Genomic DNA, 48,491 nt, shown 5'->3' with positions numbered 1-48,491 from the left:
GCGACTACCTGAACGGCGGGGACGGCCACGACACGCTGGTGGGAGGCGAAGGCGCGGACTTGCTTGAGGGCGGCGCGGGCCGTGACGTGTTCCGGTTCGACGCCTCGCCGTGGTCTGGCGTGGACCGGATCGTGGACTTCAAGGTCGGGGAAGACAAGATTGAGCTTGAGACGCATGTGTTCCGTGCGTTCCCGGACGTGGTGATCTACGAGACGGATGCGGGGCTGACCTATGTGAACAGCGCGCTGAACACGAACGCGTTCACGATCGGAGCGGCGGCGACGACGTCGGCGCAGCGGATCGTGTACAACAGCGCGACGGGCGCGTTGTACTACGACGCGGACGGCTCGGGAGCGGTCGCGCAGGTGCAGTTCGCCCAGCTCAGCGCCGGCCTGACCCTGACCGCCGCCAGCTTCAGCCTCTACACCATCTGAGGGTGGAGATACGGGCGCAAAAGCATCAGCAAACGCAAACGGAGTCAGCCTCACAGGTTGGCTCCGTTTGCTATTGAGGGGCTTTTTAAGGCCGCTGAGAAAAGCAAGCACTAGGCTTCAAGCTTGCTTGCCTCCTCAGAGCCGGGACATTGGCGGGAGGCGGTGGCCAAACCAGCCCAATAAAAAACGGCGCGGAGGGCCCCGCGCCGTGCTTTAAATATCCAGTGCGGCCTCGTCCGCGAAGGCCGCCCGTTCGGAGATGAAGGTGAAGCGGGCTTCGGGTTTGTTGCCCATTAGCCGCTCGACCGCATCGCCCGTTTCGGGGCGCTCGTCGGGGGCGATGACGACTTTGAGAAGCGTGCGCTTCTTCGGGTCCATCGTCGTTTCCTTCAACTGGCTCGGCAACATTTCTCCTAGACCCTTGAAGCGGCCGATTTCGACCTTGCTGCTGCCCTTGAACGTGCTCTTGAGGTGCCGGTCGCGATCCTCGTCCGTCCGGGCATAGACCGTCTTGCCGCTGTGGCTGAGGCGATAGAGCGGGGGCACGGCGAGATAAAGATGGCCGGCATCGATGAGGCGCGGCATCTGGCGGTAGAAGAACGTGATGAGGAGGGAGGCGATGTGCGCCCCGTCCACGTCCGCGTCGGTCATGATGATGACCTTCTCGTAGCGCAGGTCCGCGTCACGGTATTGGGAGCCCATGCCGCAGCCGAGCGCCTGTACGAGATCGGCCAGAAGCTGGTTCTGGTGCAGCTTGTCCCGCCCCGCCGAGGCGACGTTCAGGATCTTGCCGCGCAGGGGCAGGATGGCCTGCGTCTTGCGATCGCGCGCCTGCTTGGCGGAGCCGCCCGCCGAGTCGCCCTCGACGATGAAGAGTTCCGAGCCCTCCGCGCCAGCGTTGGAGCAATCGGCAAGCTTGCCGGGCAGGCGCAGCTTGCGGGTCGCGGTCTTGCGCGCGACTTCCTTTTCCTGGCGGCGGCGCAGGCGCTCCTCGGCCCGGTCGATCACCCAGTCGAGCAGCTTGTTCGCCTGCTGCGGGGAGGCCGCGAGCCAGTGGTCGAAGGCATCGCGAACGGCAGCCTCGACGATGCGGCCCGCCTCCAGCGTCGCCAGCTTGTCCTTGGTCTGGCCCTGGAATTCCGGCTCACGGATGAAGACCGAGAGCATGGAGGCGCAGGTCGCCATCACGTCGTCGGTGGTCGCCGCCGCCATGCGCTTTTGCTGGTTCACGCGCTCGGCGTGATCGCGCAGGCCGCGCAGGAGAGCGATGCGCAGGCCGTTCTCGTGCGTGCCGCCTTCCGGTGTCGGGATGGTGTTACAGTAGGAGGATGAGAATCCGTCCTCGTTCGCCATCCACGCCACGGCCCATTCGAGGGACCCGTGGCCGCCCTGTTTGGTGATCTTGCCCGAGAAGACCTGATCGGAGACGAGCTCCTTGCCCTCGATGTCGCGGGCCAGATAGTCCTTCAGACCGTTCGGGAAGCGGAAGACCGCCTCGGCGGGCACGCTGTCCGTGCCGTCGAGAAGGGACGGAGCGCATTTCCAGCGGATCTCGACGCCGCCGAACAGATAGGCTTTCGAGCGCGCCATCTTGAACAGGCGGCGTGGCAGGAAATGAGCGTCTTTCCCGAAAATCTGCGGATCGGGCAGGAAGCGGACCTTCGTGCCGCGCCGGTTGGGCACACGGCCCACGGTTTCCAGCTTCGTCTGCGGAGTGCCGCGCGAGAAGATCTGGCGATAAAGCGTCTGCCCGCGCGCGACCTCGACTTCCAGCGTCTCGGACAGGGCGTTCACCACCGAGACGCCGACGCCGTGCAGACCGCCCGAGGTTTCATAGACCTTCGAGTCGAACTTGCCGCCCGCGTGGAGCGTGGTCATGATGACCTCGAGCGCCGACTTCTTCGGGAATTTCGGATGCGGATCGACCGGGATACCGCGCCCGTTGTCGGTCACGGTCAGCCAGCCGCCTTCCTCCAGCTCCACCTCGATGAAGGTCGCGTGGCCCGCGACCGCCTCGTCCATCGAGTTGTCGATCACTTCCGCGAAGAGGTGGTGCAGCGCCTTCTCGTCGGTGCCGCCGATATACATGCCCGGACGCCGCCGGACAGGCTCGAGCCCTTCCAGCACCTCGATGGCGGAAGCGTCGTAATCGGTCTCGACCGCCGGAGCTGCCTTCGGTGCGGTGCGGGCGGCTTTGGCCGCTGCGGCCTTGGCAGGCGCGGCGCGCTTGGCGCCGCTGCCGTCGCCGAAAAGATCGTTGTCGTCAGTCATTGAACCTTGGGACCGGGGTGATTCGCGTTCCTATCACGATATCGCATAAAGCATGAATACAGGAACAAAACAGAAACGAAAAGATTGCCGCCGTCATAAAAGCGATGCAGCCTCATGGCATATTCGCGAGGCTGAGAAAACAGCGGAAAGGCAGCTCCGCACAATCGGAACTGTTTAGGTCGCATTCACGTTGGTCGTTTAAGCTCAAGGTCAAAGAGGGGAGATTCGAACGTGACGCCAAGAACAACCGTCGGATCAGCGCAGAACCTGCACTTGACCCGCACCGCCCGCGTGGCCGGCGAGGCTTTCGCCTTCAACGAGCCGGAGGCTGTGCCGGTTGCGCAGCGCGCGTCCTACAATCTCCTTTGGATCGCCCTCGGGCTCATCGCGGCAGCCGCGCTGTACATCGCGTTCTGACTCTGCCGAGGGCTGCTCAGATCAGGATAAACGCCGCCGCAGAAGGGCGGCGTTTTGCTTTTAGGCCTTCGCCGACTTCTTCGCTGCAGCCTTCTTGGTTGCGGCTTTTTTTGCGGGTGCTTTTGTCGCCGTCTTAGTTGCGGCAGGCTTCTTTGCCGCAGCCTTTTTCGCAGCAGGTTTCTTGGCTGCCGTCTTCTTGGCGGTGGTCTTCGTCGCGGTCTTGCGTCCTCCGCGCGCCTTCTTGCTCGGCCCCGCTGCGCGGCGGGCCGCGATGAGGGCGATGGCTTCGTCCAAGGTCACGGCGTCCGCAGAAACAGCGCGGGGAAGCGTCGCGTTGGTTTCGCCGTCGGTGACATAAGGCCCGAAGCGCCCCGCCTTCACCACGATGGGCTTGCCGGAGGTCGGATCGTCGCCGAGCGGGCGTCCGGGATCGGCTGCGCCGCGCCGGTTTCCTGCACCGCTTTCCTTCGCGATGATGAGGTCGATGGCGCGGTTTGCGCCGATCTCCAGCACGTCATCGTCCTTGCCGATATTGGCGTAGGTCTTGCCGTGTTGAACGTAAGGTCCGTAGCGCCCGATATTGGCGAGGATCGGCTCGCCTGTTTCCGGGTGCATCGCCACCGTGCGCGGCAGCGCGAGGAGCTTCAGCGCCTTTTCGAGATCGACCGAAGAAGGTGAGGTGCCCTTCGGCACCGAAGAACGCTTCGGCTTCTCGCCTTCACCAAGCTGCACGAAGGGGCCGAAGCGTCCGTCGCGGAGCGTGACCTGCTGGCCGGTGTCGGGATCCTCGCCCAACACTTTCACGCCGGGCTGGCCGCCCTCGGACGTGGCGTCGCCTTCGCCGTTCACGCCGGTCGCGGCGAGCTGGCGGGTGTATTTGCACTCAGGGTAGTTCGAGCAGCCGATGAAGGCGCCGAACTTGCCGAGCTTGAGCGAGAGCTGGCCGTTGCCGCAAGAGGGGCAGCCGCGCGGGTTCGAGCCGTCGCCCTTGTCGGGGAAGATGTGCGGGCCGAGAAGCTCGTTGAGGGATTCGAGCACTTCCGTCGTGCGTAATTCCTTCGTTTCGGCAATCGCTGCCGAGAAGTCGCGCCAGAAATCGCGCATCACCTGCTTCCAATCGATCTCGTGATTGGAAACGCGGTCGAGCTGTTCTTCCAGATCCGCCGTGAAATCGTATTCCACATAGCGGCGGAAGAAGCTCTCCAGGAACGCCGTGACGATGCGACCCTTGTCCTCGGGAACGAGGCGCTTCTTGTCGATGCGCACATATTCGCGGTCGCGCAGGGTTTGCAGTACGGCGGCGTAGGTCGAAGGGCGGCCGATGCCGAGTTCTTCCATGCGCTTGACGAGGGAGGCCTCCGAATAGCGCGGCGGCGGTTCGGTGAAGTGCTGGGTCGCGGCGATGCGGCGGCGCTCCAGCGGGTCGCCCCCCTTCATGGGCGGCAGGCGGCCTTCATCCTCGTCCGCCTCGTCGTCCTTGCTCTCGTTGTAGAGCGTGAGGAAGCCATCGAACTTCACCACCTGGCCGGTGGCGCGCAGGTCGAGCTTGCGCGGGCCGACCTGCGCCGAAATATCGACGGTGGTGCGTTCCAGCTCCGCCGATTCCATCTGGCTCGCGATGGTGCGGGTCCAGATCAGGTCGTAGAGGCGGGCCTGTTCCGGCTCCAGATACTTCGCCACGTATTTCGGCAGGCGGCTCATGTCGGTGGGGCGCACGGCCTCGTGCGCTTCCTGCGCGTTCTTGGCTTTCGTCGTGTACTTGCGCGGCACACCGGGAACGTAGCGCTCGCCGAATTCCTTGCCGATCACGCGGCGCGCGGCGTGCACGGCCTCGGGGGCCATGTCCACGCCGTCGGTACGCATATAGGTGATGAGGCCGACCGTCTCGCCGCCGATATCGACACCTTCATAAAGACGCTGCGCGATGCGCATGGTCTGCGCCGGGGCGAGCCCCAGCTTGCGGGAGGCCTCCTGCTGCAGGGTGGACGTCGTGAAAGGCGGGTAGGGGTGGCGCTTGGCGGGCTTGGCTTCCACCGTCACGACGGTGAAGGTCGCGAGTTCCAGATCGCGCTTGAAGGCTTCCGCTTCCTCGCCCTTGCCGATGTCGAGGCGCGTGATCTTCTTGCCGTCCGCGCCCACGAGGCGCGCGTCGAACACGCCGCCTTCCTTGGTGGCGAGGGTTGCGACGAGGGACCAGTATTCCCGCGCCTTGAAGGTCTCGATCTCGAGTTCCCGGTCGCAAACGAGGCGCAGGGCCACCGACTGCACGCGGCCTGCCGAGCGCGCGCCGGGCAGCTTGCGCCACAGGACGGGGGAGAGATTGAACCCGACGAGATAATCGAGGGCGCGGCGGGCCATATAGGCATCGACCAACGCCTGATCAATCTCGCGCGGCTGGCGCAGGGCCGTCTGCACGGCGTCCTTGGTGATGGCGTTGAAAGTCACGCGCTCGATGGGAATATCCTTCAGCGCCTTCTTCTCACGCAGGGCCTCCACGACGTGCCAGGAAATCGCCTCGCCCTCGCGATCCGGGTCGGTGGCGAGAATGAGCTTCTCGGCGCCCTTGATCGCCTTGGCGATGTCGGAAACGCGCTTGGAGCCCCGGTCCTCGAGGGTCCAGATCATGTGGAAATCGGCGTCCGGGTCCACCGAGCCGTCCTTGGCCGGCAGATCGCGGATATGCCCGAACGAGGCCAGGACTTCGTAGTCCTTGCCCAGATATTTGTTGATCGTCTTAGCCTTTGCAGGAGACTCGACGACGAGGACCTTCATGAACCTATTCCCGGCAGGAGTCGCGGTCAGCGTCATGCTGCCACGGCAACGAAAAAAGCAGTCAGCCCCGACTGCCACAGGGTGCGGATAAGTGGTGGATGATCGCCGACAAGTCAAATCGACCCCGGCCGGAGCAACCCCTATGTGGGCGATAGCGCCCGGTTAAGCAAGGGTTTCAGCGCTGGCCCCAGCCTGTTGGCACCTGTCATGCGGGCGGGGTGGGCGAGGCGTGTCGCGGCATAGATTTCGGCGATTTCGGTGGGCGCGGAGCGGGCGAGGGCGGCGGTGGCGGCCAGGGTGAAGAGGCGATCGGCGATGAATCGTGCCTGCGCTTCGGCGTCCGGGGCGCGCATGGCGGTCTGGATCAGGTTCGCCGTTTCCGCAACACCGGGCAGGCCCCAGGCGTCGCCCGCCAGTTGCTCCAGAACGGACATGGCGGCGTCGGTCTCCCGCTCCCCGGCGCGCAGGATGTCGAGGGCGATCACGTTGCCAGAGCCTTCCCAGATCGCGTTCACCGGAGCCTCCCGGTAAAGGCGCGGCATCGGGCTCTCTTCCACGTAGCCGTTGCCGCCAAGGCACTCCATGCACTCATAGATCAGGCGAGGGGCCGCCTTGCAGATGCCGAACTTGGCGGCGGGCGTAACGATCCGGGCGTGCGCGGCTTCCAGCGCGTCCGAGGCCGCGCCGTCGAAACTCTTCGCCAGCCGCATGGTGAGCGCTGTCATCGCCTCGCTGTCGAGGGCAAGATCGGCCAGCACCATCTGCATGGCGGACTGGTCGATGAGCTTTTTCTGAAAAACGCTGCGGTGGTGCGCATGATGCACAGCGAGAGCGAGCCCCATCCGCACGAGCCCGGCGGACGCTACCGCGCAATCGAGCCGCGTGTGCTGCACCATGTTGATGATGGTGCGCACGCCCTTGCCCTCCTCGCCGATCCGCCAGGCGAAAGCCTCCGCGAACTCCACCTCCGCCGAAGCGTTGGAGCGGTTGCCGAGCTTGTCCTTCAGACGCTGCAGGCGAAGGCCGTTGACGGAGCTGTCGGGCTCGTGCCGGGGCAGCAGAAAGCAGGTGAGGCCGCCGGAGGCCTGGGCGAGCACGAGAAACGCATCCGACATCGGTGCGGAGAGGAACCACTTGTGCCCGGTGAGGCGGTATTCGTCCCCGCCTGCGGGTTCCGCCCGGGTCGTGTTGGCGCGGACATCCGTGCCGCCCTGTTTCTCCGTCATTCCCATGCCGAGGGTGACGGAGGTCTTTTCCCAGAAGGGGATGAAGCGCGGGTCGTAGGCGCGCGAGCGGATTCTCGGCAACCATTCCTTCAACCGCTCGGGCGCGACGGCGAGCGCCGCCATGGCGGCATGGGTCATCGTCATCGGGCAGACATGGCCGCTCTCGACGCCGGCGATAGTATAAAGAAGCGCGGCGCGGACGAGGTGGCCTTGAGGGAGCGGAGGTTCGGGGGCGCCTTCCTCCCAGGTCGAGGAATGCAGACCGTCCGCCATGCTCGCGGCCATCAGCGCGTGATAGGCCGGGTGAAACTCCACGGCGTCGATGCGATAGCCCCGCGCATCATGCGTTTTCAGCTTCGGCGGGTTTTCGTTGGCGAGACGCCCGAGGTCTAACCGTTCGGCGCTCCCCCATCGCGCGCCGGAAGCGATCAGGGCGTCGGCCTGGTCGATGCCATTGGCCTTGAGAGCGTCAAGAAGAGGCTGGTTCGCCGCTATCGGATTGAAATCCACCAAGGGCGGCGTTTGGTTGAAGATCTCATGGCTTTCGGTTCCATGCTGAAAATTCATTACGCCGCTCCGTCCTTGTCGACGGAAGAATCTAGGGCGCGGCGCGGACTTTGGGGCTAGAGCCCGAGCGCCTTACGTAATTGCGGCGTCACCTCTTCAAGACGCTTTGCGAAAGCGTGATCTCTCAACAAGGCGTCCGCGACGAGCCGTCCTCCGGTGCGCCCCGCTTCGATGTCGGAAGGGTAGTGAAAACCACAGACCACGCGGCTCCAGCCGTAATCGAGGCCGCGCTTTTCAAGGTCGGCTTTGCGCTCGGGCGCGACATGCGCGAGCAGGGCCGCGAAGAGCGTGCCGGTCGCCGCATGGGTCGAGGGGAACGAACTGCTCGACGGCAGCCTGGCCGGGCAGACTTTGACATTCGCGCTCGTCTTGAAGGGGCGAGGGCGGTCGAAGCGACTTTTGACGGGAGCGAGCGCCTCCTCCAGCGTCTCCGCTGCCGCTTTGAACAGGCGGCGCGCCTTCTTCAACTCGCCCTTGTCAATTGGGGCATCCATTCCTTCAAGAAACCCGGTCAGGCTCTGGCGCGCATCCTTCAACGCCTGATCTTCCTGCTTCGGTGTGCGCTCGGTCTGTACGGACAGCACGGTCTCCAGATCGCGTGAGGCGTCAGCCGCGTCAGGCGGCGCGCCGATGGCCGTTGCGTCGATCGTCACGCTGTAATGGGGCTTGTCCCTGGCTTCCGCGTGAAGGCTCGCGAAGGCTAGGAGGCTGACGGCGAGAAGGGGCGTGCGAGTTATGGCGAACATTTTCAGCTGATTGCCTGAGCCAGGCCGTTGGTAGCGTCGTGGCGCATAATGTACTAGCAAACGTGGTCCCTTGTCGTGGGGCGGCTAAGATTGTGGATGCTGAGAATGACGCACGTCGCGGCGGACGGTAGGGTCCGGTCTGTTGATCTCCTCAGGGGCATCGCGGCGCTCGTCGTGCTTGTTTGGCACTTTCAAAGCTACTTCAACGCGAATCCTTACGGCGTATTGTTCGCCCCGTTTTATCAGAACGGTCAGGTGGCTGTTGATATATTCTTCGTGATATCCGGGTTCATACTTATGTATGTATATCACGGAAAGTTGCAAAATCTGGCCGATCTCAAGCTTTTCGTAATAAAACGATTGGGTCGATTGTATCCTCTACACCTCGTTACGCTTGTTGTGGTCGCCTTGATTTTTGGTATTTTTGCCATTCGCGGTGACGGATATGGGTTTGTTTATTCTGCGAATGATTTTTTCCATTTTTTGCTCAACTTGTTCTTGTTGCAATTCGTGGGCCTCCAGAAGGGTTTTTCGTTCAACGCCCCATCGTGGACGATATCGGGGGAATTCTGGATCAACATTCTGTTCGCGCTCGTCCTACTCACCACCCGCCGGGTGCTATGGATCGCCGGTGCGATTGTCGTGTGCTCATCAGCTGTTCTGATCGCGCATGGCGAGTGGCTGAGCTTTAGGAGAATTGGTCCCGTGGAGCCGCTGCTCATCCGGACAGCGGCGGGGTTTTTTGCGGGCGTTGTGACCTATTTCGTGTGCCGAGCCACTCGAAACATCAGTGCGGGTGTCGGCGCAGCTGCGCTTGTGACCGGCGGCATATTAGCGACTGGATTGATGCTTTATCCCAGGTCGGGACCTCATCTTGTGCTTGTCGAAGCAGCGATCACCTTGGTCTGCGCACCGTTACTTGTTTTTGGGTGCGTCAATTCGAAGTTGATGGAGCGATTGGGGAGAAGTTCCGTCGGCGCTTTGATCGGAGATCTCTCCTACTCCATCTACATGTGGCACTTTCCGGTTGCAGCGATCCTGGTTTTGTGCGGCGCGACCGCGTTGGATGCCCGCATATTGTTTTATCTGTATCTGGCTATTGTCGTCGTGGTCGCCTGGGTGTCGTTTCGGTTCATAGAAGGGCCTGCAAGGATATGGATCGTGAGCCGCTCATCCCAACGGGTGTTGCGCGCGGTATGATCCTGGCTGGGGGCTTTGTCTCAAACGTCACGCGGGGATCAGACTTCGCTTGCCGCTGCCATCGACTCCCCCTATAGCCAATGCTTTAAGATGAACACAGCGCACCCGCCGATTTTTCCGCATCGCCATCTGCTCGGAATCGAGGGGCTTTCGCCTTTGGATATCAAGGCGTTGCTCGATCTGGCTGACGAACAGGTCGAAGTCAGTCGCCAGGTCGAAAAGAAAAAGACGACCTTACGCGGACGTACCCAGATCAATCTTTTCTTCGAGCCCTCGACCCGCACGCAATCCTCCTTCGAGATTGCGGGCAAGAGGCTCGGTGCGGACGTCATGAACATGTCCGTCGCGTCGTCCTCCGTGAAGAAGGGCGAGACGCTGATCGATACTGCCGCGACGCTCAACGCCATGCGGCCCGACCTCATCATCGTGCGCCATCATGCGGCGGGGGCGGTCAATCTCCTCGCGCAGAAGGTCGATTGCTCGGTGGTGAATGCGGGCGATGGCGCGCACGAGCATCCGACGCAGGCGCTGCTCGACGCGCTCACCATCCGCCGCAACAAGGGGCGGATCGAAGGGCTCACCGTGGCGATCTGCGGTGACATCCTGCATTCGCGCGTGGCGCGCTCCAACATGATCCTGCTTGCGGCGATGGGCGCGCATGTGCGCCTCGTCGCCCCCTCGACCCTGTTGCCGCCGGGCATCGAGCGCCTCGGCTTCGAGATGCACACCGACATGAAGCGCGGCCTGCGCGATGCGGACATCGTGATGATGCTGCGCCTGCAGCGCGAGCGCATGAACGGCTCCTTCGTGCCATCCGTGAAAGAGTATTTCCGCTTCTACGGTCTCGATCAGGAAAAACTCGATTACGCCAAGCCCGACGCGCTCGTCATGCATCCCGGTCCGATGAACCGCGGCGTCGAGATCGCGTCGGACGTCGCCGACGGTGCGCAGTCGTTGATCCGCGAGCAGGTCGAGATGGGTGTGGCCGTCCGCATGGCGGTGCTGGAGGCTCTCGCGAGCCATCTGCCTAATCGGTGAGGGAAAGACGCATGACCTCCACTCGCCCGCTTCTCCTCAAAAACGCCCGTCTCGTCGATCCCGCAAGCGGGCGCGAGGAGCATGGCGGCGTTCTCGTTAGCGATGGCCTGATCGCGGATGTCGGCCATCATGTCATCGCTGCGACCGATGCGGAGGTGATCGACTGCGCCGGGCAGGTGCTCGCGCCCGGCCTCATCGACATGCGCGCCTTCATCGGCGAGCCGGGGGCCGCGCACCGGGAGACGTTGAAGAGCGCGGGCGAGGCCGCTGCGGCTGGGGGCGTTACGACCATCGTGTCGATGCCCGACACCAACCCCGTTCTCGACGATCCCGCGATCATCGATTTCGTGATGCGCCGCGCGCGCGACACCTCCATCGTCAATGTGCGCCCCGCCGCCGCGCTGACGAAGGGCCTCAAGGGCGAGGAGATGGCCGAGATCGGCCTCCTGCGCGAGGCGGGTGCGGTCGCCTTTACCGATGGCGCGCGCTCCGTGACCAATGCGCAGGTGATGCGCCGTGCGCTCACCTATGCTCGCGATTTCGATGCGCTCATCGTCCATCATGTGGAAGATCCCGATCTCGTCGCACAGGGTGTGATGAACGAGGGCGAGTTCGCTGCGCGCCTCGGCCTTCCAGGCATTCCGCGCGAGGCGGAAACCGTGATGCTGGAGCGCGACATCCGTCTCGTGCGTCTCACGGGCGGACGCTACCATGCGGCAATGATTTCCTGTGCGGATTCGGTTGAGATCGTGAAGGCCGCGAAGGAGAGGGGGCTGCCGATCACCTGCGGTGTCTCGATCAACAATCTCGCGCTCAATGAGAACGACATCGGCGAGTACCGCACGTTCTTCAAGCTGTCGCCGCCGCTTCGCCATGAGGATGACAGGCTCGCGATGATCGAGGCCATCGCCGACGGCATCGTGGACGTGATCGTCTCCGACCACAATCCACAGGATGTGGAGACCAAGCGTCTGCCCTTCGCAGAGGCGGCGGATGGGGCCGTCGGCCTTGAAACCCTGCTTTCCGCCGGCCTGCGGCTGGTGCATGCGGGCAGCATCTCGCTGCCGAAGCTCTTGCGTGCTCTCTCCACGAGACCCGCTGAAATCCTTGGCCTTCCGGCGGGGCGGCTCACGCGCGGCGCTCCGGCCGACCTCATCGTGTTCGATCCGGAAGCGCCTTATGTGCTCGACAAGCGCAGCCTGCGCTCGCAGTCCAAGAACACGCCTTTCGAGGATGCCCGTCTGGAAGGGCAGGTGACGAAGACGATCGTAGCGGGCAGGATGGTCTTCGACCGCTCTCTTTCCTGAAGGAATCCGAATGTCTGACGCGAACCTCTCGCTGATCTTCAGCGCCCTGGCGCTTGGCTATCTCCTGGGCTCGATCCCGTTCGGTCTCATCTTCACGCGCATGGCGGGCTTAGGGGATATCCGCAAGGTCGGCTCCGGCAATATCGGCGCGACGAACGTGCTTCGCACGGGCCGCAAGGGGCTCGCCGCCGCGACGGTCCTGGGGGATGCCCTCAAGGGCACGGTCGCGGTGCTCATCGCCCGCTACTGGAGCCCCGATCTCGGCGCTCTCGCCGCCGTCGGCGCGATTCTTGGCCATCTCTTTCCTGTCTGGCTCGGCTTTAAGGGTGGCAAAGGCGTTGCCACGTTCATCGGCTGCCTGATCGGCCTCAACTTGATCGCGGCCCTCGTCTTCGCGGTTGTCTGGCTAGGGTTCGCTTTTGCGACGCGCTATTCGTCCCTCTCGGCCCTCGTCGCAACCGCGATTTCGCCGGTCATGCTCTGGGTGCTGGGCGACGGGCGGACGGCAGGCATTTGCGTCCTTCTCGTCGCGCTTCTGTGGTGGAAGCATCGGGAGAATATCAAGCGCCTTCTGGCCGGGACCGAAGGGAAAATCGGACAGAAGGGATGACCGGCGTGCGTCTGACCGACGAACAACGACTCGACTGGCTGCGCCTGATCCGCTCCGAAAACGTCGGGCCACGCACCTTCCGCGCTCTCATCAACCAGTTCGGGGGAGCGGGTGCTGCTCTGGAGGCGCTGCCCGATCTCGCCCGCCGGGGCGGACGCCTTCTGCTCAAGGTGGCGTCTCGCGCCGAGGCCGAGAAGGAGATGGCGGAAGCCGCGCGCATGGGCGTGCGGTTCATCGCGATGGGCGAGCCGGATTATCCGAAGACCTTGCAGGCCATCGACACTGCGCCGCCGATGATCGCCCTGCGCGGATCGGCGGACGTTCTTGCAAAACCGGGCGTTGCCATCGTAGGTTCGCGCAACGCCTCGGCCTCGGGCCTCACCTTCACGGAGCGGATGGCGCGTCAGTTGGGTGAGCAGGGCTATGTAGTGATCTCCGGGTTGGCGCGCGGCATCGATACCCGCGCCCACAAGGCGAGCCTTGCCTCCGGCACCGTCGCCGTGCTCGCCGGCGGGCAGGCGCGGATCTACCCGTCCGAGAACGAGCCGCTGACGCGCGCCATCGTCGATCAGGGCGGGGCTGTCATCTCCGAAATGCCTCTCGGCTGGGAGCCGCGCGGGAGAGACTTTCCGCGCCGGAACAGGATCGTCTCCGGGTTGTCCTATGGCGTGCTGGTTGTGGAGGCGGCGCGGCGCTCGGGCTCCCTCATTACGGCGCGCTTCGCGCTGGAGCAGGGCCGCGAGGTCTTCGCCGTTCCCGGCTCCCCGCTCGATCCGCGTGCTGAAGGCACCAACGATCTCATCCGAGACGGCGCGACGCTCTGCGCCGAGGTCTCTCATATCACGAGCGCGCTCGAGCCCCTGATTGCAACCGGAGCCGCTTACGCCGGTGCGCAGGAGGGTGGAGCGTCTCCCTGGATCGAGGAGTTGTGGGACGAGTTTGACCTGCCGGGTGTCGAACGCGCGCCGCTCGGCTCAGTTCTGCCGGAGGCCTCCGAACCGGAGAGCATTGCTCCGCAAAAGCTTTCCGATGCGGGCTCGGTGATCGAGTTGCTCGGCCCGTCCCCCGTCGCCATCGACGATCTGGTCAGGCTTTCAGGGCTCCCGATCCGCGTGGTGCAGACGACTCTGCTCGAACTGGAACTCGCCGGACGCCTGGAACGGCACGGCGGCAACGCAGTGTCGCTTGTGGGCTAAGCTTAAAGGGTCTTGGTCCCCTGCGGAGCCGAGCGAGATGCCTCGAGGCGGGCCATGTCGAGGAGATAGGCGAGCAGGTCGAGATTCGCGCGGCGGGCGAGATAAGACAGTTCGGCCGTGAACTGCGCGATGTAGAGGGCGGTTTCCTCAGAGGAGGCCGCGCCGCTCCGGAGCGGTTGCCCACCCTCATTGGTCGTGGAGGTTGCAAGAGTTTCAGCTTTGGAACGGGCGAGGGCTTTAGCCATGAGATGTCGGTCACTATCCAGATGATTGGTCCTAGATAGCAGCGCAACCAAAAGTAAGACAAGACAAAATACGTAACGCTGGATTGTATCCAACGCTTAGCTCAGAACCGTCATCATGATGGGCATGGACGCCATTGCGAAAAGCGTCTGCAGGGTCAGGATTTCCGCCATGAGGGCAGCATTGCCGCCGAGTTGCCGCGCCAGGACGTAAGCGGCGCTGGCAGAAGGAACGGACGCGGCGATCGCGGTCACCGTGATATCGGCTCCGGTGACGTCGAACGATCTCGCGAGGGCCACGGCGATGCAGGGCATCGCCACGAGCTTCAAGGCGCTGGCTATTGCATGCGGCGCTCTCGGCTTCGCCAGGCGGCGAATGTCGAGCCCAGCTCCGACGACCAGAAGGCCCGCCGCGAGGGCGGCGCTCGCCAGGGCGTCGAGAAAAACACTCAACGGGCGTGGGAGAACGATCCCGAAGGCGTTCATGGCAAGGCCAATGCCGCAGGACCAGATGAAAGGGTTGGTGGCGAATGTTCGCAGGATCTGGCTCCAGCGCTGCTTCGGCCCGCCCGCGAAACGGACGAACACGAAGATCGCGAGCACATTCAAAAGCGGCACCATCGCCGCGATGGCGACAGCCATGAGCGTCACACCTCGCTGGCCGAACAGGCTCTCAGCGACGGCGAGTCCCGTGAAGCTGTTCCAACGGGTCGCGCCCTGAAAGACGGAGGTGAAACTCGGTCCGTCGATGGCGAAGGCTCGCTGAAGGAGCGGGCGCGACAGAAGCACCAGGGCGCTCATCAGGAGGATTGCGATCATCAAAGCTCCGCCGACTCCTGTCATCGGCACGGTGGAGAGGTCAGCCTGCGAGAGCGTTTTGACGATGAGGGCCGGGAAGAACATCACGTAGGTGATCCGTTCGATGCCGGACCAGCATTGATCGTTCACGAAGCCGCTCGCGCGGCTTGCCCAGCCTGTTGCAATGAGCAGAAAAACCGGAACGAGGCTCGCGATGATGGCGGCCATGAACGGGACCTCTTGGAGCGGAAAGCGCCGAGATCGGGCTTAGAGAGTGTTATTCTTCCCCGCAAGCGTTGAGCTTGGGAAAAAGAAACACTAGAGTCTGATCGCGTCTCCCGATCAGACTCTAGACTCCTTTGTTTGCCGCATGATCCGGGCGAACAACTGGTGCCCACTTGTTCTGATCATGCTCTAAGCACGCGCAGAACGAGAGACCATCGAGCGAAAAGCCATGATCGAAGTGAACAGTTTCATTTCGCTCGATGAGAGCGAAATCCAGGAGAGCTTCATCCGAAGCTCGGGGCCGGGCGGCCAGAACGTCAACAAGGTGTCGAGCGCCGTGCAACTGCGCTTCGATGCCCGCGGCTCGCCCTCGTTACCGAACGATGTCGCCATTCGTCTGATGAAGCTTGCGGGAAGCAAGCTGACGCAGGAGGGCGTCATCGTCATCGTGGCGCAGAGCCACCGCAGCCAGCAACGCAACCGGGAAGAGGCGCTCGAACGTCTGCTCGATCTGATCCGCAGTGCCTGCATCACCCAAAAGAAGCGCCGCCCGACCAAGCCGACGAAAGCCTCGAAGGAGCGCCGCCTCGAATCCAAGGGCAAGCGCTCCGTCGTCAAGGCGACGCGCCGCGCAAAACCGATGGCCGATTAAGCGGCAGCACCCTTGCGGCTGGCGACCTCCTTGCGGACAACAGGGGCGACCTTGGTTCCGAAAAGCTCGATGGCCTTCATCAGCTTGGCGTGCGGCAGGCTGCCGATGCTGAACTGAATCAGGAACCGATCGTGCTCGAACAGCTCATACTGGTAGAGGATCTTGTCGATGACCTCCTGCGGGCTGCCGACAAGAAGAGCGCCGCGCAAAGTGCGCTCCCTGTCGAACTTTTCACGCGTGGCCGGCGGCCAGCCGCGCTCCCGTCCGAGCTTGTTCATCACTTGGAGATAGGGCGGTAGCGCGATGTCCACGGCATCCTGAGAGTTCTCCGCGACGAACCCGTGGGAGTTGATGCTCACGGCCAATTTTGCCGGATCGTGGCCACTCCGGCGCGCGGCCTCCCGGTAGAGATTGACGAGAGGAGCAAAGTGCGCGGGCTCGCCGCCGATGATGGCGATAGCCAGCGGAAGCCCCAAAGCACCAGCCCGCGCAACCGATTGCGGCGTGCCGCCGACCGCGATCCAGATCGGGAGATCCTTCTGCTCCGGGCGGGGATAGACGCCTTGTCCCTGTAGCGGAGCGCGATGACGTCCTTGCCATGTCACATGCTCCGCATCGCGGATTTTCAGCAGGAGTTCGAGTTTCTCGGCGAAAAGTTCATCGTAATCGTCGAGGCTGTAGCCGAAGAGCGGGAAGGACTCGATGAAGGAGCCGCGCCCCACCATGATTTCCGCACGCCCGCGCGAGATCAGGTCGAGGGTCGAGAATTGCTGGAACACGCGCACCGGATCGTCCGAACTCAGCACCGTGACCGCACTCGTGAGGCGAATGTTCTTCGTGCGCACGGCGGCCGCCGCCAAAAGGACGGCGGGAGCAGAGGCAGCATAATCCGGCCGGTGATGCTCGCCGACGCCGAAGACATCAAGACCAACCTGATCCGCAAGCTCGATTTCTTCGATCAGGTTGCGAAGCCGCTCACCCGAAGAAATGGTCAGCCCGGTTTGAGGATCGGGCGTCGTTTCAGCGAAGGTATAGATGCCGAGTTCCATTGGTACGCTCTCAGAGGCTGCCGTTCGGAGGATAGAGGTGCGGGTTGCCGCGATAGTCGGTGACGATGCACGTTCCGTCCTCGGTGGTGATGGCATTCGCGCCTATCGGTGCCTTGCCGTGTCCACCGGGAATGTCGAGGACATAGGTTGGTTGGCAGAGCCCTGAGATCTTGCCGCGTAGACCCGCGACCAGCGCCTGTCCTTCCGCGATGGAGAGGCGGAAATGCTCCGTGCCGGGAGCAAGATCCGGGTGGTGCAGGTAATAGGGTTTGATCCGCGCCTCGACGAAGGCGCGCATGAGCGCGGCGAGAATGTCCGGATCGTCGTTCACGCCGCGCAGCAGCACCGACTGGCTCACCATGACGACGCCCGCATCGACAAGCCGGGCACAGGCGGCGCGGGCTTGCGACGTGAATTCGCGCGGGTGGTTGGCGTGAAGCGCGACGTAGATGGCCTTGCCCGAGGCTTTCAGCGCAGCGATGAGGTCGGCATCCACATGGCCAGGATCGACCACCGGAACGCGGGTATGAAAGCGCACGACCTTCACATGGTCGATGGCGGCGAGGCGCTCGGTGATGTCGGCAAGGCGGCGCGGGGAGAGCACCAGCGGGTCGCCCCCGGTGAGGATTACCTCCCAGATTTCGGGATGCGTCGCGATGTAGTCGAACGCTTCCCCCATCGCTTCCGGCGAAAGCGTCCCGAGCCCTTGCGGCCCCACCATTTCGCGGCGGAAGCAGAAGCGGCAATAGACCGGGCAGACATGAACCGCCTTGAGCAGAACCCGGTCGGGATAGCGATGGACGATGCCCTCCACCGGACTGTGTGCGAGATCCCCGATGGGATCGGCAAGTTCCTCCGACGTCTGCTTCAACTCCGCACCATGCGGCACGAACTGGCGCGCGATGGGGTCGTCGGGATCGTTCCGGTCGATGAGGTCCGCCATCGCGGGAGTGATCGCAATGGCGTAGCGCTCGGCCACCTGCTCGATTTCGGCAAGGCGTTCGGGCGGCAGAAGCTCTGCCTTCACGAGATCCTGCGCCGTTTTCAGCGCACGCGCGCTCACGCTGTTGTCTCCGGCACGGGGGCCCAGAGCACCTGATCGATTTTTGAGGCGCCGGTGGCGAGCATCACAAGCCGGTCGAAGCCAAGGGCGATGCCGCTCGCATCCGGCATGGCGGCAAGAGCGGCGAGGAAGTCCTCATCCAGCGGGTAGCTCTCGTCGTAGACGCGCATTTTCTCGACCATTTCCGCCTCGAACCGGCGGCGCTGTTCGGCGGCGTCGGTCAGTTCGCCGAAGGCGTTGGCGAGCTCGACGCCGCAGGCATAGAGTTCAAACCGTTCCGCCACGCGCGGGTCGTGCGCCGAAGGGCGGGCGAGGGCGGCTTCCGCGACCGGGTATTCGTCGAGGATCGTGGCGCGCCCGTGGCCGAGATGAGGCTCGACCTTCTCCACGATGACGCGGCTGAACAGGTCCGACCAGGTATCGTCATCCGCCACCCGAAGTCCTGCAGCCCGCAAGGCGGCGGCAAGAGCGTCCCGGTCAGTTTTGCCCGAGGGCTCGATGGTAGCAAGAAGATCAATCCTCGCATGACGCCGGAAGGCTTCGGCCACGCTCAACCGTTCCGGCGACAGGAAAGGATCGACGCTCACGCCGCGAAAGCTGAAGGTGCTCGTGCCCGCCACCTCGGCGGCAAGGCGGAGGAGGGCGGCGCAATCCTGCATCAGGCTCTCGTAGGATTCTCCCGTCCGATACCATTCGAGCATCGTGAATTCCGGGTGGTGCAGGGGGCCGCGCTCCCGGTTGCGGTAGACATGGGCGAAGCAGAACAGGCGCGGCTCGCCCGCCGCGAGCAGTTTCTTGCAGGCGAATTCCGGCGAGGTATGGAGAAAGAGCGGAGCCCGCGATCCATCGAGGCTGAGGGCTTCCGTCGCGAAGGCATGCAGGTGCGCCTCATTGCCGGGGGAGGTCTGAAGCGTCGCCGTATCGACCTCGACAAAGTCCCGCTCCTCGAAAAAACGCCGAAAAGCGGCCTGAATCCGGTTCCGGCTCAGGAGAAACGGGCGTCGATCCGCGTGGACATGGGGCGTCCACCAGGGCGAGGGGGCGGGCATGGGGCTTTTGTCTCTTAAAAGTAATACAGGCTCACTACTGGCGATTTTCCCGAAGATGGGTTAGGTGCGGCAATGAAATCCCGCGCAGCCCGATGGCCGGATGATCCGGTTCCTGGCAGCGCGCCTACCTCTGTCATAAGGAAGTCTCCCCGTGAAGGTCATCGCCTCTTCACTCCGCAAAGGCAATGTCGTCGACATCGACGGCCGCCTTTACGTGGTTCTGACCGCCCAAAACATCCACCCCGGCAAGGGCACTCCCGTTACCCAGCTCGACATGCGCCGCATTTCGGACGGTGTGAAGATCTCCGAACGTTACCGTACCACCGAGCAGGTGGAGCGCGCTTTCGTGGAAGACCGCGACTTCTCCTACCTCTATCAGGACGGCGAAGGCTTCCACTTCATGAATCCGGAAAGCTATGAGCAGGTTCCGGTTTCTGAGGACATCATCGGCGACCAGGCCGCCTATTTGCAGGAAGGCATGATCGTGAAGCTCAGCCTTCACAACGGCCTTCCGATCGCCATCGAATTGCCGGCCCGCATCGTGCTTGAGATCACCGAGACCGAGCCGGTCGTGAAGGGCCAGACGGCTTCGTCGTCCTACAAGCCCGCCATTCTTTCCAACGGCGTGCGCACGCTGGTTCCGCCGCACATCACCGCCGGCACCCGCGTCGTCATCATGACGGAAGACGGTTCCTACGTGGAACGCGCGAAGGACTAAAAGCCTTCCAATTCGCATCCAGCAAAAGGCGCGGCCCTCGTGGCCGCGTTTTTCGTTTGTGCGCTCCTCTCGTGGACCGCATCGTCTTGGATCTGATAGCTTCGGATTCTCTGTTCAAAGGGTCCATCATGACAGCGAGCGTCTTCGCGCCGATCAATCCCCTCGTTGCCGATGTCGGAAGCCCTCCGATCCCCGAAGCCCAGGCCTGGACGGCCCGCTACGACGGTTCCTTCGGCAAGCTCATCAATCTCTCCCAGGCCGTGCCGGGAACGACGCCCCATCCTGCTGTTCTCGAGCGCCTTGCGGAGGCCGCAGGCTCGGCCGCTGCGGCGAAATATGGTCCTATCGAGGGCGATAGGGATCTGCGCGCGGCCTATGCCGCCGATCTCGTGCGCATTTATGGGGGGAGCATCGCGAGCGAGGATACGGCGGTCACGGCGGGCTGCAATCTCGCTTTCTTCGCCACCATGATGCTGCTCGCCCGCCAAGGCGATGCCGTGCTGCTTCCAACGCCCTGGTACTTCAACCACCAGATGACCCTCGACATGCTTGGCGTCGAGCCGCGCCCTCTGCCATGCCTGCCGGAAAACGGCTTCGTGCCGCGCGTCGAGGATGCGGAGCCTCTCATTGACGGGAAGGTGAAGGCCATCGTTCTCGTGACGCCCAACAACCCGACCGGCGCGGTTTATCCGCCGCATGTGATCGAGAGCTTTGCGGCGCTTTGCCGCAAGCGCGGCATTTATCTCGTCATCGACGAGACCTATCGGGACTTCCTGCCGAAGGGTGTGAACCACGCTCACGCGCTGTTCGAGAGCGCGGATTGGCGCAACACCGTGATCCAGCTCTATTCCTTCTCTAAGGCCTACGCGATTCCCGGCCATCGCACGGGGGCGATCACGGCCGATGCCGCTCTCATCGCGCAGGTTGCCAAAGTTCTCGACTGCATTCAGATCTGCCCGCCGCGCACGGCTCAAATGGCGCTGCCGTGGGCCATCGACGGCCTGCGACAGTGGCGTGAGGACAACCGCGCCGAAATCAACGAGCGCGCCGAAGTTTTCACCCGCGCACTCGCGCCTTTCCCGGAATGGAAGATCGAGTCCATCGGCGCGTATTTCGCGTATGTGCGTCATCCGTTTGCCGGAAAGACGGCGCAGGCGGTTGCGGAAAAACTGGCCACGGAGCGCGGCGTTCTGTGTTTGCCGGGGAGTTACTTCGGGCCGGGGCAGGAGGGCCATCTGCGCATCGCCATTGCCAATGTCGGCGCGGATGTCTTGCGGGAACTGACGGGGCGTTTTCAAGACTTTCGGCTGTGAACGGGAAAGGATGTTCTCCGCCGCCCTTTGCAGATACACGACGGGGTTGTTACTGTCGTGTTGCGCAGGGCCGGTTCGTGGCGCGTAAGGATTGAGCCTTGACTATCAAAACGGATGCAATCGCTGAGCCTGGAGACGATCGGACGACCTCCATCGGTGGCTCGGGCTGGGTTGGGTCCTGGTCGCGCGATTCGGTGCTTCAGCGGCGGCGGCGTTCTGCCGAGAGCTATGCTGCGCTCGATCTCGGCACCAACAATTGCCGCCTGCTCATCGCCGAACCGGCGCATGTGGGTTTTCGCGTCGTAGACGCGTTTTCCCGCATCGTGCGCCTCGGCGAGGGGCTTGGCCTCGGCAACCATCTGAGCGGTGACGCCATCGAGCGCACCATCGAGGCGCTGCGTGTGTGTCGGGACAAGATGGAGGCGAAGGACGTGCGGCGCGCGCGCCTCGTCGCCACCGAGGCCTGCCGTCTCGCCAGGAACGGGCAGGATTTCATCGAGCGCGTCCGCTCGGATCTCGATCTCGAACTTGAGGTGGTGGACCGGCAGACGGAAGCCTATCTCGCCGTCACGGGTTGCGCTTCGCTGGCCGATCCGAGTGCGGAATCCATCGTCATCTTCGACATCGGCGGCGGCTCCACCGAGATCGCGTGGCTTGACGGAAAGGCCGGAGACGCGCATTCCGACCCGTGCCATCGCATCCGGGCCTGGGACTCCCTACCTGCCGGTGTCGTCACGCTGGCCGAGCGGCATGGCGGCGTTAACGTGACCCGTGAGGTCTTCGAGGGCATGGTGAGCGAGGTCACGGAGCTTCTGCGGGATTTCGCGCAGACGGCGGCGAAGGCTTCCCATGCGCGGGGCTTCCACCTTCTCGGGACCTCGGGCACGGTCACGACGGTGGGCGGGATTCATCTCGGGCTTCCGCGCTACGACCGCCGCCGCGTCGATGGCCTGTGGATGCGTGACCGGGAGATCACGAGTGTGATCGACAGGTTGATCGATACCAGCCTGGAGGAGCGCGCGGCGCAGCCTTGCATCGGCCGCGAGCGTGCCGATCTCGTGCTTGCGGGCTGCGCGATCCTCGAGGCGATCCGCCGATCCTTCCCGTCGGACCGGCTACGCATCGCGGACCGCGGCCTGCGGGAAGGGATTTTGATGAACATGATGCGCGAGGACAATGTCTGGCGTCAGGAGAGCCAACGGTGAGTGACAAGGCCTCGACAGGGGTGCGCAATCTGAAGCAGAGGGTGAAGACCGCGAACAAGCGCTCCCTCTCGTCTCAGAAATGGCTCGAACGCCAGCTCAACGATCCGTACGTGGCGCGCGCCAAGCGCGAGGGATACCGCTCGCGCGCGGCATTCAAGCTGCTCGAGATCGACGAGAAGTATCACCTTTTGAAAACCGGCCAGCGGGTGGTGGACCTGGGCGCCGCTCCCGGCGGCTGGGCGCAGATCGCAGCGCGCAAGGTCGGCCCGAAGGGCAAGGTCGTCGGCATCGACCTTCTGCCCATCGATCCGCTGCCTGGCGTGGACTTCATCCAGCTCGACTTTCTTGACGAAAGCGCGCCCCAAAAGCTCATCGACATGCTCGGCGGACCTGCCGACATCGTCATGTCCGACATGGCGGCCAACACTACCGGCCACAAGAAGACCGATCACCTGCGCATCATGGGCCTCGCGGAAGCGGCGATCTATTTCGCGCGTGAAATTCTCGCGCCGGGCGGCTCCTTCGTCGCCAAGGTTTTTCAGGGCGGCACCGAGAACCAGCTTCTGGCCGACCTCAAGCGCGACTTCGCCGTGGTGCGGCATGTGAAGCCCGCTGCGAGCCGCTCGGATTCCGCCGAGCTTTACGTGATGGCGACAGGCTTCCGGGGTAGGGCGGAAGGTTGATCGCGAAGGGCTGCGCCTTTCATCTCTCGCGTTAAGGATAAGCTGCAACCGCTGGAAGGGACTCGCGTTTCTTTAAGTCTCGCACATTGCGAGCTTAATGAAGGGATTCTGCCATGAAACGGCATCTCATCCTAACCGCTATCCTGGCATCAGCAGGGCTGCTCGTGCACATGCAACCGGCAGCGGCGCTGACCATGCAGGAATGCAGCGCGAAATATAAAGCCGCTCAGAGCGCAGGAACGCTCGGCAGCATGAGGTGGAACGATTTTCGTAAAGCCGAATGCGGAGTAGGCGCCACAACCGCGCCCGCGACGACGGGCAGCACGGCCCCTTCCGCACAGCAGAAGACGCCCGTTGCTCCGGCCCCGATGAGCAACGCGACATTCCCATCCGCCGTATCGAGCAAGTATTCGAGTGAATCGCCCGGAAAGGCGCGGATGCACACCTGCCTTGATCAATACAAAGCCAACCAGGCAGCTGGCGGAGCGGCCAATGCCGGCTTGAAATGGATCCAGAAGGGCGGCGGCTACTATTCGCAGTGCAATACGCGGTTGAAAGGCGGTTAGGCCGTCGTCCGGACAGACCTCACCTCTCACGTAGCGGGCTGCTGGCCACCCGGGGAGCGTGAGGCCGTTCCGGGGGCGATCAACTCAGGTGCTTCTTCAGGAATGCAATCGTCCGGCTCCTCGCCAGATCGGCGGCGGCCTTGTCGTAGCGGGCGGGGTTGGTGTCGTTGTTGAAGGCATGGTTCACGCCCTCGTATTTGTGGATCTCGAAGGTCTTGCCCGCCTGCTTCAGGGCTGCCTCATAGGCCGGGATGCCCGCGTTGATCCGCTCGTCGAGCCCGGCATAGTGCAGAAGCAGCGCTGCGTGGATTTTTGACACGTCCTCCGCCTTCGGCTGGCCACCGTAATAGGCGACGCCCGCCGCAAGGTCAGGGTCCGCCACCGCAAGGCCATTGACCGCGCCGCCGCCCCAGCAGAAGCCGACCGCGCCGACCTTGCCGTTTCCGTCCGGACTGGCCTTCAGGTAGGCGACGGCTGCCTTGCCATAAGCGACGATGTCGGCGGGCTTCAATTGGCCGATCATGTCGCGGCCCTTGTCCTCATCCTCCGGCGTTCCGCCCATCGGTGAAAGGTAATCGAGCCCGAGCGCGAGAAAGCCTTCTGCCGCGACGCGGCGCGTCACGTCCTTGATGTGGGGATTGAGGCCCCGGTTCTCGTGGATCACCAGAACCGCCGGGTGCTTGCCGCCGGCCTTCGGTTTGGCGAGATAGCCCTTCAGGTTCGGAACGCCGGGAATCTCCACCATCTGCGTCGTGATGCGCGGATCGTTTTCCGCGATGGTCTGGGCCTGCGCATAGTTGTTCTGGAGAACGCCGAGCAGGGCCGATGCCGCCGCTGTGCTGCCCGCAAGCGCCGCAAGGCGATCCAGAAAGCTGCGCCGGTTCATACCGCCGTGGGTGAAGTCGTCGTAGAGGTCGATGATACGCTGATCCATGAGAGGCCGCTCCTGTGCGGCCTCGAAGATAGCGTGATCTCAGGATGCGTCCATCCCGCCCCCGACGCCCGTCGCGTTGGCTTTCTTCTTCGGGACGGGGTGGCCCGACATTTCCGCGCCTGCGTGGGGGTGGAGCCCGAGGAAGAGGAAGCCCGAGAGCCCCGAGATGATGGCGACCGCCCAGAAGGCGGGCCCAAAATCCGCGGCCTGGATCGTTGCGTGGCCGTTGAAGCGGGTCGCGGCTTCAAGGGCGGACGCACCGATGGCGACGCCGAGGCTCAGGGACAATTGCTGCGCCACGGCGGAGAGGCTCGTGGCGTAGCTCATGTCCCGGTTCGAGATCTCCGCGAAGGCGATGGCGTTGAGGCTCGTGAATTGCAAGGAACGGAAACAGCCGCCGATGAACAGGGCGCCCATGATGAACCAATAGGGCGTCGTGTCGGTGAAGAAGCCGTTGATGGCTAGAAACGCCGCCGCGATGAAGGCGTTCACGGTCAGGAGCAGGCGAAACCCGGTCTTTTCCAGGATCTTCTTCGCCATCGTCTTCATGAAAAGCGCGCCCGCCGCCGCGATGAAGGTCAGCGAGCCGGATTGCAGCGGGTTGAGGCCAAAGCCGATCTGCAGGAGCAGCGGCAGCAGAAACGGGATCGAGCCGACGCCGATGCGGAACAGAGACCCGCCGACGACGCTGATCCGGAAGGTTGGGATGCGGAGCAGGCCGAGGTGCAGCACGGGATGGGGCGTTCTGCGCGCATGGGCGATGTAAAGCGCGACGCAGATCGTTCCGGCGACGACGCAACCGATGGAGATCGACAGCGGAATGAGGTGCCGCCCGCCCGAGGCGAAGCCGAGCATCAACAGGGCCAGCCCGAAGCCGGAGAGCAGGAAGCCCACATAGTCGAGGGGCGGCGTGTCGGGTTCCTTGATGTTCGGGACGTGGAGCGTCGCGAGGACCATTCCTAAGATGCCGATGGGAATGTTGATGAAGAAGATCCAGCGCCAGTCCCAATAGGTGGTGATGAAGCCGCCGAGCGGCGGGCCGACCACAGGCCCGACGAGAGCGGGAATGGTGAGGGTCGCCAGTGCCTGGACGATCTGGTTGCGCGGCACGCTGCGCAGGATGACGAGGCGGCCCACCGGCACCATCATCGCCCCACCCATGCCCTGCAGGAAGCGGGCGATGACGAACCCCTCCAGAGAGGTGGCCCCCGCGCAGGCAAGCGACCCCACCATGAACACGCCGATGGCGGCGCGGAAAATAGTCCGCGCTCCGAACCGGTCAGCCATCCAGCCGGAGATCGGAATGAAGATGGCGAGGCTGACGAGATAGGAGGTGAGGGCAAGCTTGAGCGCGATGGGGTCTTCGCCCAGATCTTGCGCGATCATCGGCAACGAGGTCGCGATGACCGTGGAATCCGTATTCTCCATAAACAAGGCGGTGGCGATGATCAGGGGGAGAAGACGGGTTTGGCGCATAACCTCCTGCACTTAACCTTACGTGCGCGCGTTGCCTAGAGCCTTTATGACACCCCAGCCCCCATGAAATGTGGACCAGAAGGGCCTATGCGAAACGGGAAGCCCGTGATACGGACCCTCGCCAACTCATATCCGTATCACCGCCCAAGATCAGGAGTTGGCCATGGCCCGCATTATCGCCGATCAGCTCATTGAAGGACTGACCTTCGATGACGTTCTCCTCCGGCCCGGCCGCTCCGAGGTGCTCCCCGGCGAGGTGGACATCTCCACCCAGCTCACCCGCACCATCCGCCTCAATCTTCCGATCATCGCCTCCGCGATGGACACGGTGACCGAGGCCCGCATGGCCATCGCGATGGCGCAGAGTGGCGGCATCGGCGTCATTCACCGCAATCTCGAAGCCGCCGAGCAGGCCGAGCAGGTCCGTCTCGTCAAGAAGTACGAGAGCGGCATGGTGATGAACCCGATCACCATTTATCCTGACGAGACCTTGGCCGATGCCTTCGCGATCATGAAGCATCACGGCATTTCCGGCATTCCGGTGGTCGAGCGCGGGCCGGGCGGCTCCAAGGGCAAGCTTGTCGGCATCCTGACGAACCGCGACGTGCGCTTCGCCAACAACACGTCGCAACCGGTTTCCGAACTGATGACCAAGGACCGGCTCATCACCGTCCGCGAGGGCGTGACGCAGGACGAGGCGAAGCGCCTTCTGCACCAGTTCCGCATCGAGAAGCTGCTGGTGGTCGACGATCACTATCGCTGCATCGGCCTCATCACGGTGAAGGACATCGAAAAGCAGGTGGCGCACCCCAACGCCGCCAAGGATGAGCAGGGCCGCCTGCGCGTTGCCGCTGCTACGACCACCGGCGAGCAGGGCTTCGAGCGGGCCGAACGCCTGATTGATGCCGGCTGCGATGTGGTCGTAGTCGATACGGCACACGGCCACTCGGTCCGCGTGCTCGAGAGCGTGACCCGCGTGAAGAAGCTGTCCAACGCCGTTCAGGTCATTGCGGGCAACGTGGCGACCCGGGAAGGTGCGAAGGCGCTGATCGACGCGGGAGCGGACGCGATCAAGGTCGGCATCGGGCCGGGTTCGATCTGCACCACGCGCATCGTGGCGGGCGTCGGCGTGCCGCAGCTCACCGCCATCATGGAGGCGGTGGAGGCCGCTGCCGAAACCGGCACGCCGGTCATCGCCGATGGCGGCATCAAGGTCTCCGGCGATCTCGCCAAGGCCCTCGCAGCGGGAGCCTCTTGCGCGATGGTCGGCTCGCTGCTCGCGGGCACGGACGAGACCCCCGGCGAGGTGTTCCTCTACCAGGGCCGCTCCTACAAGGCCTATCGCGGCATGGGCTCTGTCGGCGCGATGGCGCGCGGATCAGCGGACCGCTACTTCCAGGCTGAGGTGCGCGACACGCTCAAGCTCGTGCCGGAAGGCGTCGAAGGGCAGGTGGCTTACAAGGGGCCGACTTCTGCGGTGCTGCACCAGCTCGCGGGCGGCCTGCGCGCCGCAATGGGCTATGTGGGCGGCGCGACCTTGCAGGAGTTCCAGGACAGGGCCCAGTTTGTACGGATCACCAATGCGGGCCTGCGCGAAAGCCACGTCCATGACGTGACGATCACGCGCGAGAGCCCGAACTACCCGAACCGAGGCTGAGCCCGATCATGAGCGTCACCGCCGTTCTTCTTCCCGTCTTCGTTCAGGTCGGCCTGACCTTCGTCCTGCTGCTGTGGACGGCGCGGCTGCGCATACAGACGCTGCGGGAGGGCGAGGTCAAGGCAGCCGATATCGCGCTTGGACAGAAGAACTGGCCGGAGAAGGCCCAGCAAGTCGTGAACGCCTTCGAGAACCAGTGCCAGTTGCCGGTTCTGTTCTACGTGCTGGTCGTGTTCGCGCTCATCACGCGCAAGGCGGATCTGTTGTTTGTGATCCTGTCCTGGCTGTTCGTGCTGGCCCGGCTGGTGCACGTCTATGTTCATGTGACGTCGAACCGGCTCGTGCCCCGCTTTCAGGCATTCGCCTTCGGCGCGTTCACGCTGATGCTGATGTGGATCATCTTCGCGCTTCGGCTGGTCGCGTCCGAGGCGGGATTCTAGGGATCGAAAAGGAGCGGGGCGGACCTTGGCCCGCCCCGCTTCGAAAATCAGAACTTCTTGCCGCTTTCGAGCTGCGTCTTTGCGTCGGTGGCCTTGCGCGGCGGAGGGGTGAGGTCCGGAGTGGCGGTAGCGGCGCAGGCGGCGACCGAAAGGGCAAGGCCGACGGCAACGATGCGGGTGAGGTTCTTGATCATTCTCTTGGCTCCAAGGGGGCTTCGTGCGGAGTGCACGCGCTCTTCCTTATGCGAGTCGCAATGGGACTGAACCTGAGCAATATTGTGGCAATTTTTTCTTATCCTCCGAGTGTGATTTTTCGATGACACCAGCAGCCCGCATCTCCGCCACCATCGAGGTTCTCGGGGACATCGAAACCCGCCGCCGCCCGGCGAGCGACGCCTTGAAGGATTGGGGCCTGTCGCATCGTTTCGCCGGGTCGAAGGACCGCGCGGCCATTGCGAGCCTCGTCTACGACGCGCTGCGCCGCAAGGCCTCCGCCGCCTTCATCATGGGCGAGGGGACGCCGCGCGCCGTCGTGATCGGCATGCTGAAATTGCAGCGCGGGCTGAACGGGGATGCGATCTCCGCTCTGTTCTCGGGCGAGCGTTTCGCGCCGGAGCCGCTTTTCATTGAGGAGCGTGAGCGGCTTGCCACGGCCTCGCTCGCCGGCGCGCCGGCCCATGTCGCCGCGGATTTCCCCGAATGGATCGAACCCTCGCTCCAGCGCCTTTTGGGGGACGATCTCATTGCGGAAATGCAGGCGCTGACCGCGCGCGCGCCGCTGGATCTGCGCGTCAACACCCTGAAGGTTGCCTCCCGCGAGGAGGCGCACGATGCGCTGCCGCATCTTGGCGCCATCGAGACCCCGCATTCGCCCCTCGGCCTGCGCATTCAGCCGAGCGAGGACGGGCGCGGCCCCGCCGTTCAGTCCGAGCCGGAATTCCTGAAGGGCTGGATCGAGATTCAGGACGAGGGTTCGCAACTCGTCGCGCTGCTCTCGGGCGTGAAGCCCGGCGAACAGGTGGTCGATCTGTGCGCGGGCGGCGGCGGCAAGAGCCTCGCGCTCGCCGCGATGATGGAGAACCACGGCCAGATCTACGCCACCGACGCCGATGCTCGCCGCCTTGCGCCGATCCATGACCGGCTGGCGCGGGCGGGCGTGCGCAACGTTCAGGTCCGCACCCCGCGCGCGAAGGCCGATGCGGTGACGGATCTCGACGGCAAGATCGATTGCGTTCTGGTGGACGCGCCGTGCACGGGCGTCGGCACCTGGCGGCGCAACCCGGATGCCAAATGGCGTCTGCGTCCCGGCAGCCTCGAGGTGCGGGTGAAGGAGCAGGAGAGCGTTCTCAACCGCGCTGCCGAACTCGTGAAGCCGGGCGGGCGCATCGTCTACATCACCTGCTCCATTCTGCCAGAGGAGAACGACGAGGCCGTGGCTCGCATCCTTGCGGCCTCCGACAAGCTGGCGGTGCAGCCTGCCCGTGACGTTCTCGCGGCGGCGGGGCTGCCCCAGCTCGAGGCCTTTGTCCGCTTCACGGCCCACGGTCTTCAGCTGACCCCGCTGAAGACAGGAACCGACGCTTTTTATATTGCCGTGCTCAAACGGAGCCCATGAAACTCATGAGGGACCTTTCCTGAAAAACGTGTAGAAGACCCCCATCCGCCAGCCCTTGCACTCCTGACATTCGACCACGGAACCATGACCCAGACCCACGACAAGATCCTCATCGTCGATTTCGGCTCCCAGGTGACCCAGCTCATCGCGCGGCGCGTGCGCGAGGAGGGCGTCTATTCGGAGGTCGTGCCGTTCCAGAAGGCGGCGGAGGCGTTCAAGGCCATGAAGCCGAAGGGCGTGATCCTTTCCGGCGGGCCGGAATCGCTGACGCTGGAAACCTCGCCCCGCGCGCCGCAGGAGCTTTTTGCAGCGGGCGTGCCGGTCTTCGGCATCTGCTATGGTCAGCAGGCGATGGCGGCGCAGCTCGGCGGGCAGGTCGAGGGCGGGCACCATGCGGAATTCGGGCGCGCGGAAGTCGAGGTCATCAAGGAGAGCGCGCTCTTCAACGGCGTCTGGCACAAGGGCGAGAAGTATCCCGTGTGGATGAGCCACGGCGACCGGGTGACGAAGCTTCCCGAGGGGTTCGAGACGCTCGCCGTTTCCGCCAACGCGCCCTTCGCCGTGGTGGCCGATGAAGGCCGCAAGTTCTACGCCGTGCAGTTCCATCCCGAAGTGGTGCATACGCCGCAGGGCGCGCTTCTCATCCGCAACTTCGTCCGCGACATCGCCGGTTGCAAGGGCGACTGGACGATGAAGGCCTTCCGCGATGAGGCCATCGAGCGCATCCGCGCGCAGGTCGGCAAGGGGCGCGTGATCTGCGGCCTCTCCGGCGGCGTCGATTCAGCCGTCGCGGCGGTGCTGATCCATGAGGCCATCGGCGAGCAGCTCACCTGCGTCTTCGTCGATCACGGCCTGATGCGCGCGAGCGAGGCCGAGCAGGTCGTCACGCTCTTCCGCGACTCCTACAACATCCCGCTCGTGCATGTGGAAGCGGACGATCTCTTCCTTGGTGCGCTCGAGGGCGTGTCCGATCCGGAAGTGAAGCGCAAGACCATCGGCAAACTCTTCATCGACGTGTTTGAGGCGGAAGCGAAGAAGATCGGCGGCGCGGATTTCCTCGCGCAAGGCACGCTCTATCCGGACGTGATCGAGAGCGTTTCCTTCACCGGCGGCCCGTCTGTCACCATCAAGAGCCACCACAATGTGGGCGGGCTTCCTGAGCGCATGAACATGAAGCTCGTGGAGCCGTTGCGCGAACTCTTCAAGGACGAGGTGAGGGCGCTCGGGCGTGAGCTCGGCCTGCCGGAAGCCTTCGTCGGTCGTCACCCGTTCCCGGGCCCCGGCCTCGCCATCCGCGTCCCCGGCGAGATCACCCGCGAGAAGCTCGACATCCTGCGCAAGGCCGATGCGGTCTATCTCGATGAGATCCGCAAGGCTGGCCTCTACGACGACATCTGGCAGGCTTTCGCCGTGCTGCTGCCGGTGAAGACGGTGGGCGTCATGGGCGACGGCCGCACCTACGACCACGTCTGTGCGCTCCGCGCCGTAACCTCCGTCGACGGCATGACCGCCGATTTCTTCCCCTTCGACATGGCCTTCCTCGGCAAAGTCGCGACCCGCATCATCAACGAGGTCAAGGGCATCAACCGCGTGACCTACGACATCACGTCGAAGCCGCCGGGGACGATTGAGTGGGAGTGAGAATTTTTCGCGCGGGTCTGTCGAATTAGAGGCCGTGTCTCATAGTCCAGCGACCGAATAGCTCAAGTTCGCAGTAAATCGAATCCCCCAAATGCGAGCAATCATTGTTTGAGCAGTTCTTAATGCAAGCTGCGCCTCATTTGGGCCTGCAGTAAATGAATGATTATGGACGATTTTGTTTCTAAAACCTCTCACGGTGTCAATGTCCTGAAACTGTGCGTGGGGGAGGGCACCCCACAGCTCTAGAAGGTTAGAAATCAGGCTGATGGTGAAATCTCGTCCTGTAAGAAAATCTTTGCGCTCGCGGTTGATCCTTTTTTTACCTCCCGAGAAATCGATATTGAGGTCGTCAATGTGAATCTCCCAAAGGTGGTTCAATGCAGCCTCTGTGATAAACCACGACAGAACAATAGACGTTTCGTAATTGCCTTCTTTGTATTCACTTAAACTCTTAGCGAAAGACGAGAGTGTTCTCTCAAGTCCAGGTGCAGCGATAACCTTTGTAAAATCTGCAACTGCGTGTTTAATTACATCAAGCGAAATCACATGTCTCATCGCGATCCACGGGTCGTATTCGATGGGGATTTCTTTGCGGTAGCTTGATGAGAGCCGCCCCATTTGGAACACTGATGCGATGCTCTCCGTTGCGATACTCTCGCTAGTGCATTCACCGCTCTCGTACTGAACGCGAAACGCATCTCGGTTCGTGATTTCGTGTAAATTGAAATAGCCGAAATTCGAAATCTCAAAGGTCGAAGAATCAAGTAGCAAATAGAACGCATTCAAGAAGTCTAGATATCTGCCCCATGTCTTTGCCATTTTCTCTATTGGTATAGCTGCATCGGCTTCATTAGGAAGAGCTTGTTCCAGCGATTCGATCCGGATCATGATCCTTCCATCTCGACAAATTTTGATAGCGAAGTCTGAAGTTTTTCGCGAAAACACTTCTTCCACCATTTGGTCGTGAAACCAGCCTTCGCGGCTTTGGTTGGAAAAATCGACTTTGCTGCCAGCCCAGAAAGGCCTGGATGAGTAGAAAGCCGTGAACCGATCGATTGACATATGATCTCGTTTTGGGTTGGGCTATTTTTGAGGTTGTTGAAAAAATTGTGATTCAAAAGATAAGTTGAATCAATGGGATAAAAGCTCATTGATGAGTGATGGGGAATAAGCGATGGCCGCCTCTAAAGCACCCGCCACCCTCTACGGCATCAAGAACTGCGACACGATGAAGAAGGCGCGCGCCTGGCTCGATGCGAACGGCGTGGCTTACATGTTTCATGACTACAAGACGCAAGGCATCGACCGGGCGCGTCTTCAGGGATGGGCGCGTGCGGTTGGGTGGGAGACGTTGCTCAACCGCGCGGGGACGACCTTCCGCAAGTTGCCGGAGACCGACAGGGAAGGGCTTGATGAGGGCAAGACGCTCAAGCTGATGCTGGAGCAGCCCTCCATGATCAAGCGGCCTGTTCTCGAAGTTGGCGGGCGGCTGCTCGTCGGGTTCAAGCCGGAGCAGTATGAGGCTCTGCGTTAGAGCATGATCAGAACAAGTGGAAACCGGTTGTTCGTCCGAATCATGCGACCTTAAGAAGAATCAGACTTTGATCGGTTCAATTTGAAACGATCAAAGTCTAGTACGCGCGGATTTTGTCGATCCAGCTGGCGGCGGCGTCGAGGAGTTCGGCCATCACCTCGGCATCCTTCCGGCCCGTTTTGGCCGGAACATGGAAAGCGTGATCGGCTTCATCAAGCAGCTTAAGCGTCGCGCTGGAACCAAGGCGACTGATGGCGGGGCGCAACTGCTCGAGCTCGGCGAGCGCATCCCGCGTTCCTTGCAGGAAAAGCATCGGGACCTGCACATCGGATAAGTGCTCTGCGCGGTCATTCGCCGGCTTGCCTGCCGGATGCAGTGGAAACGCGAAGAACAGGAGGCCTCTTACGTTTGGCAGGGGCGCTATCGCCTGCGCCTGTGAGGTCATGCGGCCGCCGAACGATCTGCCGCCGGCAAACAACGGCAGCTCGGGCGCACACCGGATCGCCTCGGTAATCGCCGCGCGCACGGCGGCGTGGGCGACGTCGGGCCGGTCGGGGCGTTTCGATCCGCGTTCCATGTACGGGAACTGGTAGCGCAATGTTGCGACGCCACGGGCGGCGAGACCGTCGGCGAGCGCGCTCATGCCTTTGTGCGTCATGCCCGCGCCCGCGCCGTGCGCAAGGACGAGGCAAGCTCTCGCCTGAGGTGGGCGCTGCCACAAGCTGGAGACGCTTTGGCCGTCTCCGAGGGTAATCGTCACCGGCTCTGGCGTGTTCGTGCTCATGGCCCGCATCGTAGCGCCTCGGGAGAAATGCGTCTCTCCTGAAACGTCTCAGCCGCGCGTGAACAGGGTTTTGGGCTTGTCCTTGTAGGTCGTGCGCGTGAACTCGCGATATCCGCACTTTTCAGCAACCCGAAGGGAGGCCTCGTTCGCTGGGTCGATGATGCAGGCGGTGGGGCGGGGGCTGAAATGGGCGTCGCCCCAGGCGAGGGCGGCCTTAACGGCCTCGGTCGCGTAGCCTTTTCCGTGGGCGTGAGGCGCGATCACCCAGCCGATCTCCGGCGTGTCGTCCAGTGACGGCTCTATTTCGCGCATGAAGTTGGCGAAGCCAATCTCGCCGATGAAGCGGCCCGTTTCTCGCTCCTCCACCACCCAATAACCGAAACCGAGCAGAGCCCAATGGCCGACATAGCGCAACAGGCGCGCCCAGGCTTCCTCGCGGGTTGGCGCCTTGCCGCCAATGAAGCGGAAGACTTCCGGGCTGCGCCACATGGCGAAGCTGTCCGCGAAATCTTCGCGCCGGTGTCCTCGCAGGATCAGGCGTGGCGTCTCGACGGCGGGAATTGTGGGGACGTTGAGGTCTTGCATGAAGGGCTCGAGGAAAGGCGATGACGGAACAGCACTAGACCTTGAGATCGCATGATCCGGGCGAACAACCGGTTTCCACTTGTTCTGATCATGCTCTAACCCGAGCGCCGGAAAAGAAGAAGGGCGGACCTTGCGATCCGCCCCTCATTCGCCGTTCCGATTGGCTCCGCCGTTATTAGAATTTCGGCGGTTCGAGATTGATGGGAGGCAGGCCTCCGGGTCCACCAACCCCCGGCATCAGAAGCTCGTCGAGCTTCTTCTGCACGTCGGCCGGGGCGACCTGCGCGCCTGCGCCTTTGTAGTGCATCACGATCTGCGGGAAGAGGACCACAATGGCCACCATGATGAGCTGGATGCATACGAAGGGAATGGAGCCCCAGTAGATCTGGCCGGTGGTGATCGGCTCCGTGCGCTTGCCCGTCACGCGATCGATATAGGGCGCCTTGGGAGCCACCGAGCGCAGGAAGAACAGGGCGAACCCGAAGGGCGGGTGCATAAACGAGGTCTGCATGTTCACGCCGAGCATGACACCGAACCAGATCAGATCGATGCCAAGCTTCTCCGCAGGCGCAACGAGCAGCGGCACGATGATGAAAGCTAGCTCGAAGAAGTCGAGGAAGAAGGCGAGGAGAAATACCAGCACGTTGACGAAGATCAGGAAGCCGACGGGGCCGCCGGGCAGCGATGTCAACAGATGCTCGACCCAGATATGGCCGTTCACGCCGTAGAAGGTGAGCGAGAACACACGCGCGCCGATCAGGATGAACAGCACGAAGGCCGAGAGCTTCGCGGTCGCTTCCGTCGCCTGTTTCACCAGTTCGAAGTTGAAGCGCTTCGGATTGTTGTCGAGCTTGCGCTTGATAGCGGCGAGGATCACCGAGCCAAGCGCACCCATCGCGCCGCCTTCCGTCGGTGTCGCGACGCCGATGAAGATGGTGCCGAGAACGAGGAAGATGAGCAGCAGCGGCGGCACCATCACGAAGGTAACCTGCCGCGCCATGTTGGACATCAGACGTAAGCCGGTGAGGCGTTCGACAAGGCCGACGACGAACGCATAGAGCGCACCCGCCGCTACCATCTCCATGAGAAGGCCGAGGCCCGGCTGATCATGCTGCTTGAGCCAGTAATACGCACCGAGGAGGATCGCCGTCAGGATCGCCGAGGCGACGATGCGCTTCGCGCCGAGGAAGAGATCGAGCAGGGCGCAGATGAGGGCGACGACGGTTGCCACACAGATGGTGAGGATGACGAAATCTGCACCTGCCTTCGTGTCGGTCTGCGAGAGCACGTAATAGCCGACGAAACCTGAGAACAGCACCAGAATGCCGAGCTGCCACACACCGCGCGAACCATTGGGCTCCTTGAAGCCGATGGCTTCAGGCGGAAGGCCGGGAGTAGCCTTCGGGAAAAATATCGACACCAGGAAGATATAGACTGCATAGAGGCCTGCCAGGATGATGCCAGGCAGGAACGCGCCCTCATACATGTCGCCGACCGAGCGGCCGAGCTGGTCGGCCATGACGATGAGGACGAGCGAGGGCGGAATGATCTGCGCAAGCGTTCCCGAGGCGGCGATGACGCCCGAGGCGACGCGGCGGTCATAGCCGTAACGCATCATGATCGGCAGCGAGATCAGGCCCATTGAAATCACTGAAGCCGCGACAACGCCGGTGGTGGCGGCGAGCAGCGCGCCAACGAAGATCACCGCATAGGCGAGGCCGCCGCGCACGGGCCCGAAAAGCTGGCCGATGGTGTCGAGCAGGTCTTCCGCCATGCCCGACCGTTCCAGGATCAGCCCCATGAAGGTGAAGAATGGAATGGCCAGCAGCACCTCGTTCGACATGGTGCCATAGACACGCTCGGGCAGGGCTTGGAGGAGAGGCCACGAGAGCGTGATGGTCTGCGGCGCGAGGGGCGCGAGTTCGACGGCGATGAAGAAGAAGAGAAGCCCGTTCGCGGCAAGCGAGAATGCGACTGGGTAGCCGAGGAGAAGAAAGACCACGAGCGCCGCGAACATGATCGGCGCGAGGTTCTGGGCAATCAGGACAGCCATGGGGCGAATGCTCCGAGAAAAACAGGAATGGGCGCTGTGCGACTAGCGGATGCCGTCGCCCGGAGGTTCGCCGCCGGTGGAATGTTCGGGGTCGGCCAGCGTGCTCAAAAGACGCTCGGCCTCGGCCTCGGCGCTGTTGCCCTCGTCATGCTCGTCTTCCAGCTTGCCGGTCATGATGGCGATACGCTTGATGAGCTCGCTCAGCCACTGGAAGAACAAAAGGATGAACCCGGCGAGGATCAGCCCCTTTGCGGGCCAAATCGGAAGGCCGCCGGCATTCGAGGACACTTCGCCCGAAACGAAGGAGCGCTCGAAATAGGGGATCGACAGGTACGTCATCAGCGCGACGAAGGGGAACAGGAAGAAGATGAGCCCGAACAGGTCGATCCGGTCCCGCCCTCGCTTGGAGAGCATGCCGGACACGATGTCGATGCGGATGTGCTCATTCGCCTTCAGCGTCCAGGACGCGCAGAGCATGAAGACGGCGCCGAACAGGTACCATTGCGCCTCGAGCCAGGCGTTGGACGACACGCCGAAAATACGGCGGATGATGGCGTTGACGGCCGAAATGACGATGGCGACGACGATCGCCCAGGCGGCGACCTTGCCGATGCGAACGTTGATGGCGTCGATGGCTTGGGACAGTTTGAGAAGTGCTGTCACCGGGCTCCCCTTATTTTAATGGGTATTTGTCTAGCATTTCAGCCTAGCTACCCAACTTTGGAACCGTCCGCTAGAGCGGTATTCGATAAACGCCCCCCGACTTAAGGCGAGTATCCACGTTTAAAGATGTCGAACGCGCGCGTTGCCTTAAAATTACGCATCTTCTCGAGCGGTTGCCCAGCAATAAAATGGCGCACTCTTTCGCGAAACATGGGTTTTTATTCTGCAGAGGGCGCATTGTAACTGCCCGATAGGAATGGCATCCGGCACGCCCTCCCGCTATAGTCGCGCGCCTCTGTTTCGGAAGGGAATGAGACGTGACGCTTCTTGTCCTGGGTCTGGTCGTCTTTCTCGGCATACACGCCTTCACGATGGCGCGGGGCGCGCGTGCGCGCCTGATCGCGGCCATCGGCGAGGGGCCTTATAAGGGACTCTATTCGGTGGTGTCCCTAATCGGCCTGGCGCTGATCATCGTCGGCTTCGGGCAGTACCGGCAGGCGGGTTACATTCCCGTGTGGGAGCCGCCGGTTTGGACGCGTCATCTCGCGCTGCTTCTGGTCTGGATTGCCTTCATCTGTCTCGCCTCCGCGTATTTCCCCGGGCGGATCAAGGCTCGTTTGAAGCATCCGATGCTGGCCAGCGTAAAGATCTGGGCCTTCGCGCATCTTCTCGCCAATGGGGATCTCGGATCGATCCTCCTGTTCGGCTCGCTTCTGGCTTGGGCCGTGATCGCGCGCATCAGCGCCAAGAACCGCACCGATGTGGCGGCCCCGGTGGAGCCCCGCGGCTTCGGCAACGATGCTCTTGCCGTCGCCGTTGGAACGGTGGCTTATGTCGTCTTCGCCGTATGGCTGCACCCTTGGCTCATCGGCGTTCCTGTTCTGCCGTCTCTGCAAGGCTGAAGTTTCATGTCCGTCCAATCCGATATCCGCCGCCTGACGGCTCCTGACATTCGGGCACGAAAGGGCGGTGAGCCCATCGTGGTGCTGACCTCCTACCACGCCCACACGGCGCGGCTCATCGATCAGCACGCGGACGTCATCCTCGTCGGCGATTCCCTCGGCATGGTCATGCACGGCCTGGAATCGACCGTGCCGGTGACCCTCGACATGATGATCCTGCAGGGCCTTGCCGTGATGCGCGGTTCCAAGCGCGCGCTGGTGGTGATCGACCTGCCCTTCGGCTCCTTCGAGGAGAGCAAGGAGCAGGCCTTCCGCACGGCGGCTCGCGTGCTGAAGGAAACCGGCTGCGGCGCGATCAAGATGGAAGGCGGCGCGCGCATGGCGGAAACCGTGCGGTTTCTCTCCGAGCGCGGGGTGCCCGTCATGGCTCATGTCGGCCTCACGCCCCAGCACATCAACACGCTCGGCTCCTTCAAGGCGCAGGGCCGTGACCGGGCGGACTGGCCGGCGATTCTGGCCGATGCGAAAGCCGTGTCGGACGCGGGGGCCTTTTCGGTGGTCGTCGAAGCCGTGGCCGAGCCCTTGGGGCGCGAGATCACGCAATCCATCCCCATTCCCACCATCGGCATCGGCGCCTCGCCCGCCTGCGACGGCCAGGTCCTCGTTCTGGAGGACATGCTCGGCCTCTCGCCCTGGGTGCCCAAGTTCGTGAAACGCTATGGGGAGCTCGGCTCCCACATCGCCGACGCGGTCGAGGCTTACGCGAAGGATGTCCGCTCCCGCGCCTTTCCGGGGTCGGAGCATACTTATGCCGAGAAAAAGCCTAGAGCATGATCAGAACAAGTGGGTACCGGCTGTTCGCCAGGATCATGCGGCGACAAAAACCTGCGACCTGAACGGCCTGTCGGTTTCTGCCTCTCGCCTTCTCCGGGGGGCTGTGGTAGGCGACCTGTTCGTTTTTCTTGAAGGAGGCGGCTTTTCTGCCGCAAGGGTTGCATGGCGCCGAACGACGAATTCATCCGCGAGGTCGATGAGGAATTTCGCCGGGACCAGGTCGCGCAGATCTGGAAACGCTACAACGGCGTCATCATCGGCATTGCCGTCCTCGTCGTCGCGGCTGTCGGCGGCTGGCGCTATTGGGAGCACTCCCAGGAGCAGCGTGCCCAGGCCGCCGCCGAGCGCTATGAAGAGGCGCTCAAGCTGGGCCGCGAGGACAAGGCGAAGGAATCCGAATCTACCTTCGAGGCTCTCATCAAGGAAGGCGAGGGCGGCTATGCGCTTCTCGCCCGCTTCCGCCTCGCTTCCGAACTCGGCAAGCAGAACCCGGAAAATGGCGCCGGCGCCTATGACGCGCTCGCGAACGATGCCAAGATTCCCGCGCTCTGGCAGGATCTGGCGCGCCTGCGCAGCGCATGGCTGCGCATCGACACCGCCGAGCCGGCGAAGATCCGCCCGGCGCTCGAGCGCATTGCCGCTCCGAGCAATGCCTGGCGGCACTCGGCCCGCGAGCTTCTCGGCCTGTCTGGCCTGAAGGCGGGTGACATGGATTATGCCGGCCGCTGGTTCGACCAGATCGCCGCCGACCGCGAAACGCCGCAGGCTCTGCGCCAGCGGCTTGAGATCTACACGGCGCTCGTGGCAGGCGGCCCCGTTACGGCAACGCAGTAAAATAGGGGCGGGACATGACGCCAACCGTCGCCATCGTCGGGCGGCCGAATGTCGGCAAATCGACACTCTTCAACCGCCTCGTCGGCAAGAAGCTTGCGCTGGTCGATGACCGTCCCGGCGTGACCCGCGACCGCCGCGAGGGCGATGCGCGCCTCGGCGATCTCGAATTCCGCATCATCGACACGGCAGGTCTCGAAGAGGCGGAGGAATCCTCGCTCCTCGGGCGCATGCGCGCGCAGACTGAAGCCGCCATCGGCGATGCCGACGTGCTGCTCTTCGTCGTCGACGCCCGCGTCGGCATTCTGCCCGCCGACCGTCCTTTCGCTGAAATGGTCCGCCGCTCCGGCAAGCCCGTGATCCTCATTGCCAACAAGGCAGAGGGCGGGGCAGGCATGGCGGGGGCCTATGAGGCCTTCTCCCTCGGTCTCGGCGATCCCGTGCCGCTCTCCGCCGAACATGGCGAAGGCTTCTCGGATTTGTTCGAGGCCCTGATGCCTCACTTCCCACATCCGGATGATGTGGTGGAGGAAGAGGACCATGCGGGCAAGCCTCTGCAGGTCGCCATCGTCGGGCGTCCGAATGCGGGCAAGTCCACCCTCATCAACCAGATGCTTGGGCAGGAGCGCCTGCTCACGGGGCCGGAGGCCGGCATCACGCGCGATTCCATCTCCCTCGATTGGGAATGGCGCGGCAAGCCGGTGAAGCTGTTCGACACGGCGGGCCTGCGCAAGCGCGCCCGCGTCGAGGACAAGCTTGAAAAGCTCTCCGTTGCGGACGCCCTGCGCGCCGTGCGTTTCGCGGAAGTGGTGATCGTGCTCCTTGATGCGACGATCCCGTTCGAGAAGCAGGACCTCTCCATCGTCGATCTGATCGAGCAGGAAGGCCGCGCCCTCGTGATCGGCCTCAATAAGTGGGATCTCGTGGCCGACCAGCCGGGCCTGTTGAAGGATCTCAAGGAAAAGGCGCACCGCCTGCTGCCGCAAGTGAAGGGCGCGCCGGTCGTGCCGCTGTCCGGCCTTGCCGGCACGGGCATCGATCCGCTCATGAAGGCGGTGATGCAGGTCTACGAGACCTGGAACAAGCGCGTTTCCACCGCGCGTATCAATCAATGGCTGAGCGAGGCGCTCGAAGCGAACCCGCCGCCGGCGGTCTCGGGCCGCCGCATCAAGATCCGCTACATGACGCAGATCAAGTCCCGCCCGCCGACCTTCGCCCTGTTCGGCAACCAGCTCGACGCGCTGCCGAAGAGCTACTCGCGCTACCTCGTCAACAGCCTGCGCGAGTCCTTCGAACTCCCCGGCGTGCCGATCCGCATGCTGCTGCGTATGGGCAAGAACCCGTTCGACAAGGGGCGGAAGTAGGAGCTGGTCGCAGAGACTATCGTGGCCCTTGCCTAAACATCGTTACACATTGCAATAGTCCATCCAACGTTTCACCCAAAGGGGACTGAGCAAGATGGAAGGGCTTTTGAAGCTGCTACGGTGGTTCGATCCGCGTGGGCGCATGTCCCGCAACGCGTATCTGAGACTGGTCCTGCGGCTGGTGGTTCTCTCCGCCGCCACGATGGTGGCCGGTATCTGGCTCGCGACGATGGGTATCCGCTTCGCAGGATACATCGCCGTTCTTGCAATCGCCCTCGTGTGGCTTTCAAGCTTGGCGCAATTCGTCCGTCGCCTCCATGACAGGAACCTGTCCGGATGGTGGCTCGTGCCTTCCGGCCTCTTCACGATCTTCAGCTATGCCGCCGAGGCGCTTCTGCGGCATTACCCGATCACGACCGCGTGCGTCATGCTGATCGGTCTGGTATTTCAATTGTGGCTGATGATTGAAACGCTCTTCCGCCGCGGCACGACGGGCCCGAACCGCTATGGCCCCGATCCCCGCGATCCTGTTGGGATCACCGATGAAGGGCAGGGGGAGCTGGCGAGCCCCGAGGCCGCGTGAGAGCGGCCCGGGATCACGGGGCGACAAGGTGGTTTTTCGCGAAACGATCCCGGATCGCCTGCGGCGTCCGGGATGACGTGCACTCTTTAAACCGGCAATTGCGGCGTGAGCAGCTTTCCGCCGTTCGGGAAGTCGTAGATCTTGCCGCTTTCGTTCCAGCTCGGCGAAGCGAGCTTGAGGATGTGCGGCGCGAGATCGTCCGGCGTCTTCAGGATCGAGGGATCTTCGCCCGGCATCGCCTTGGCGCGCATGTTGGTGCGCAAGGGGCCGGGGCTGAGGAGCATGGTCTTGATGTTGGTCTGCACCGTCTCGGCGGCGTAGGTCCGCACGAGCGCTTCGAGGGCGGCCTTCGAGATGGAGTAGACGCCCCAATAGGCCGTGCATTTATGCGCTGCGCCGGAGGTGAGGAAGATCGCGCGGCCCGCATCCGACGCGCGCAGGAGCGGATCGAGCGAACGGAGCAGGCGGTAATTCGCCGTCACGTTCACCGTCATCACTTCGTCCCAGACGGGCTGGTCGATATGGGTGATAGGGGAAATCTCGCCGAGCACGCCCGCGTTGCCGAGAAGAATATCGAGCTTGCCCCAGCGCTCGTAGATCGACCCGCCGAGACGGTCGAGAGCGTCGAGGTCCTTCAGGTTCACCGGAACGAGGGTCGCGGAGCTGCCCTTGGCGCGGATCTCGTCATCGAGCGCTTCGAGAGCGCCTTGCGTGCGGGCGAGCGCGATGATGTGCGCGCCGGCTTCAGCAAGTGCGAGCGCCGCCGCGCGGCCGATGCCGCGCGAGGCGCCGGTGACGACCGCGATGCGGCCCGAGAGAGGCTTGGTCATGTGAAATCAGTCGGCTTCGGCGAGAAGAGAGATCCGGCGCGGGGTTGCCACCGCAAGATCGGTGAGGGGGGTCGGATAATCGCCCGTGAAGCAATGATCCGTGAATTGCGGCTGCTGCGGATTGCGGCCCTTCTCGCCCATCGCCCTGTAGATACCCTCGATGGAGAGGAAGGCGAGCGTGTCGGCACCGATATAGGCGCGCATCTGCTCGAGATCATGGGTCGCGGCGAGGAGCTTTTCCTTCTCCGGCGTGTCGATGCCGTAGAAATCGGGATGCGTGATCGGCGGGCTCGCGATGCGGAAGTGAACTTCCTTCGCGCCTGCTTCACGCATCATGCGCACGATCTTCACCGAGGTCGTGCCACGCACGAGGCTGTCGTCCACCAGCACGATCCGCTTACCCTCGATGGCCGCGCGGTTCGCGGAGTGCTTCATGCGCACGCCGAGTTCACGCACGGACTGCGTGGGTTGGATGAAGGTGCGGCCCACATAGTGGTTGCGGATGATGCCGAGTTCATAAGGAAGGCCGGAGGTCTGCGCGAAGCCGAGAGCCGCGGGCACGCCCGAATCCGGCACCGGGATCACCACGTCCGCCTCAACAGGGGATTCCATCGCCAGCTCGCGGCCCATGTTCTTGCGAGCCAGATAGACGTTGCGGCCGTTCACCACCGAGTCCGGACGGGCGAAGTAGATGTATTCGAAGATGCAGGGACGGGCGGGCTGCTCCGGGGCGAAGCGGAAGGATTCGATGCCCTCGTCCGAGATCACGACGATTTCGCCGTTCTCGACATCGCGCACGAAGCGCGCGCCGATAATGTCGAGCGCGCAGGTCTCGGAGGTGAGGATGTAGCGGCCATCCAGCTCGCCGATCACCAGCGGGCGGATGCCGAACGGATCGCGCGCGCCGATCAGCTTCTTGTTGGTGAGGGCGACGAGGGAATAGGCTCCCTCGATCTGCTGGATCGCTTCCACGAAGCGGTCAATGAAGGGATGGCGGCGGCTGCGCGCGACGAGGTGGACGATCACCTCCGTGTCGGTGGTGGACTGGCAGATCGCGCCGTCGCGGATGAGGTTGCGCCGAAGGGTCAAGCCGTTCGTCAGGTTGCCGTTATGGGCGACCGCGAAGCCGCCGCTGTCGAGCTCGGCGAAGAGGGGCTGCACGTTGCGCAGGATCGTCTCGCCGGTCGTCGAGTAGCGCACATGGCCGATAGCGGAGGTGCCTTCGAGGCGCTCGATCACCGCCCGGTCAGAGAAACCGTCGCCCACGAGGCCGAGCTTACGCTCGAGATGGAAGACGTGTCCGTCGAAGGAGACGATGCCCGCCGCCTCCTGGCCCCGGTGTTGGAGGGCGTGCAGGCCGAGCGCCGTGATCGCCGCAGCATCAGGGTGTCCGTGGATGCCGAAGACGCCGCATTCCTCGTGCAAAGTGTCGCCATCGAGATCGAGGTCCACTTTTTGCGGTTCGATCTGCCACGTCTCCGAACGTCCAGACATCATCTTTTCCTTGGAATGCGCGCGCAATCTTGCGGAGCGAATGCCTTATTTAAGGGGCCTTGGGCGTAACGCCAATGCTCTTTCCTGTCGCGCATTTCACATATGCGACAGGTCATGGGCTCAGATCTTTTTCTGCGGCGCGGGCTGCGCCGGGGCGGGCGCGGCACGCTGCGGATCGGGCTCGGCGGGCTCAGCCGGCTCGCCCTCGGGCTTCGCCTTCTGCCGCAGCTGCTGCAGCAGCCCCTCCGGGTTGTCCGGCAAAAGGGCGATAAGGTCGTTGCCGGTCTTTTCCAGCATGGGGCGAGCGCGGGACGTCAGTGCCCATTCGGGGTTCTTGCCCTGCAGCAGCCAGCCCATGAACAGCCAGCCGATCACGCAGATCAGGAAGCCGCGCGCCGCTCCGAAGAAGAAGCCGAGGGTGCGGTCCAGCGCGCCGATGCGCGAATCGAGGATGAGATCGGAGATCTTCACCGTCACGATGGAGACGATGATCAGCGTTACCACGAAGATCACGCCGATGGCGGCGACCAGGGCCACAGTGTTGTTATGAATATATTGCTGCGCCTTCGGCACGGCGAGCGGGTGCAGGAACCACGCGGCGGCCGCCGCCGCCACCCAGGCCAGGATCGCCAGAACCTCGCGTGTGAAGCCGCGAACGGCAGCCAGGAGCGCCGAGATCACCACGACACCGATGACGACGAGGTCCAGGACAGAAAAGGGCATGAGCCAAGCCTAAAACAGGAAACAGGGATGGGGGCCGCAAGGGCGGTTCAAGGCGTCGGCTGTATAACTGCAAGAATGGCTTTCGTCACCCTTCGCATGGGAAAAAGCTTGGGCACGGAGGCGTAAAGGCAAGCCGTCCGGGCCTTAGGTTGGGCGGCGAGGGCGGCCCAGCTTTGTCGCGAAGCAGAAAAAGGCCCCGGTCGGTTCCCGCCGAGGCCTTTCGATGAATTGGTCGTCTGCTCTTAGATGAACAGGAAATCGTCGGCGCTGATCTTGGTGCCGGGCTTCAGCTTGAGGATCTCGATCCCCTTCTTGCCGCCTGCGCCGTCGACATCGAGGTAAACGAAGCCGTTCTTCTTATTGTAGTAGACGAAGTCGTTGCTGTCCTTGGCGTGGTCGCCAATGGTGAAGAACTTCTTCTCCAGCTTGCCCTTCTTGAAGACCTTGTCGAGGCCGAAGGAGTGCTTCTTCTCGTGGCCCTTGAACGAACCGTGATCCTCGGAGCCGACATCCTTCTTGGACACCTTGACCTTGAAGGACTTCAGGGCCGAGAGGTTGAACTGGAGCGTGTCGTCCGCCGAGTTGAAATCCTTGATATGATCGAAATGGCCCTTCTTGACGGGGGTATCGAACACGAAGGTGTCCTTGCCAGCGCCGCCGGTGAGGATGTCCTTGCCGAGGCCGCCGTTGATGACGTCGTCGCCGCCCTTGCCGTCGATCTTGTCGTTGCCTGCAAGACCGTTGATGGCGTCGGCGAGGTCCGAACCGACGAGCCTGTCGTTGCGGTTCGTGCCGGTGACGTTTTCGAGTGCGTCCGCCACGTTGAGGGTGAGCTGCTTCACGTAGGACAGGCCGTCAGCGTCAGCCACCTTGACCCAAACGTTGTACGAGCCAACCTTAGCCTGATCCGGCACAGCCTTGAGCTTGATCTTGCTGCCGGCGATCTCGAAGAGGTCGCTCGTCGCGGCTGTCGTGCCCGTTTCGTCGGTCACGAGGGAGTAGGTGAGAACGTCATCCGCGTCCTGATCCACGCCGGTCAGAGACGCGACTTCCGTGCCGATGGCGCTGTCCTCAGCGACCGAGCCGCCGGTGAGGGTGATGTCCGTCGGGGCTTCGTTCACGTCGGTGAGGGAGATCGTGAGGGTCTGGGGGCTGACGGGCGTTTTACCGCCGGACGTTGCGGTGCTTGCCGCTGTGATCGAAACGGCGATCAGGCTCAGCGTCTCGAAATCGAGCACAGCGCCTTCCTTCACGAGCAGCTTATCGCCTTCGATGTAGAAAAGATTGCTGTTCGTCGCAAAGGTAAAGGTCTCGCCGTCCTTGCCGCCGGTGACGCTCAGAGAGCCGACAACGATATCTTTGTCAGAGTTCTCTTCAACAGTGCTGGCAGAAAGCACAATGGTTGCAGCCATATTCGTTTCCCCTAAGAGGCCTATGGTCCCCAGCGGTTAGCCCCCGCCGTACCGAAATGGGTACCCCGAAAGGGGTAGCGGCACAATCGACATAGGGTTGCACTGTTGCAAAAGCCGCTTGGCGCAATGCCTTACTGTTTATGCCCGGCGCCGGTTGGGGCTGCGGGAGGCGATGCCCGCCACGAGGTCCGTAATATGCCCGATGGAGGCAGCCGCGAGGGGGAGGCGCTCCGGATTGGCTTGCTCGATGCGTGGGGCAGGGGCGACCGCGCCGGAGAAGCCGAGCTTTGCCGCTTCCTTCAACCGGGACTGTGCCTGGGCGACGGGCCGGATCGCCCCCGAGAGGCCGAGTTCGCCGAAATAGACCGTGTCGGAAGGCAGTGACGCGCCGGAGAGCGAGGAAACCAGCGCCGCCGCTGCAGCGAGATCCGCCGCTGGTTCCGTGATGCGAAGACCACCTGCCACGTTGAGATAGACATCGTGCATGCCGAGCTTGAGGCCGCCATGCGCTTCGAGCACAGCGAGCACCATCGACAGGCGGCTCGGGTCCCACCCCACCACCGCGCGGCGAGGGGTGCCAAGCGACGAGGGGGCGACGAGGGCCTGGATCTCCACCAGCAGCGGGCGGGTGCCCTCCATTCCGGCAAAAACGGCAGTTCCCGGTGTCGCGAGATCGCGCCCGGCCAGGAACAGCTCGGACGGGTTCGATACTTCGCGCAGGCCGATATCCGACATCTCGAACACGCCGATTTCGTCGGTGGGGCCGAAGCGGTTCTTCACGGCGCGCAGAATGCGGAAATGGTGGCCGGTATCGCCTTCGAAGGAAACGACGGCATCCACCATGTGCTCCACGACGCGCGGCCCGGCGATCTGCCCGTCCTTCGTCACGTGGCCGACGAGGATCACCGCCGTGCCGATGGTCTTGGCGAAGCGGATCAGCGCCTGCGCGCTGCCGCGCACCTGCGTCACGGTTCCGGGCGCGGATTCCACCGTCTCGGTCCACATGGTCTGGATCGAGTCGATGATGGCGAGCGCGGGTGGTTGCCCTTGTGTCAGCGTGGCGATGATGTCTTCGACATTGGTCTCGGCAGCCAGTTCGACGGGAGCCTGCCCGAGGCCGAGACGCTCGGCTCTCAGCCGCACCTGCGCCACCGCCTCTTCGCCCGAGATGTAGGCGACGCGGTGTCCCTTGTTGGCGAGGGCGGCGGAGGCCTGCATGAGGAGGGTCGATTTGCCGATGCCGGGATCGCCACCGAGCAGGATCACCGAGCCGTGCACGAAGCCGCCGCCGGTGACCCGGTCGAGTTCGGCGATGCCCGAGGGCGTGCGCGGAGCTTCCTTGGTCTCGCCGGAAAGCCCTTCCAGCGGGAAGATCCTGCCCTTGGCGCGGGTGGGGCGGGTGGCTACGGGGCCGACCATCGGGTTCGAGGAACCCGTTTCCTCGACGATGGTGTTCCACCCGCCGCAGGCCTCGCACTTGCCTTTCCAGCGGTTATAGACCGCGCCGCAGCTCTGGCAGGCGAAAGACGGCTGGCGCTTCGCCATCAGCGCGGGCCCCCACGGTAGTGACGCGCATAGCGCCGCCCGAGACTGGTGAGGATTTCGTAGCCGATGGTGCCCGCGCGGCGGCCCACTTCATCGATGGTCAGGTTCGTGCCGATCAGGGTGACGATGTCGCCACGATGAATCTCATGCTCCGGCACGTCGGTGACGTCGATGATGATGAGATCCATCGAAACCCGGCCCACGAATGGGCAGCGCCTACCCGCGACGATGGCGATGCCCGCATCGCCCACATTGGTGTTGGTGCTGCCAGCGGAACGCGGATAGCCGTCCGCGTAGCCGACGGAGATGGTGGCGAGGCGGCGGCGGCTCGGGGCGGTCCACGCGGCGTTGTAGCCGGCGGTCTCGCCCGCGAGCGCATAACGAAGCTGGATCACGCGCGCGTCCAGGTGCGCGACAGGCTTCATCGGGTTGGACAGGTGCGGCGTCGGGTTGCCGCCGTAGAGCGCATAGCCGGGGCGAGCGAGTTCGAAGGCCTGCATCCCTTTCAGGAAGGTTCCGGATGAGTTGGCCAGCGAGCAGGGAATGCCGGGCATCGCGCCGCGCAGCGCCGTGAAGGCCGCGATCTGACGGGCGTTGATCTGGTTCTCCGGCTCCTCCGCGCTGACGAGGTGGCTCATCAGGAGCGCGAGATCGAAATCCTTGATGCGGGCGTCATTGCTCAGCGAGAGCCCTTCGACGAGGGGCAGGCCGAGCCGGTGCATGCCCGTATCGACATGGATCGCGGCGGGAAGGCGCGCGCCTTGCGAACGGCAGAACGCCGCCCATTCCTCGATCTCTTCCAGCGAGCCCAGAACGGGGCGGATGTCGTGATTGGCGTAGGTCGGGCCGGTGCCGTGCGGAAAGCCGTTGAGCACGTAGATCGTCGCCTCGGTCGCGACGGCGCGCACGCGCTTGGCCTCGGACAGGTGCGCCACGAAGAAGACGCGGCAGCCCGCATCAAGCAGGGCCGGGACGGTCTTCTCGATGCCGGTGCCGTAAGCGTCCGCCTTGACGACGGCGGCGGTGTCTGTGCCCGCCCGCTCGCGCAAGGTTCGCCAGTTCGCGGCGATGGCGTCGAGATCGATGGTGAGGACGGCGCCCGCTTCGGCGTCGGGAATGAGACCTGTCTGTGAGCCCTGCATGATGTCGCTCAATCGCCAATGCGCTCCGGCAGCTTGTCCTCGTCGGCGAGGTTCGTGAAGCGAGTGATATCAGCTTGGAACGCCAATTGCACGGTTCCCGTG

General features: G+C 63.3%; 47 protein-coding genes (1 of these 47 cut by a window edge). 23 read left to right on the top strand and 24 right to left on the bottom strand.

Translation table 11 applies throughout. The features are described 5' to 3' along the window. Positions 1-434 (top strand): M10 family metallopeptidase C-terminal domain-containing protein (locus DQW91_RS10855; protein WP_198411841.1); only part of this gene is annotated, 434 nt, incomplete at its 5' end. A gap of 213 nt (positions 435-647) precedes the next feature. On the opposite strand, the gene parE is transcribed toward DQW91_RS10855, so the two are convergent. Continuing rightward, positions 648-2,705: a DNA topoisomerase IV subunit B gene (parE, locus tag DQW91_RS10850; RefSeq protein WP_112663649.1), complete on the bottom strand. Its 2,058-nt coding sequence runs from the start codon at positions 2,703-2,705 to the stop codon at positions 648-650. Between the two features lie 231 nt (positions 2,706-2,936). Here parE and DQW91_RS16605 point away from each other — a divergent pair, with 231 nt between their 5' ends. After that, positions 2,937-3,122, top strand: a complete 186-nt coding sequence (locus DQW91_RS16605; protein WP_157961418.1) for a hypothetical protein — start codon at positions 2,937-2,939, stop codon at positions 3,120-3,122. Between the two features lie 60 nt (positions 3,123-3,182). On the opposite strand, the gene topA is transcribed toward DQW91_RS16605, so the two are convergent. The 3 genes from topA to DQW91_RS10835 form a co-directional block, all read right to left on the bottom strand. Beyond that, positions 3,183-5,894, bottom strand: a complete 2,712-nt coding sequence (gene topA, locus DQW91_RS10845) for a type I DNA topoisomerase (RefSeq protein ID WP_112663648.1) — start codon at positions 5,892-5,894, stop codon at positions 3,183-3,185. A gap of 140 nt (positions 5,895-6,034) precedes the next feature. Next, positions 6,035-7,687 carry an acyl-CoA dehydrogenase family protein gene (locus tag DQW91_RS10840; RefSeq protein WP_112663647.1) on the bottom strand — a complete coding sequence of 551 codons (1,653 nt, stop codon included), beginning with the start codon at positions 7,685-7,687 and terminating at the stop codon, positions 6,035-6,037. A gap of 56 nt (positions 7,688-7,743) precedes the next feature. Next, the gene (locus DQW91_RS10835) at positions 7,744-8,433 is read right to left on the bottom strand and encodes a phosphatase PAP2 family protein (RefSeq protein WP_112663646.1); all 690 of its coding nucleotides are present in this window, start codon (positions 8,431-8,433) and stop codon (positions 7,744-7,746) included. 105 nt (positions 8,434-8,538) lie between these two features. Between DQW91_RS10835 and DQW91_RS10830 the strand changes: the two genes are divergently transcribed. The 5 genes from DQW91_RS10830 to dprA all read left to right on the top strand — a co-directional run bounded on the left by DQW91_RS10830 (position 8,539) and on the right by dprA (position 13,784). After that, positions 8,539-9,633 carry an acyltransferase family protein gene (locus tag DQW91_RS10830; protein ID WP_157961417.1) on the top strand — a complete coding sequence of 365 codons (1,095 nt, stop codon included), beginning with the start codon at positions 8,539-8,541 and terminating at the stop codon, positions 9,631-9,633. Between the two features lie 90 nt (positions 9,634-9,723). Continuing rightward, on the top strand, positions 9,724-10,671 hold the full coding sequence (locus DQW91_RS10825) for an aspartate carbamoyltransferase catalytic subunit (protein ID WP_112663644.1): 948 nt from the start codon (positions 9,724-9,726) through the stop codon (positions 10,669-10,671). A gap of 11 nt (positions 10,672-10,682) precedes the next feature. Beyond that, on the top strand, positions 10,683-11,978 hold the full coding sequence (locus tag DQW91_RS10820; RefSeq protein WP_112663643.1) for a dihydroorotase: 1,296 nt from the start codon (positions 10,683-10,685) through the stop codon (positions 11,976-11,978). A gap of 10 nt (positions 11,979-11,988) precedes the next feature. Beyond that, the gene (plsY, locus tag DQW91_RS10815; RefSeq protein WP_112663642.1) at positions 11,989-12,588 is read left to right on the top strand and encodes a glycerol-3-phosphate 1-O-acyltransferase PlsY; all 600 of its coding nucleotides are present in this window, start codon (positions 11,989-11,991) and stop codon (positions 12,586-12,588) included. Between the two features lie 5 nt (positions 12,589-12,593). Further along, on the top strand, positions 12,594-13,784 hold the full coding sequence (dprA, locus tag DQW91_RS10810; RefSeq protein WP_112663672.1) for a DNA-processing protein DprA: 1,191 nt from the start codon (positions 12,594-12,596) through the stop codon (positions 13,782-13,784). A gap of 2 nt (positions 13,785-13,786) precedes the next feature. Here dprA and DQW91_RS10805 read toward each other — a convergent pair whose 3' ends face one another. Next, the gene (locus DQW91_RS10805; protein ID WP_112663641.1) at positions 13,787-14,029 is read right to left on the bottom strand and encodes a hypothetical protein; all 243 of its coding nucleotides are present in this window, start codon (positions 14,027-14,029) and stop codon (positions 13,787-13,789) included. A 96-nt stretch (positions 14,030-14,125) separates the two neighbouring features. Further along, positions 14,126-15,052 carry an AEC family transporter gene (locus tag DQW91_RS10800; protein ID WP_112663640.1) on the bottom strand — a complete coding sequence of 309 codons (927 nt, stop codon included), beginning with the start codon at positions 15,050-15,052 and terminating at the stop codon, positions 14,126-14,128. Positions 15,053-15,278: 226 nt separating this feature from the next. On the opposite strand from DQW91_RS10800, the gene arfB reads away from it, so the two are divergent. After that, positions 15,279-15,701, top strand: coding sequence for an alternative ribosome rescue aminoacyl-tRNA hydrolase ArfB (gene arfB / locus DQW91_RS10795; protein WP_112663639.1), 423 nt, complete (start codon positions 15,279-15,281; stop codon positions 15,699-15,701). Here arfB and DQW91_RS10790 read toward each other — a convergent pair. The 3 genes from DQW91_RS10790 to epmA are packed head-to-tail and all read right to left on the bottom strand — an operon-like array spanning position 15,698 to position 18,862. After that, positions 15,698-16,750, bottom strand: coding sequence for an LLM class flavin-dependent oxidoreductase (locus DQW91_RS10790; RefSeq protein ID WP_112663638.1), 1,053 nt, complete (start codon positions 16,748-16,750; stop codon positions 15,698-15,700). The genes arfB and DQW91_RS10790 overlap by 4 nt on opposite strands. A gap of 10 nt (positions 16,751-16,760) precedes the next feature. After that, entirely contained in the window at positions 16,761-17,813 is a 1,053-nt protein-coding gene (locus tag DQW91_RS10785; protein ID WP_112663637.1) for a lysine-2,3-aminomutase-like protein, read from the bottom strand. Further along, positions 17,810-18,862, bottom strand: coding sequence for an EF-P lysine aminoacylase EpmA (gene epmA, locus DQW91_RS10780; protein WP_112663636.1), 1,053 nt, complete (start codon positions 18,860-18,862; stop codon positions 17,810-17,812). Before epmA ends, DQW91_RS10785 begins: the two co-directional genes overlap by 4 nt. Before the next feature lie 151 nt (positions 18,863-19,013). Between epmA and efp the strand changes: the two genes are divergently transcribed. From efp to DQW91_RS10755, 5 genes are all read left to right on the top strand, one after another. Further along, the gene (gene efp / locus DQW91_RS10775) at positions 19,014-19,580 is read left to right on the top strand and encodes an elongation factor P (protein ID WP_112663635.1); all 567 of its coding nucleotides are present in this window, start codon (positions 19,014-19,016) and stop codon (positions 19,578-19,580) included. Between the two features lie 128 nt (positions 19,581-19,708). Then, positions 19,709-20,893, top strand: coding sequence for an aminotransferase (locus DQW91_RS10770; RefSeq protein ID WP_112663671.1), 1,185 nt, complete (start codon positions 19,709-19,711; stop codon positions 20,891-20,893). A 152-nt stretch (positions 20,894-21,045) separates the two neighbouring features. Next, a complete protein-coding gene (locus DQW91_RS10765) occupies positions 21,046-22,098 on the top strand; it encodes a Ppx/GppA phosphatase family protein (protein WP_112663670.1) in 1,053 nt (350 codons plus the stop codon). Then, the gene (locus DQW91_RS10760) at positions 22,095-22,781 is read left to right on the top strand and encodes an RlmE family RNA methyltransferase (RefSeq protein ID WP_112663634.1); all 687 of its coding nucleotides are present in this window, start codon (positions 22,095-22,097) and stop codon (positions 22,779-22,781) included. Before DQW91_RS10765 ends, DQW91_RS10760 begins: the two co-directional genes overlap by 4 nt. A gap of 113 nt (positions 22,782-22,894) precedes the next feature. After that, complete coding sequence (locus DQW91_RS10755; RefSeq protein ID WP_112663633.1) at positions 22,895-23,347, top strand: hypothetical protein; 453 nt, start codon at positions 22,895-22,897, stop codon at positions 23,345-23,347. A 79-nt stretch (positions 23,348-23,426) separates the two neighbouring features. Here the strand turns inward: DQW91_RS10755 and DQW91_RS10750 are convergent, their stop codons facing one another. Together DQW91_RS10750 and DQW91_RS10745 are read right to left on the bottom strand one after the other, a co-directional pair. Continuing rightward, complete coding sequence (locus DQW91_RS10750) at positions 23,427-24,281, bottom strand: dienelactone hydrolase family protein (protein ID WP_112663632.1); 855 nt, start codon at positions 24,279-24,281, stop codon at positions 23,427-23,429. 39 nt (positions 24,282-24,320) lie between these two features. Further along, positions 24,321-25,757, bottom strand: a complete 1,437-nt coding sequence (locus DQW91_RS10745) for a DHA2 family efflux MFS transporter permease subunit (RefSeq protein WP_112663631.1) — start codon at positions 25,755-25,757, stop codon at positions 24,321-24,323. A gap of 163 nt (positions 25,758-25,920) precedes the next feature. Here DQW91_RS10745 and guaB point away from each other — a divergent pair, with 163 nt between their 5' ends. After that, on the top strand, positions 25,921-27,414 hold the full coding sequence (guaB, locus tag DQW91_RS10740; protein ID WP_112663630.1) for an IMP dehydrogenase: 1,494 nt from the start codon (positions 25,921-25,923) through the stop codon (positions 27,412-27,414). Between the two features lie 8 nt (positions 27,415-27,422). After that, complete coding sequence (locus DQW91_RS10735; RefSeq protein ID WP_112663629.1) at positions 27,423-27,854, top strand: MAPEG family protein; 432 nt, start codon at positions 27,423-27,425, stop codon at positions 27,852-27,854. A 47-nt stretch (positions 27,855-27,901) separates the two neighbouring features. Here the strand turns inward: DQW91_RS10735 and DQW91_RS16875 are convergent, their stop codons facing one another. Further along, entirely contained in the window at positions 27,902-28,048 is a 147-nt protein-coding gene (locus DQW91_RS16875; protein WP_198411840.1) for a hypothetical protein, read from the bottom strand. Between the two features lie 122 nt (positions 28,049-28,170). On the opposite strand from DQW91_RS16875, the gene DQW91_RS10730 reads away from it, so the two are divergent. After that, entirely contained in the window at positions 28,171-29,469 is a 1,299-nt protein-coding gene (locus tag DQW91_RS10730) for an RsmB/NOP family class I SAM-dependent RNA methyltransferase (protein ID WP_112663628.1), read from the top strand. A gap of 84 nt (positions 29,470-29,553) precedes the next feature. Then, positions 29,554-31,110 (top strand): glutamine-hydrolyzing GMP synthase, encoded by a 1,557-nt coding sequence (gene guaA / locus DQW91_RS10725; RefSeq protein ID WP_112663627.1) that lies wholly within the window; start codon positions 29,554-29,556, stop codon positions 31,108-31,110. Positions 31,111-31,149: 39 nt separating this feature from the next. Here guaA and DQW91_RS10720 read toward each other — a convergent pair whose 3' ends face one another. Then, positions 31,150-32,172, bottom strand: a complete 1,023-nt coding sequence (locus DQW91_RS10720) for a hypothetical protein (protein WP_112663626.1) — start codon at positions 32,170-32,172, stop codon at positions 31,150-31,152. A gap of 112 nt (positions 32,173-32,284) precedes the next feature. On the opposite strand from DQW91_RS10720, the gene DQW91_RS10715 reads away from it, so the two are divergent. Beyond that, on the top strand, positions 32,285-32,644 hold the full coding sequence (locus tag DQW91_RS10715) for an ArsC family reductase (RefSeq protein WP_112663625.1): 360 nt from the start codon (positions 32,285-32,287) through the stop codon (positions 32,642-32,644). Positions 32,645-32,741: 97 nt separating this feature from the next. Here DQW91_RS10715 and DQW91_RS10710 read toward each other — a convergent pair whose 3' ends face one another. From DQW91_RS10710 to DQW91_RS10695, 4 genes are all read right to left on the bottom strand, one after another. Beyond that, the gene (locus DQW91_RS10710) at positions 32,742-33,428 is read right to left on the bottom strand and encodes an alpha/beta hydrolase family protein (RefSeq protein WP_112663624.1); all 687 of its coding nucleotides are present in this window, start codon (positions 33,426-33,428) and stop codon (positions 32,742-32,744) included. A 48-nt stretch (positions 33,429-33,476) separates the two neighbouring features. Continuing rightward, positions 33,477-34,013, bottom strand: coding sequence for a GNAT family N-acetyltransferase (locus DQW91_RS10705; protein ID WP_112663623.1), 537 nt, complete (start codon positions 34,011-34,013; stop codon positions 33,477-33,479). A 175-nt stretch (positions 34,014-34,188) separates the two neighbouring features. Continuing rightward, positions 34,189-36,066: a TRAP transporter large permease gene (locus DQW91_RS10700; protein ID WP_112663622.1), complete on the bottom strand. Its 1,878-nt coding sequence runs from the start codon at positions 36,064-36,066 to the stop codon at positions 34,189-34,191. A gap of 42 nt (positions 36,067-36,108) precedes the next feature. Continuing rightward, a complete protein-coding gene (locus DQW91_RS10695) occupies positions 36,109-36,729 on the bottom strand; it encodes a TRAP transporter small permease subunit (protein WP_112663621.1) in 621 nt (206 codons plus the stop codon). A gap of 317 nt (positions 36,730-37,046) precedes the next feature. Here DQW91_RS10695 and DQW91_RS10690 point away from each other — a divergent pair, with 317 nt between their 5' ends. The 5 genes from DQW91_RS10690 (at position 37,047) to DQW91_RS10670 (ending at position 41,243) form a co-directional block, all read left to right on the top strand. Then, positions 37,047-37,631, top strand: coding sequence for an NnrU family protein (locus DQW91_RS10690; protein WP_112663620.1), 585 nt, complete (start codon positions 37,047-37,049; stop codon positions 37,629-37,631). A gap of 6 nt (positions 37,632-37,637) precedes the next feature. After that, positions 37,638-38,465, top strand: a complete 828-nt coding sequence (gene panB, locus DQW91_RS10685) for a 3-methyl-2-oxobutanoate hydroxymethyltransferase (RefSeq protein ID WP_112663619.1) — start codon at positions 37,638-37,640, stop codon at positions 38,463-38,465. Between the two features lie 162 nt (positions 38,466-38,627). Continuing rightward, positions 38,628-39,299, top strand: coding sequence for a tetratricopeptide repeat protein (locus DQW91_RS10680; protein ID WP_112663618.1), 672 nt, complete (start codon positions 38,628-38,630; stop codon positions 39,297-39,299). Between the two features lie 14 nt (positions 39,300-39,313). After that, positions 39,314-40,660 (top strand): ribosome biogenesis GTPase Der, encoded by a 1,347-nt coding sequence (gene der / locus DQW91_RS10675; protein WP_112663617.1) that lies wholly within the window; start codon positions 39,314-39,316, stop codon positions 40,658-40,660. Between the two features lie 94 nt (positions 40,661-40,754). Then, positions 40,755-41,243, top strand: coding sequence for a DUF805 domain-containing protein (locus DQW91_RS10670; protein ID WP_112663616.1), 489 nt, complete (start codon positions 40,755-40,757; stop codon positions 41,241-41,243). Between the two features lie 86 nt (positions 41,244-41,329). On the opposite strand, the gene DQW91_RS10665 is transcribed toward DQW91_RS10670, so the two are convergent. The 7 genes from DQW91_RS10665 to DQW91_RS10635 form a co-directional block, all read right to left on the bottom strand. Beyond that, positions 41,330-42,073 (bottom strand): SDR family NAD(P)-dependent oxidoreductase, encoded by a 744-nt coding sequence (locus tag DQW91_RS10665; protein ID WP_112663615.1) that lies wholly within the window; start codon positions 42,071-42,073, stop codon positions 41,330-41,332. 6 nt (positions 42,074-42,079) lie between these two features. Beyond that, the gene (gene purF, locus DQW91_RS10660; protein ID WP_112663669.1) at positions 42,080-43,567 is read right to left on the bottom strand and encodes an amidophosphoribosyltransferase; all 1,488 of its coding nucleotides are present in this window, start codon (positions 43,565-43,567) and stop codon (positions 42,080-42,082) included. Between the two features lie 120 nt (positions 43,568-43,687). Continuing rightward, entirely contained in the window at positions 43,688-44,290 is a 603-nt protein-coding gene (locus DQW91_RS10655; protein ID WP_112663614.1) for a CvpA family protein, read from the bottom strand. Between the two features lie 242 nt (positions 44,291-44,532). Continuing rightward, on the bottom strand, positions 44,533-45,702 hold the full coding sequence (locus DQW91_RS17220; protein ID WP_112663613.1) for a calcium-binding protein: 1,170 nt from the start codon (positions 45,700-45,702) through the stop codon (positions 44,533-44,535). Between the two features lie 138 nt (positions 45,703-45,840). Further along, positions 45,841-47,247: a DNA repair protein RadA gene (radA, locus tag DQW91_RS10645; protein WP_112663612.1), complete on the bottom strand. Its 1,407-nt coding sequence runs from the start codon at positions 47,245-47,247 to the stop codon at positions 45,841-45,843. Beyond that, positions 47,247-48,389 (bottom strand): alanine racemase, encoded by a 1,143-nt coding sequence (alr, locus tag DQW91_RS10640; RefSeq protein ID WP_112663668.1) that lies wholly within the window; start codon positions 48,387-48,389, stop codon positions 47,247-47,249. Before alr ends, radA begins: the two co-directional genes overlap by 1 nt. Before the next feature lie 8 nt (positions 48,390-48,397). Then, positions 48,398-48,491, bottom strand: partial view of a replicative DNA helicase gene (locus DQW91_RS10635; RefSeq protein WP_112663611.1) — the final stretch only. It continues 1,400 nt past the right edge of the window; 94 of the gene's 1,494 nt are visible here — the last part of the coding sequence; the start codon falls outside the window, past its right edge — the gene reads right to left on this strand; its stop codon occupies positions 48,398-48,400.

The organism is Microvirga flavescens (genome assembly GCF_003290125.1).
GTDB classification, from domain to species: Bacteria; Pseudomonadota; Alphaproteobacteria; order Rhizobiales; family Beijerinckiaceae; genus Microvirga; species Microvirga flavescens.
Note: the sequence above shows the minus strand (reverse complement) of the source record. Positions and strands in the feature narration are given on the sequence as shown.

Bases quoted from the DNA above. Each gene is read 5' to 3' on its own strand.
- DQW91_RS10735 (WP_112663629.1), top strand. From the start codon at position 27,423: ATGAGCGTCACCGCCGTTCTTCTTCCCGTCTTCGTTCAGGTCGGCCTG.
- der (WP_112663617.1), top strand. From the start codon at position 39,314: ATGACGCCAACCGTCGCCATCGTCGGGCGGCCGAATGTCGGCAAATCG.
- DQW91_RS10800 (WP_112663640.1), bottom strand. From the start codon at position 15,052: ATGGCCGCCATCATCGCGAGCCTCGTTCCGGTTTTTCTGCTCATTGCA.
- DQW91_RS10655 (WP_112663614.1), bottom strand. From the start codon at position 44,290: ATGCCCTTTTCTGTCCTGGACCTCGTCGTCATCGGTGTCGTGGTGATC.
- arfB (WP_112663639.1), top strand. From the start codon at position 15,279: ATGATCGAAGTGAACAGTTTCATTTCGCTCGATGAGAGCGAAATCCAG.
- DQW91_RS16875 (WP_198411840.1), bottom strand. From the start codon at position 28,048: ATGATCAAGAACCTCACCCGCATCGTTGCCGTCGGCCTTGCCCTTTCG.
- epmA (WP_112663636.1), bottom strand. From the start codon at position 18,862: ATGCCCGCCCCCTCGCCCTGGTGGACGCCCCATGTCCACGCGGATCGA.
- DQW91_RS10715 (WP_112663625.1), top strand. From the start codon at position 32,285: ATGGCCGCCTCTAAAGCACCCGCCACCCTCTACGGCATCAAGAACTGC.
- DQW91_RS10705 (WP_112663623.1), bottom strand. From the start codon at position 34,013: ATGCAAGACCTCAACGTCCCCACAATTCCCGCCGTCGAGACGCCACGC.
- alr (WP_112663668.1), bottom strand. From the start codon at position 48,389: ATGCAGGGCTCACAGACAGGTCTCATTCCCGACGCCGAAGCGGGCGCC.
- DQW91_RS10835 (WP_112663646.1), bottom strand. From the start codon at position 8,433: ATGTTCGCCATAACTCGCACGCCCCTTCTCGCCGTCAGCCTCCTAGCC.
- DQW91_RS10680 (WP_112663618.1), top strand. From the start codon at position 38,628: ATGGCGCCGAACGACGAATTCATCCGCGAGGTCGATGAGGAATTTCGC.
- DQW91_RS10750 (WP_112663632.1), bottom strand. From the start codon at position 24,281: ATGGATCAGCGTATCATCGACCTCTACGACGACTTCACCCACGGCGGT.
- DQW91_RS17220 (WP_112663613.1), bottom strand. From the start codon at position 45,702: ATGGCTGCAACCATTGTGCTTTCTGCCAGCACTGTTGAAGAGAACTCT.
- DQW91_RS10710 (WP_112663624.1), bottom strand. From the start codon at position 33,428: ATGAGCACGAACACGCCAGAGCCGGTGACGATTACCCTCGGAGACGGC.
- DQW91_RS10665 (WP_112663615.1), bottom strand. From the start codon at position 42,073: ATGACCAAGCCTCTCTCGGGCCGCATCGCGGTCGTCACCGGCGCCTCG.
- parE (WP_112663649.1), bottom strand. From the start codon at position 2,705: ATGACTGACGACAACGATCTTTTCGGCGACGGCAGCGGCGCCAAGCGC.
- guaB (WP_112663630.1), top strand. From the start codon at position 25,921: ATGGCCCGCATTATCGCCGATCAGCTCATTGAAGGACTGACCTTCGAT.
- purF (WP_112663669.1), bottom strand. From the start codon at position 43,567: ATGTCTGGACGTTCGGAGACGTGGCAGATCGAACCGCAAAAAGTGGAC.
- DQW91_RS10820 (WP_112663643.1), top strand. From the start codon at position 10,683: ATGACCTCCACTCGCCCGCTTCTCCTCAAAAACGCCCGTCTCGTCGAT.
- radA (WP_112663612.1), bottom strand. From the start codon at position 47,247: ATGGCGAAGCGCCAGCCGTCTTTCGCCTGCCAGAGCTGCGGCGCGGTC.
- DQW91_RS10730 (WP_112663628.1), top strand. From the start codon at position 28,171: ATGACACCAGCAGCCCGCATCTCCGCCACCATCGAGGTTCTCGGGGAC.
- DQW91_RS10830 (WP_157961417.1), top strand. From the start codon at position 8,539: ATGACGCACGTCGCGGCGGACGGTAGGGTCCGGTCTGTTGATCTCCTC.
- DQW91_RS10790 (WP_112663638.1), bottom strand. From the start codon at position 16,750: ATGGAACTCGGCATCTATACCTTCGCTGAAACGACGCCCGATCCTCAA.
- DQW91_RS10700 (WP_112663622.1), bottom strand. From the start codon at position 36,066: ATGGCTGTCCTGATTGCCCAGAACCTCGCGCCGATCATGTTCGCGGCG.
- plsY (WP_112663642.1), top strand. From the start codon at position 11,989: ATGTCTGACGCGAACCTCTCGCTGATCTTCAGCGCCCTGGCGCTTGGC.
- DQW91_RS10755 (WP_112663633.1), top strand. From the start codon at position 22,895: ATGAAACGGCATCTCATCCTAACCGCTATCCTGGCATCAGCAGGGCTG.
- DQW91_RS10825 (WP_112663644.1), top strand. From the start codon at position 9,724: ATGAACACAGCGCACCCGCCGATTTTTCCGCATCGCCATCTGCTCGGA.
- DQW91_RS10805 (WP_112663641.1), bottom strand. From the start codon at position 14,029: ATGGCTAAAGCCCTCGCCCGTTCCAAAGCTGAAACTCTTGCAACCTCC.
- panB (WP_112663619.1), top strand. From the start codon at position 37,638: ATGTCCGTCCAATCCGATATCCGCCGCCTGACGGCTCCTGACATTCGG.
- DQW91_RS10840 (WP_112663647.1), bottom strand. From the start codon at position 7,687: ATGAATTTTCAGCATGGAACCGAAAGCCATGAGATCTTCAACCAAACG.
- topA (WP_112663648.1), bottom strand. From the start codon at position 5,894: ATGAAGGTCCTCGTCGTCGAGTCTCCTGCAAAGGCTAAGACGATCAAC.
- guaA (WP_112663627.1), top strand. From the start codon at position 29,554: ATGACCCAGACCCACGACAAGATCCTCATCGTCGATTTCGGCTCCCAG.
- DQW91_RS10670 (WP_112663616.1), top strand. From the start codon at position 40,755: ATGGAAGGGCTTTTGAAGCTGCTACGGTGGTTCGATCCGCGTGGGCGC.
- DQW91_RS10770 (WP_112663671.1), top strand. From the start codon at position 19,709: ATGACAGCGAGCGTCTTCGCGCCGATCAATCCCCTCGTTGCCGATGTC.
- DQW91_RS10745 (WP_112663631.1), bottom strand. From the start codon at position 25,757: ATGCGCCAAACCCGTCTTCTCCCCCTGATCATCGCCACCGCCTTGTTT.
- DQW91_RS10720 (WP_112663626.1), bottom strand. From the start codon at position 32,172: ATGTCAATCGATCGGTTCACGGCTTTCTACTCATCCAGGCCTTTCTGG.